At 44.1% G+C, this 57,671-nt stretch carries 54 protein-coding genes (1 of these 54 running past the window's edge); 38 read left to right on the top strand and 16 right to left on the bottom strand.

Annotated features, from left to right (window positions below; translation table 11 throughout):
* From DK187_RS18025 to DK187_RS17965, 13 genes are all read left to right on the top strand, one after another.
* A protein-coding gene (locus DK187_RS18025) for a type I restriction-modification system subunit M (RefSeq protein WP_111608716.1) crosses the window boundary here: on the top strand, positions 1-490 show its 3' portion. 1,121 nt of this gene lie to the left of the window's left edge; the window shows 490 of its 1,611 coding nt (coding positions 1,122-1,611); the start codon falls outside the window, past its left edge; it ends in the stop codon at positions 488-490.
* 62 nt (positions 491-552) lie between these two features.
* Positions 553-978: an HI0074 family nucleotidyltransferase substrate-binding subunit gene (locus DK187_RS18020; protein WP_111608715.1), complete on the top strand. Its 426-nt coding sequence runs from the start codon at positions 553-555 to the stop codon at positions 976-978.
* The gene (locus tag DK187_RS18015; protein WP_111608714.1) at positions 975-2,474 is read left to right on the top strand and encodes a restriction endonuclease subunit S; all 1,500 of its coding nucleotides are present in this window, start codon (positions 975-977) and stop codon (positions 2,472-2,474) included. The genes DK187_RS18020 and DK187_RS18015 overlap by 4 nt, the downstream gene beginning before the upstream one ends.
* 226 nt (positions 2,475-2,700) lie before the next feature.
* Positions 2,701-3,111 (top strand): nucleotidyltransferase substrate binding protein, encoded by a 411-nt coding sequence (locus tag DK187_RS18010; protein ID WP_223232253.1) that lies wholly within the window; start codon positions 2,701-2,703, stop codon positions 3,109-3,111.
* A 10-nt stretch (positions 3,112-3,121) separates the two neighbouring features.
* On the top strand, positions 3,122-7,027 hold the full coding sequence (locus tag DK187_RS18005; RefSeq protein WP_111608713.1) for a type I restriction endonuclease subunit R, EcoR124 family: 3,906 nt from the start codon (positions 3,122-3,124) through the stop codon (positions 7,025-7,027).
* Entirely contained in the window at positions 7,020-8,960 is a 1,941-nt protein-coding gene (locus DK187_RS18000) for an SWIM zinc finger family protein (protein WP_111608712.1), read from the top strand. The genes DK187_RS18005 and DK187_RS18000 overlap by 8 nt, the downstream gene beginning before the upstream one ends.
* Positions 8,961-9,086: 126 nt before the next feature.
* Positions 9,087-9,503, top strand: a complete 417-nt coding sequence (locus tag DK187_RS17995; protein WP_162623553.1) for a hypothetical protein — start codon at positions 9,087-9,089, stop codon at positions 9,501-9,503.
* A gap of 104 nt (positions 9,504-9,607) precedes the next feature.
* Positions 9,608-10,240 (top strand): DUF305 domain-containing protein, encoded by a 633-nt coding sequence (locus DK187_RS17990; protein ID WP_111608710.1) that lies wholly within the window; start codon positions 9,608-9,610, stop codon positions 10,238-10,240.
* Positions 10,241-10,452: 212 nt separating this feature from the next.
* On the top strand, positions 10,453-11,406 hold the full coding sequence (gene corA, locus DK187_RS17985; protein ID WP_111608709.1) for a magnesium/cobalt transporter CorA: 954 nt from the start codon (positions 10,453-10,455) through the stop codon (positions 11,404-11,406).
* 201 nt (positions 11,407-11,607) lie between these two features.
* Positions 11,608-12,285, top strand: coding sequence for a MotA/TolQ/ExbB proton channel family protein (locus DK187_RS17980; protein WP_204355653.1), 678 nt, complete (start codon positions 11,608-11,610; stop codon positions 12,283-12,285).
* Positions 12,275-12,697, top strand: coding sequence for an ExbD/TolR family protein (locus DK187_RS17975; protein ID WP_111608707.1), 423 nt, complete (start codon positions 12,275-12,277; stop codon positions 12,695-12,697). The genes DK187_RS17980 and DK187_RS17975 overlap by 11 nt, the downstream gene beginning before the upstream one ends.
* On the top strand, positions 12,694-13,125 hold the full coding sequence (locus tag DK187_RS17970; RefSeq protein WP_111608706.1) for an ExbD/TolR family protein: 432 nt from the start codon (positions 12,694-12,696) through the stop codon (positions 13,123-13,125). The genes DK187_RS17975 and DK187_RS17970 overlap by 4 nt, the downstream gene beginning before the upstream one ends.
* A complete protein-coding gene (locus tag DK187_RS17965) occupies positions 13,122-14,096 on the top strand; it encodes an energy transducer TonB (protein ID WP_111608705.1) in 975 nt (324 codons plus the stop codon). The genes DK187_RS17970 and DK187_RS17965 overlap by 4 nt, the downstream gene beginning before the upstream one ends.
* An 82-nt stretch (positions 14,097-14,178) precedes the next feature.
* On the opposite strand, the gene mltA is transcribed toward DK187_RS17965, so the two are convergent.
* Together mltA and DK187_RS17955 are read right to left on the bottom strand one after the other, a co-directional pair.
* Positions 14,179-15,363: a murein transglycosylase A gene (gene mltA, locus DK187_RS17960; protein ID WP_111608704.1), complete on the bottom strand. Its 1,185-nt coding sequence runs from the start codon at positions 15,361-15,363 to the stop codon at positions 14,179-14,181.
* Between the two features lie 158 nt (positions 15,364-15,521).
* Positions 15,522-16,100, bottom strand: a complete 579-nt coding sequence (locus DK187_RS17955) for a DNA-J related domain-containing protein (RefSeq protein WP_111608703.1) — start codon at positions 16,098-16,100, stop codon at positions 15,522-15,524.
* A gap of 113 nt (positions 16,101-16,213) precedes the next feature.
* Between DK187_RS17955 and DK187_RS17950 the strand changes: the two genes are divergently transcribed.
* From DK187_RS17950 to DK187_RS17930, 5 genes are all read left to right on the top strand, one after another.
* Positions 16,214-16,891 (top strand): zinc metallopeptidase, encoded by a 678-nt coding sequence (locus DK187_RS17950; protein WP_111608702.1) that lies wholly within the window; start codon positions 16,214-16,216, stop codon positions 16,889-16,891.
* A 466-nt stretch (positions 16,892-17,357) separates the two neighbouring features.
* The gene (locus tag DK187_RS17945) at positions 17,358-17,561 is read left to right on the top strand and encodes a hypothetical protein (RefSeq protein ID WP_111608701.1); all 204 of its coding nucleotides are present in this window, start codon (positions 17,358-17,360) and stop codon (positions 17,559-17,561) included.
* Between the two features lie 62 nt (positions 17,562-17,623).
* Entirely contained in the window at positions 17,624-18,532 is a 909-nt protein-coding gene (locus DK187_RS17940; protein ID WP_111608700.1) for an SDH family Clp fold serine proteinase, read from the top strand.
* Between the two features lie 297 nt (positions 18,533-18,829).
* Positions 18,830-20,764, top strand: coding sequence for a bifunctional 2',3'-cyclic-nucleotide 2'-phosphodiesterase/3'-nucleotidase (locus DK187_RS17935; protein ID WP_111608699.1), 1,935 nt, complete (start codon positions 18,830-18,832; stop codon positions 20,762-20,764).
* 206 nt (positions 20,765-20,970) lie between these two features.
* The gene (locus DK187_RS17930) at positions 20,971-23,187 is read left to right on the top strand and encodes a methyl-accepting chemotaxis protein (protein ID WP_111608698.1); all 2,217 of its coding nucleotides are present in this window, start codon (positions 20,971-20,973) and stop codon (positions 23,185-23,187) included.
* A gap of 100 nt (positions 23,188-23,287) precedes the next feature.
* On the opposite strand, the gene betA is transcribed toward DK187_RS17930, so the two are convergent.
* The 3 genes from betA to DK187_RS17915 form a co-directional block, all read right to left on the bottom strand.
* The gene (gene betA / locus DK187_RS17925; protein WP_111608697.1) at positions 23,288-24,955 is read right to left on the bottom strand and encodes a choline dehydrogenase; all 1,668 of its coding nucleotides are present in this window, start codon (positions 24,953-24,955) and stop codon (positions 23,288-23,290) included.
* A 40-nt stretch (positions 24,956-24,995) separates the two neighbouring features.
* A complete protein-coding gene (gene betB / locus DK187_RS17920) occupies positions 24,996-26,453 on the bottom strand; it encodes a betaine-aldehyde dehydrogenase (protein ID WP_111608696.1) in 1,458 nt (485 codons plus the stop codon).
* Between the two features lie 293 nt (positions 26,454-26,746).
* A complete protein-coding gene (locus tag DK187_RS17915) occupies positions 26,747-27,052 on the bottom strand; it encodes an isoamylase early set domain-containing protein (RefSeq protein WP_111608695.1) in 306 nt (101 codons plus the stop codon).
* Positions 27,053-27,379: 327 nt separating this feature from the next.
* Here DK187_RS17915 and DK187_RS21150 point away from each other — a divergent pair, with 327 nt between their 5' ends.
* Positions 27,380-27,532 (top strand): hypothetical protein, encoded by a 153-nt coding sequence (locus DK187_RS21150; protein WP_157959187.1) that lies wholly within the window; start codon positions 27,380-27,382, stop codon positions 27,530-27,532.
* Between the two features lie 14 nt (positions 27,533-27,546).
* Here DK187_RS21150 and olsF read toward each other — a convergent pair whose 3' ends face one another.
* The 5 genes from olsF to DK187_RS17890 form a co-directional block, all read right to left on the bottom strand.
* Positions 27,547-29,277 carry a bifunctional ornithine lipid synthase OlsF gene (gene olsF / locus DK187_RS17910; protein ID WP_188322929.1) on the bottom strand — a complete coding sequence of 577 codons (1,731 nt, stop codon included), beginning with the start codon at positions 29,275-29,277 and terminating at the stop codon, positions 27,547-27,549.
* A 212-nt stretch (positions 29,278-29,489) separates the two neighbouring features.
* Positions 29,490-29,699 carry a hypothetical protein gene (locus tag DK187_RS17905; RefSeq protein ID WP_111608694.1) on the bottom strand — a complete coding sequence of 70 codons (210 nt, stop codon included), beginning with the start codon at positions 29,697-29,699 and terminating at the stop codon, positions 29,490-29,492.
* Between the two features lie 183 nt (positions 29,700-29,882).
* A complete protein-coding gene (locus tag DK187_RS17900; protein WP_024025667.1) occupies positions 29,883-30,065 on the bottom strand; it encodes a hypothetical protein in 183 nt (60 codons plus the stop codon).
* Positions 30,066-30,187: 122 nt separating this feature from the next.
* Positions 30,188-30,880: a ChrR family anti-sigma-E factor gene (locus DK187_RS17895; RefSeq protein ID WP_111608693.1), complete on the bottom strand. Its 693-nt coding sequence runs from the start codon at positions 30,878-30,880 to the stop codon at positions 30,188-30,190.
* Positions 30,881-30,885: 5 nt separating this feature from the next.
* Positions 30,886-31,461: a sigma-70 family RNA polymerase sigma factor gene (locus DK187_RS17890; protein WP_111608692.1), complete on the bottom strand. Its 576-nt coding sequence runs from the start codon at positions 31,459-31,461 to the stop codon at positions 30,886-30,888.
* Between the two features lie 209 nt (positions 31,462-31,670).
* Between DK187_RS17890 and DK187_RS17885 the strand changes: the two genes are divergently transcribed.
* The 10 genes from DK187_RS17885 to DK187_RS17840 all read left to right on the top strand — a co-directional run bounded on the left by DK187_RS17885 (position 31,671) and on the right by DK187_RS17840 (position 40,517).
* Positions 31,671-32,114, top strand: coding sequence for a nuclear transport factor 2 family protein (locus DK187_RS17885; RefSeq protein WP_111608691.1), 444 nt, complete (start codon positions 31,671-31,673; stop codon positions 32,112-32,114).
* A 25-nt stretch (positions 32,115-32,139) separates the two neighbouring features.
* Complete coding sequence (locus DK187_RS17880) at positions 32,140-32,895, top strand: SDR family NAD(P)-dependent oxidoreductase (protein ID WP_223232252.1); 756 nt, start codon at positions 32,140-32,142, stop codon at positions 32,893-32,895.
* A 73-nt stretch (positions 32,896-32,968) separates the two neighbouring features.
* Positions 32,969-34,219 (top strand): NAD(P)/FAD-dependent oxidoreductase, encoded by a 1,251-nt coding sequence (locus DK187_RS17875; RefSeq protein WP_111608689.1) that lies wholly within the window; start codon positions 32,969-32,971, stop codon positions 34,217-34,219.
* 91 nt (positions 34,220-34,310) lie between these two features.
* Positions 34,311-34,991, top strand: coding sequence for a DUF1365 domain-containing protein (locus DK187_RS17870; protein WP_239494823.1), 681 nt, complete (start codon positions 34,311-34,313; stop codon positions 34,989-34,991).
* Positions 34,992-35,024: 33 nt separating this feature from the next.
* The gene (locus tag DK187_RS17865; RefSeq protein WP_111608688.1) at positions 35,025-36,290 is read left to right on the top strand and encodes an SAM-dependent methyltransferase; all 1,266 of its coding nucleotides are present in this window, start codon (positions 35,025-35,027) and stop codon (positions 36,288-36,290) included.
* Positions 36,291-36,304: 14 nt separating this feature from the next.
* Entirely contained in the window at positions 36,305-36,814 is a 510-nt protein-coding gene (locus tag DK187_RS17860; RefSeq protein ID WP_111608687.1) for a DUF2878 domain-containing protein, read from the top strand.
* A gap of 103 nt (positions 36,815-36,917) precedes the next feature.
* Positions 36,918-37,664, top strand: a complete 747-nt coding sequence (locus tag DK187_RS17855; protein WP_111608686.1) for a hypothetical protein — start codon at positions 36,918-36,920, stop codon at positions 37,662-37,664.
* A 60-nt stretch (positions 37,665-37,724) separates the two neighbouring features.
* A complete protein-coding gene (locus DK187_RS17850) occupies positions 37,725-38,279 on the top strand; it encodes a DUF3833 domain-containing protein (protein WP_111608685.1) in 555 nt (184 codons plus the stop codon).
* A gap of 396 nt (positions 38,280-38,675) precedes the next feature.
* Positions 38,676-40,109: an EAL domain-containing protein gene (locus tag DK187_RS17845; protein WP_223232251.1), complete on the top strand. Its 1,434-nt coding sequence runs from the start codon at positions 38,676-38,678 to the stop codon at positions 40,107-40,109.
* A 57-nt stretch (positions 40,110-40,166) separates the two neighbouring features.
* Entirely contained in the window at positions 40,167-40,517 is a 351-nt protein-coding gene (locus tag DK187_RS17840; protein ID WP_111608684.1) for a DUF6164 family protein, read from the top strand.
* A gap of 16 nt (positions 40,518-40,533) precedes the next feature.
* Here DK187_RS17840 and DK187_RS17835 read toward each other — a convergent pair whose 3' ends face one another.
* The gene (locus DK187_RS17835; protein WP_111608683.1) at positions 40,534-41,499 is read right to left on the bottom strand and encodes a DMT family transporter; all 966 of its coding nucleotides are present in this window, start codon (positions 41,497-41,499) and stop codon (positions 40,534-40,536) included.
* 148 nt (positions 41,500-41,647) lie between these two features.
* Here DK187_RS17835 and DK187_RS17830 point away from each other — a divergent pair, with 148 nt between their 5' ends.
* Together DK187_RS17830 and rlmF are read left to right on the top strand one after the other, a co-directional pair.
* Positions 41,648-42,541, top strand: coding sequence for a LysR family transcriptional regulator (locus tag DK187_RS17830; RefSeq protein ID WP_239494822.1), 894 nt, complete (start codon positions 41,648-41,650; stop codon positions 42,539-42,541).
* Between the two features lie 89 nt (positions 42,542-42,630).
* Positions 42,631-43,611 carry a 23S rRNA (adenine(1618)-N(6))-methyltransferase RlmF gene (rlmF, locus tag DK187_RS17825; protein ID WP_111608681.1) on the top strand — a complete coding sequence of 327 codons (981 nt, stop codon included), beginning with the start codon at positions 42,631-42,633 and terminating at the stop codon, positions 43,609-43,611.
* 47 nt (positions 43,612-43,658) lie between these two features.
* Here rlmF and DK187_RS17820 read toward each other — a convergent pair whose 3' ends face one another.
* Together DK187_RS17820 and DK187_RS17815 are read right to left on the bottom strand one after the other, a co-directional pair.
* Entirely contained in the window at positions 43,659-44,564 is a 906-nt protein-coding gene (locus DK187_RS17820) for a pseudouridine-5'-phosphate glycosidase (protein WP_111608680.1), read from the bottom strand.
* A complete protein-coding gene (locus tag DK187_RS17815; protein WP_111608679.1) occupies positions 44,561-45,637 on the bottom strand; it encodes a carbohydrate kinase in 1,077 nt (358 codons plus the stop codon). The genes DK187_RS17820 and DK187_RS17815 overlap by 4 nt, the downstream gene beginning before the upstream one ends.
* A gap of 172 nt (positions 45,638-45,809) precedes the next feature.
* Here DK187_RS17815 and DK187_RS17810 point away from each other — a divergent pair, with 172 nt between their 5' ends.
* Together DK187_RS17810 and DK187_RS17805 are read left to right on the top strand one after the other, a co-directional pair.
* On the top strand, positions 45,810-48,119 hold the full coding sequence (locus tag DK187_RS17810; protein ID WP_111608678.1) for a bifunctional diguanylate cyclase/phosphodiesterase: 2,310 nt from the start codon (positions 45,810-45,812) through the stop codon (positions 48,117-48,119).
* 45 nt (positions 48,120-48,164) lie between these two features.
* On the top strand, positions 48,165-48,887 hold the full coding sequence (locus tag DK187_RS17805) for a 1-acylglycerol-3-phosphate O-acyltransferase (RefSeq protein WP_111608677.1): 723 nt from the start codon (positions 48,165-48,167) through the stop codon (positions 48,885-48,887).
* 3 nt (positions 48,888-48,890) lie between these two features.
* Here the strand turns inward: DK187_RS17805 and DK187_RS17800 are convergent, their stop codons facing one another.
* Both DK187_RS17800 and DK187_RS17795 read right to left on the bottom strand, forming a co-directional pair.
* Entirely contained in the window at positions 48,891-50,249 is a 1,359-nt protein-coding gene (locus DK187_RS17800) for a DUF3482 domain-containing protein (RefSeq protein WP_111608676.1), read from the bottom strand.
* Between the two features lie 3 nt (positions 50,250-50,252).
* Positions 50,253-51,578, bottom strand: coding sequence for a DUF2868 domain-containing protein (locus DK187_RS17795; protein WP_162623552.1), 1,326 nt, complete (start codon positions 51,576-51,578; stop codon positions 50,253-50,255).
* Positions 51,579-51,883: 305 nt separating this feature from the next.
* Here DK187_RS17795 and DK187_RS17790 point away from each other — a divergent pair, with 305 nt between their 5' ends.
* Positions 51,884-53,497 carry a methyl-accepting chemotaxis protein gene (locus DK187_RS17790; RefSeq protein ID WP_111608674.1) on the top strand — a complete coding sequence of 538 codons (1,614 nt, stop codon included), beginning with the start codon at positions 51,884-51,886 and terminating at the stop codon, positions 53,495-53,497.
* 84 nt (positions 53,498-53,581) lie between these two features.
* Here DK187_RS17790 and DK187_RS17785 read toward each other — a convergent pair whose 3' ends face one another.
* Positions 53,582-54,046, bottom strand: coding sequence for an Lrp/AsnC family transcriptional regulator (locus tag DK187_RS17785; RefSeq protein WP_111608673.1), 465 nt, complete (start codon positions 54,044-54,046; stop codon positions 53,582-53,584).
* A gap of 136 nt (positions 54,047-54,182) precedes the next feature.
* Here DK187_RS17785 and DK187_RS17780 point away from each other — a divergent pair, with 136 nt between their 5' ends.
* The 4 genes from DK187_RS17780 to DK187_RS17765 all read left to right on the top strand — a co-directional run bounded on the left by DK187_RS17780 (position 54,183) and on the right by DK187_RS17765 (position 57,416).
* Entirely contained in the window at positions 54,183-55,139 is a 957-nt protein-coding gene (locus tag DK187_RS17780) for a DMT family transporter (RefSeq protein ID WP_111608672.1), read from the top strand.
* A 261-nt stretch (positions 55,140-55,400) separates the two neighbouring features.
* Positions 55,401-55,733 (top strand): type II toxin-antitoxin system RelE/ParE family toxin, encoded by a 333-nt coding sequence (locus DK187_RS17775; protein ID WP_229676505.1) that lies wholly within the window; start codon positions 55,401-55,403, stop codon positions 55,731-55,733.
* On the top strand, positions 55,726-56,028 hold the full coding sequence (locus DK187_RS17770) for a helix-turn-helix domain-containing protein (RefSeq protein WP_024025639.1): 303 nt from the start codon (positions 55,726-55,728) through the stop codon (positions 56,026-56,028). Before DK187_RS17775 ends, DK187_RS17770 begins: the two co-directional genes overlap by 8 nt.
* A 266-nt stretch (positions 56,029-56,294) precedes the next feature.
* On the top strand, positions 56,295-57,416 hold the full coding sequence (locus tag DK187_RS17765; protein ID WP_111608670.1) for a Fic family protein: 1,122 nt from the start codon (positions 56,295-56,297) through the stop codon (positions 57,414-57,416).
* Positions 57,417-57,671: the final 255 nt, after the last annotated feature.

Raw genomic sequence — 57,671 nt, 5'->3', positions numbered from 1 at the left:
TGGCGTGTTATTCCGTGGCGCGGCAGAAGGGCACATTCGTCGTTACTTGATTGAAGAACGAAACTGGCTAGACGCAGTTATTGGCTTACCCGCTAACATCTTCTTTGGTACTGGGATTGCTACTTGTATCTTGGTGTTTAAAAAGTGCCGCGAAAACCCAGACAATATTTTGTTTATCGATGCTAGTGCTTATTATGAAAAAGGCAAAAAGCAGAACTACTTAAAGAGTGAGCAAATAGAAGACATTATTGCCGCTTACGACAACCGCCTAGAAATCGACAAATACGCCCACGTCGCGCCCATGGTCGAAATAGCCGAAAACGACTACAACCTCAACATCCCACGTTATGTGGACACCTTTGAAGAAGAAGCACCCATCGACCTCGCCGCTGTCACCCAAGAGCTAAAACAGTTAGACAACGACATGGCCGAATTGGACAAGACCATACAAGGCTTTTGCAACGAACTAGGCATCGAGGCGCCCTTATGAATCAATATACTAAAACAGGATTTTTAATATTTGTTTCAACCCTGATAAAGGAGAGACGTTAGATGGCAGAAATATTAGATCTAACCGCGTTAGACAAAGCCACGGCCAGTTTTAAAGTCGCCTTGGATGAATATGCCAAAGACACCAGTAATGAATTTGTGCGGGATGCCTGTATTCAGCGTTTTGAATATTGTTATGACCTAGCGGCCAAAATGATCGCCCGTTATTTAAGCATGGCAGCGGCTAACCCAAGCGAAGTGAAAGAAATGAGCTTTCAGGACAAAGTCCGCGAAGCCTACAGCCAGAAATTACTGCAAAACAGCTGGGATGTGTGGTGGGTTTATCGTGACAACCGTAATAAAACTTCCCACAGTTATAACCTCAATGTGGTGCTGGAAATCATGCAAGACATAGACAGCTTCTACGACGAAGTGGCGTATCTCCTGCACGCCCTACAAACGAAAAGCAAAACCCAAGGCGCATCATGACAGCCCAATTGGATATAACAGAACAAGAACTCGCTATAGTGCAGGGCATTTTACAAAGCATATTGCCAAACAACAGCCGTGTCTGGGTCTTTGGCAGCCGCGCCAAACATACTACCCGCCATAACTCGGATTTGGATCTTGCCATAGAGGCATCAAGCGCCTTAAACAAAACCACTCTGATGCAACTCGCCAGCGCCTTTGAAGACTCCCACCTGCCTTACACAGTGGACATAGTTGATCTACAGCAGGTGGAAGCCTATTTTAAAGATATTATCGATGAGCAAAAAGTGTCTTTTCCACTGTGGGGGAAAGTGCCAGAACTGAGGTTTCCAGAGTTTGAGGGAGAGTGGAAGATAAAAAGAGGCAAGGACTTATTTCTAAACAGCAGAGTGAAAGGAGAAGATGGATTACCTATTTATTCTGTCACCCTAAATGATGGTTTGGTTCCGCGAGCATCTTTAGATAAAAAAATGGAAAATGATGCAGCAAGCGGTGATAACCTGAGAGCCCAAGCTGGTGATCTTGTCTATAACATGATGAGAATGTGGCAAGGCGCTCTTGGTTTAGCCCATGAAGAGTGCATGGTAAGTCCTGCCTATGTCGTGTTATCAGGAAAAGTAAAAACTGACACAAAGTTCTTTGAGTACAACTTGAAACGACCAAGATCGATATACGATTTATGGGCTTATTCTTACGGTCTAACCAATGACCGACTTAGACTGTATTCAAAAGACTTTCTACGCATTAAATTTCGTGTGCCTGAAGAAAAATCGGAGCAACAAAAAATCGCGTCTTTCCTTACTAGCATCGACGATAAGCTAACCAAGCTGCGTCGCAAACGTGAGCTGCTTGACGACTACAAACGCGGCTTGATGCAACAGCTTTTCTCCCAAACGATTCGGTTTAAACAGGATGATGGCAGCGAGTTTGAGGAGTGGGGAAAAAGTTCATTTGGTGCTCTATTTGAAGTTTTATCTGGCTTAACTTATTCGCCTCAAAATATTACGGATAGTGGTTTATTGGTGTTACGTTCATCAAATGTACAAAATGGAAAAATCGATCTTTCTGATAGTGTATTTGTTGACTTGAATGTTTCGGAAAAAAGCCTATCTAAATTCGGTGATATTTTACTTTGTGTACGAAATGGTTCTCGTAGATTAATAGGTAAAAGTGCTCGAATACCTAGAGATCTAGAAAAATCGACTCATGGGGCTTTTATGTCTGTTTTGAGGGGGGAACAAAATGATTTTGTTTTTCAGGTAATGCAAAGTCAGATGTTTTTTAAAGAGATACATAAAAATCTTGGTGCGACAATAAACTCTATTAATGGTAGCGATCTTAAGAAGTTTAAATTTTCATTGCCGGTGGATGAAGTAGAACAACAAAAAATCGCTGACTGCCTGTCGTCCTTTGATGCCAAGATAGACGCGGTGGCGAAGCAAATTCAGCAGCTAGACACCTTTAAAAAAGGTCTGCTGCAAAAGATGTTTGTGTGACCCCCTCCCAGCCTCCCCCTTGGCAGGGGAGGAGTAGGCTGGTCTGTTCCCCTCCCCTTGTGTCTTTGAAGGGGAGGGTTAGGGTGGGGTTGGTTGTTTTGTGGAGATGACCCCCTCCCAGCCTCCCCCTTGGCAGGGAGAGGAGTAGGCTGGTTTGTCTCCCTCCACATTGGCAGGGGAGGGCTAGGGTGGGGTTAAATAGAGTCAGTTAAGTAAAGAAGAGGTTATGATGGAAAGCGATATTCGTTGGGTGCAAAGGTTACAAAATTGGAATCGTGCTTTGGCTCAATTAACCAAGTTCATGCAGCGTGATGCCTTGAATGAGCTAGAAGAGCAGGGCTTGATTCAATCCTTTGAATACAATCATGAGTTGGCTTGGAAGACGCAAAAGGACTATTTAGAAGATCAAGGTTACGAAGAGCTGATAGGCTCCAAAAATGTGGCACGAAAAGCCTTTGAAGTCGGTTTGGTGAAAGATGGTTCGGTATGGTTGGAGATGATTAAAAGTCGAAACCTGAGCTCCCATACTTATAACGAAGAAGTTACGAAAAAAATCGTTACCGCGATTACCGATGACTATTTCCAAGCTATGTGCGACGTGAATGTCACTTTAAATCGCTTTGCAGAGCAAGAATAAGGATTAGACCTTGAAGCAAGATCAATATGGATTACCTAAAGAAACATTAGTTGCCATTCAGACTGCCTTGGCACAGTTTCCTCAAATACAAAAGGCGGTGCTTTATGGCTCTAGAGCTAAGGGCAATTACCGTTCAGGGTCTGATATTGATATTGCGCTTTATACTGATGAGGACGCGCCGTTTAATCTACTGACTAAGGTTTCTCTTGCTATAGATGACTTGGATATTCCTTGGAACGCTGACATAGCACTTGTGCGTTTAATTGAAAATCAGCAATTACTAGACCATATCCAGCGGGTTGGTATCGAAATCTACAGTGCGGCAAAAAATGCGACTATTGAACAAGAAGTCGAAAAGCAAGCTCGCCAAGCGGAAATAGAAGAAGCCCACGGCCGTGTGCCAGATGAAGAAAAAGTTGATAAAAGTCGCTATCAATCCGAAGCACAATTAGAAGAAAGTCTACTCTCTCGTTTGACGACGCTGGGTTATGAGCGAGTCAATATTCGTAATGGCGATGAGTTACGCGCCAATCTTAAACGTCAGTTGGAAATTCATAATAAGGTCGAGTTAAGCGACGCCGAATTTGCCATGGTGTTGAATCATCTTGATAAAGGCAATGTGTTCCAACGGGCGAAAACTCTGCGTGGCCGCTGTTTTATTCCCCGTGAAAACGGCAACGATGTGTATTTTCAGTTTTTGAATTCGAATCATTGGTGCCAGAACGAATATCAAGTGACCAGCCAGATTACCCAGCAAGGCAAGTACGAAAATCGCTACGATGTGACCTTGTTGATCAATGGTTTGCCATTGGTTCAGATCGAGCTAAAACGCCGTGGCGTGGAGCTGAAAGAAGCTTTTAATCAGATTAACCGCTATCAGCGTCATTCCTTTTGGTCGGAAAATGGCTTGTTCAATTACGCTCAGTTGTTTGTGATTTCCAACGGGGTGAACACCAAATATTATGCTAATAACCGCAAGCAAGATTTTAAACAGACCTTCTTTTGGGCCGATAAAAATAACGAGCTTATTACCCAATTAGACGACTTCGCTGATGCTTTTTTAGAAAAGTGCCATGTGTCGAAAATGATCAGTAAATACATTGTGCTGCATGAGTCGGATAAGATCCTTATGGTGTTGCGGCCTTATCAATATTACGCCGCCGAAGCCATTGTGGAGCGGGTAAAAGCGGGACGTAAGAACGGCTATATTTGGCATACCACGGGCTCAGGCAAAACCTTAACCAGTTTTAAAGCGGCGCAATTACTGTGCGATTTGCCCAAGGTCGATAAGGTGATGTTTGTGGTGGATCGGGCGGATCTGGATTATCAAACCACGCGAGAGTTTAATCATTTTAGTGATGGCTGTGTGGATGGCACGGACAATACGCGCGAGTTGGTTAAACAAATGGCGAAGCAGGATCCTAAGAGCAAGTTGATTGTTACCACGATTCAAAAGCTCAATACGGCCATTACGCGTTCACGCCATGAAGCGGCCATGGCAGGCTTAAAAGATCAGCGGGTTATTTTTATTTTTGATGAATGTCACCGCTCGCAGTTTGGCGAAACCCATAAAAACATTAAGAAATTCTTTAGCAAAGCGCAGATGTTTGGTTTTACGGGTACGCCCATTTTTAAAGATAACGCCCTGTCTAACGAAAACGGCAAACGCACCACGAAAGATTTGTTTGGTGAGCGTTTGCATCAATATGTGATCACCAATGCCATTGCCGATGAAAACGTATTGAAATTCTCGGTGGAATATTGGGGCAAGCTGAAGCTAAAAGACGGCTCACTTATCGACGAGAGCGTTACCAGTATTAATACCAAAGAATACTGGGAGAATGACCAACGCATTGAGAATGTAGTGGATTGGGTGATCGCCAATCATGGACGAAAAACCCACAACAAGCAGTTTTCCGCCATGATGTGTGTGAGCAATAAAGACATGCTGTTCAAGTATTACGATGCGTTTAAACGTAAACGCCTTGCTGGTGAGCATGATTTGCGTGTGGTGACTATTTTTAGTTATGGTGCCAATGAAGACGATCAAGACGCTAATGGCTTAATTGGTGAGCCCGACTTTGATATTAAGAGTGATATCAAGACAGACAACCCGAAAACTCAGCATAGCCGTGAAAAGCTAGAATCCTACGTTGAGGATTACAACGCACAATACCACACCAGTTTCTCGGTAAAAGACGGACCAAGTTTTTACACCTATTACAAAGACATCGCCAAGCGCATGAAAGAGCGCGATAAAGAAGGCTTTCAAGACGCAGACCGTGCCGATATTTTGCTGGTGGTGAATATGTTTCTGACTGGGTTTGATGCGAAGAAGCTCAATACCTTGTATGTAGACAAAAACCTCAAATACCACGGTTTGATTCAGGCTTTTTCTCGCACTAATCGGATTTTGGGAGAGTTGAAATCCCAAGGCAATATCGTTTGTTTCCGCAATTTAAAAAACAACACAGACGAAGCCATTAAGCTGTTTTGTGACACCGAAGCCAGTGAAGACGTGCTGATGGAACCTTATGAATTCTATGTGGAAGAATTCAATAAAGGTTTGGTGGATGTGTTGAACCTTGCACAAACGCCGGATGCGGTGAATGACTTAATCAGTGAAGACGCCCAATTGGCGTTTGTGCGTTCGTTCCGCCATGTGGTGCGACAGCTCAACAAATTGAACTCCTTTACCGATTTTACTTGGGATGATTTGGGTTTAGACAAACAAACCTTTGAGGATTTCAAAAGTAAGTATCTGGATATTCATGATCGTACTCGCAAGGAGAAAGAAGAGGGGGCTTCCATCATCAATGACGTGGATTTTGAGCTAGAGCTGATCCAGCGTGATGAAGTGAATGTGGCCTATATCTTACAATTATTGGGTGATATTCAAGCCAAGCAAAAACAAGAAGGCCGAAGCGCCGATACCGACACCGCCATTCGAGATGTATTGAGCATGTTGGGCAAGGAAGTTCAGTTACGCAGCAAACGCGAATTGATCGAAAAATTTGTTAATGAATACCTGCCTAACCTCGCACCAGAACAAAACCTAAACGATACCTTTGCGGGTTTCTGGCAACATCAAAAACGCCAAGCGGTGCATGCTTTGTGTGAAAAAGAACAGATGGATAAAACGGGCTTTTATCGTTTGATTGACGAATATACCTTTACTGGCAAGCGTCCATTGCGGGATCAAGTATTTGCCTTGCTGGATTACAAGCCCAAGCTGCTGGAACGTAAAAAAGTGTTCGAGCGCATCATGGGAGAATTCAATGATATTATCGAAACCTATGAAGAAAACACCGGGCTGATCGAAGGTGTGAGCGAGCCGATTACGGATTACGATACCAGCACGCTGGTAAGTCTTGCCCATTCCGTTGGGGACCGTTCTTTATACTTTAGCGACCAACTGACTCGCTCTCGCCATGCATCGCCAATGGCTAAGTTTGTACTGCACTTGGACACACCGTACACCAAAGCCTTGGAATCGCTAAGCCATTATCAACTCGGCAGTGAGCTGTTAGCTCATGGCGTGGTGAATGACGATATTTTGGCTCAGTACTTGAGCTTAACCTCTCGTTTTCAAGCGATTTTGGAGGAATTTGATGTGCCTTTTACTACCTTGGGGAATGAGCAAGAAGGTGGCTTGTTTTGGTCGTTAAGCGAAGCACGTGAAGGCAGTACAGTAATAGAGTTTGTTTTACAGTATTGGCAGGCGTTTACCGGTGTTGGCGTGGGGACTGGCATTTATCGTTTTGTGATGGATTACCCTAAGCTTTCGGATGGCTTTAAACGCTTAAAAGATGATATCAAGACCTTGCTGCCCGCCACGAAACAAGAGCAGGCTTCGATGATTATTGTCGAAGAGGTAGAAAACGAGTTAAAAAAGTTAAGAGGCGACCGTGAGTGAGTTGATCGATTATTTAAAAACACTGACGTTGGACGATGTTCAAGAATGGGCTGGTGAAAAAATTTATGGTCGTGGTAAAGGCATAGTTAAAGACGTAAGCAGGCTTGCTTTGACCATTAATGATGCTTTGTCTGCCAAGGTTAAAGGCACAGAAGAATACGACACCGAGGTGTATTTAGAAGACGGTGAATTGACGTCGTTCTGCTCTTGTCCTTATGAATATGGCGAATGCAAACACGCGGTAGCGGTCATATTGGCTGCGGCCAAGCAGCTCAATTCAGGCAAAGACATTCCCCAAGATGACATGCTTGCTGCGACACCAAGAGACATTGAGTTGTCTATTGTTGATAACTCGTTAGAGATATCTAAACCGTCGTCGAAAAAAGTGGAATTAGATCCTTCTTATCCCCGTACGTTAGAAGCGCTGCAAAAAATGCTCTCCAAGCAGCCAAAAGCAGTATTGGTGAAACAGTTACTGCTTCTTTCAATGAAAGATTATGAGACCGAGCAAAGTCTGTGGGCGTTGGCGGACAGCACGCCAAACCTTGTTAATGTGAAGCCTCAAGTTGACTCATTAAGGCGCAAAATCAAAAAAATCACCGCTGAAGAAAGTTGGCAGGATTATTGGAACCATAAAGGGCATACGCCAGATTATTCTCCTATTCGCAAAGGGTTAGAGGCATTGCTCAAACAGAATGCATTCGATGAAGTGGTTGAGTTAGGCGGTGAACTTTGGTCATTAGGCATAGAGCAAATTCATCATAGTAATGATGAAGGTGAGCTCGCCAATGATCTAAGCCGCACTATGTTTATTGTGTTGGAAGCTTTGCCACAAACTAGCATGAAACCTGTTATTCAGCTTTTTTGGTGGATTGATAGAGAGCTGGAAGATGACTATGAACTGTTGCAAGACTTAGATCTTGTTTACAACCATGAGCGTTATCAAACCGAGCATTGGCAAGATGTGGCGATGATTTTAACTCAGCGTTTAGCGAATGTTCCTGAGTCTAAAAAACAGGACTATGAGTATAAAAGAGTCGTTGATATGTTGGCCTTTGCTTATCAAAAAGCAGGCGATGACAAGGCTATTCTCGCCATGATGGAGAAACAGGTTAACAACACCAAAGACTACGTAAAATTGGTCGGGGGTTTTGTTAAACAAGGCAATATGGGCAAAGCCAAAGAGTGGTGTTTGATTGGTTTTAACGACACGTTAAAGGAAAAGCCAGGTATTGCTCGTCGTTTAAAAGATCAATTAATCGAATGGCATAAAGAAGACGGCAATATCGCGCAAGTGGCCGCTTTGTCTGTGGACGACTTTTTGGCATCTATTGATATGAAAAGCTTCCAAACTCTTGAGCGTTTATTTCAAACGAAACATCCACTTCTAGATGGGCAATGGCAGTTGGTTCGAGCGACGCTTTTGCATCTCATTGAGCATGGCAACTCTGTTACGGACTCATTGCCTATTGACTGGCCTTTGCCGAAGCCGGAAGTGAGTTCGTTAATGGCCGAGTCGAAGGGTTTTATGCACCAGACACGAGTCGAAGACTTGCTCATTCATATTGCGGTTCATGAAAAACAATTAGACGAAGCCGTGGATCGTTTTGGTAATCGAGCGGGCTATCAAATCATGACGGATAGCCTTGCTCGCTCTTTAGCACTTGCTGTGTCTAAATCCTACCCTGAAACCTCAATTAGTATCTGGAAAGCCTGTGCTCTGAATGACATTGCCAGAGCTAAAGCAGAGGCATACCGAGACGCAGGAAAACATCTTCGCCAACTGCGCAAAGTTTATGAAGAGCATCAGCGTTTAGAAGAATGGCAGAAATATATTAAGCGCTTGCAGGTAGAACACAAACGTAAGATTCGTCTGCAAGAGGTGCTAAACGATCTGCTTAAATCCAAAAAAAGTGCTAAGTTAATACACTGATTTGTTTGGTTGTAACCTAACGAAACTAGGGCATAACCGGAAGGATTAGGGCGTTATTATTTTGGTGTTTGTCGATTTTATATTTGAGGAGTATGCTGTTTAGATGTTTTTAATAGGCTTAATGATGTGTTGAGCATACCGCGAGTCGTTTGGGTTATGATGTGCTTTGTTGTTGGGTCGTGGCTGACTTTATCTGCCTCGATACAGGCGATTGTTCACGCCTCTATGCCAGACACACATACGTCAGCGTTACTCTCTTTGCATGCATCACATCAGGATATGGCGTCAGTCTCTCAAGTGCCATTCTCTGCGATACCCATGTCTGATGTGAACCTAGTGTCTAACTTTCACGATCATACTAAAAACATGAATTACGTGGATTGTGTCGATCATTGTACGTTAGCTGCTTTGCCTCCTATACTTTTGGTGTTGGCTTCTACTGCCGTGTATTGGCCTGCATTGTCGCTGATCGAAAAATGGCGACATCATTTTTTAGAGTTAGTCACGCCGCCTCCCCGTTTATCTGCGTTAATTGCGAGTTAGCTGTTTATTAGACAGTGCCTAATATCCTGACGGCTTTAGTACGATTCATTATGCTGAATAACGTCTAAGCCGTTTGTAAAAACTCAGTAACGAGAGATAAAACCATGACGTTTTTTCAAAAATATTTTTCTGCTTCAGTACTGCTAATGATGAGCTTAGTGCTTGCAGGCTGCACTTTTTTGTCACCAGCGAACGATACAGATCATCCAATACATCATTCGGAGCATGTTTCTCAGTTCACGCAAAGCAACCAACACATGATGATGCAAATGCATTCAACAGAATTGACTGGAGACGTGGATTACGACTTTGTGACAGGCATGGTTCCACACCATCAAGGGGCGATTGATATGGCGACGCAGTTGCTTGCATCCGCTCAGGTGTCTGACAAGTTGAAGCCTTTGGCCGAAGACGTAGTGGCCGCTCAATCGAGCGAGATCGCCTTTATGCAAGACTGGTTGGTCAGCTATGGAGAAGCGCGACCATCGGCAGACGCAGAGCAAATTAAAGCTGCCTACGCTGCGATTAATGCGACCATGATGGCGGATATGCATGGATTATCCGCCAGTGGCGATGTGAATCGTGACTTTATAGATGGCATGATTCCGCATCATGAGGCCGCGGTGGCCATGGCAAAAGTGCTGCTGCAGTTTAGTCGTGACCCAGCACTCATCAAAATGGCGCAAACGGTGATCAGCGAACAAACTCGTGAAATTAACGTAATGCGACAGTATTAAGCCAAAAACCCTACCGATCCAATGATCGGTAGGGTTTTCGTTCTGTGCTCTAAGCTGCTTTTTTACTTGATTTTTACTCATGATTTGTAACAGACGTGTTACAAAATCTCGGTATAATGTCTACTTATTATTTCGCTAACTTTATGGCTATGGGCTGCGAATCGAATAGTGGAATGGGAAGAGATAGGTAGCGAGTATATCGAGGAAAGAAGATGTTAAGATTTTTTAAAATCACTAATGGATTGATTCAAGAGATTTCCAAAGAAGATGAGAATTTTGCCACGCTGCAAAAGGAGGCCAATTGGATCGATGCGGCAGAACCTGATGACGATGAGCGATTGCAGCTGAAGGACTTATTAAGAACAGATCTTCCTGAGTCTGATGACGTTGAAGAGATTGAAGCGTCTGCTCGTTGTTTTGTTGATCAAGCGGGCATTCATGTTCACTCGCTATTTTTGAATCAAACGGAAGGTCGTCATAAGACGTCCACTGTCGCTTGTATTTTGCAGCAAGATAGGCTGATTACCATTCGTGAAACAGAATTGGCTGACTTTAGGTTGTTGCGTATGCGTGCGCGCCGAGGCCAAATCATTGTCGATTCAGCGGCACATTTATTGGTTACCTTGCTTGAGAATAAAGTAGAGAACCACGCCGATACGCTAGAAGACTCTCATCGTCAGTTGGAAGGCGTCAGTCATTTAGTGCTTGAAGATGACGAAACCGAATTGGATACGATTATTGAGAAGCTAGCGCGACTGGAAGACAGTAATGGAAAAATTCGTCTTTGTTTGATGGATACGCAACGTAATATTTCTTTTCTACTACGACATTTACCGAATCGCCAAGACTATTCAGAAACACTGCGCGAGGTGATGCGTGACGTTGAAACCTTGATGTCCCATACCACGTTTTTGTTCGATAAAATCAACTTCCTGATGGATTCGACGCAAGGTTTTATTAACATCGAACAGAACAAAATCATCAAGATTTTCTCGATTGCTTCCGTGGTATTTTTGCCGCCAACATTGGTGGCTAGCATTTATGGGATGAACTTTAATATTATGCCCGAGCTTGGCTGGGATTTTGGTTATCCTGCTGCGTTAGGCTTGATGGTGTTTTCAGCTTTTGCGCCTTATTGGTATTTTAAACATCGTGGTTGGCTCTAGCGCAACGGCCTTCGCTGTATTTATCACGCATAATCATGGTGAACATCCATGATTATGCGCCTTTCTTGAATGATCAGACTTTTTCCCTCTGTTAAGACGCCTTGAGCAGCATCTATTTTTTGTATTTGGCAATTACATATTGAAAATGCGGTTGAGAATGACTACCATTTGTTCAATATGTTTTATTCAGCGGAGAGTCTTGTGGAAAATTCAATACAGCAGAAAATAATCGATTTTTTGCAGGTCGGTGGGCCTGTCGTGTGGATTCTGATGGTGTTTTCTATCGTGGCTCTGACCATCGTTTTTTTGAAGCTTTGGCAGCTATCATCATTGCGTGCTGAAAGTCTCAAAACAACCAATGTGGCTTTGGATGCTTGGCGTAATCAAGGCGCGGAAAGTGCCCTTGAAAAGTTAGATGAAAAACGCCCGATTGATGCGCTTGTTGGTTATACCATGCGTGCCTTGTTAGCGGCGAACACCAGCGCCGATTTGATTCGTGAAGAAGTGGAGCGTCGAGCGATGAATCGACTCAGTCAGCTTCGTTCTTATCTACGTCCATTGGAAATCATTGCTACCTTGAGCCCATTGTTAGGGTTACTTGGTACGGTGTTGGGTATGATTACCGCTTTCCAGCAAATGGAAGGGGCGGGGAATCAAGTGGATCCTTCTGTGTTATCTGGCGGTATTTGGCAGGCACTGTTAACGACTGCTGTGGGTTTGGCGGTGGCGATTCCTGTGGTGACATTACAAAGCTGGTTGGAGCGCAAGGTTGAGCGCATTGCTCACAACATGAACGATGCCGTGACTCAGGTTTTCACTAGCAAAGAAGCGAAGCATTTGGTGGCAAAAGCCACCAAAGAGATGCTGCATGCCGCTTAATCTTTCCCAACCTAAACGTAAGAATGCCATTAGCTTAACGCCACTGATCGATGTGGTGTTCATTCTTTTGCTGTTTTTTATGTTGACCTCGAGCTTTGTGCCTTGGCGTATTGTGGATACGCCTTTGTCTATGACGCCTGACACACAAAAGCCAGTAGAAGAAAAAGACAATCTTATTCTTACCTTGAAGCAAAACGATGATCAGGTTTGGGTGGAGGGGCAAGCGGTTAGTTTTTCCGATCAATCTCGCTTGCAGACACTTGTGGCAGACCATAATGGTGGCATTTTTGTCATCAAGGCGGAAGAGGGCGTTACCTTGCAGACCTTGATGCATCTTGCCGACCGTCTGAAGCTTAATGGTGCAAAAACCGTATCCATTGCGAATGCTTTTGCCATGCCGGAGACGAAATGAAAATAGGCGAAAAATACGCCGCAAGAAACGCCGCCAATGATGACAACATGGTGCCGTTGATCAACGTGGTGTTTTTGATGTTGGTGTTCTTTATGGTGGCGGGTCAAATTCAAAAAGCCGATCCTATCGCTGTGATGCCGCCCCATTCTATCAATGACAATCGAGCGGTAACCGACCCCAGTATTGAAATCGTGTTAGGCACAGATGGCAGTTTGTATGTCGATGATAAGTTATTTGTGATCGATGATGTGCAAGTGTATTTGGAGCAGCAATTTGCTTCAGCACCGGACAAAGAAGCTTTTTGGGTACAAATTAAAGCCGATGGTGGTATTTCATTAGAGAAGTTACGTCCGGTGTTTAATCAAGTTCGGCTAGCAGGATTGACTAAGGTGAGTTTGGCAACACAATTAGAGCGAGGAAAAGAATGATTTCCACGCGACACTGGGTGATTGCAGGTAGTTTAGCAATATCACTTCACGCCGGGGCTTTTTATGCGGTTTTCTATAGTCCGACTGAGGGCAGCCAGGCGGCGGGCTCTCAAGGAATTGAGTTCGACCTTGGTATGCTAGGGGATCTTGGTGCGGCGGCACAAACAACCGCTGCGCAAGAAGAAGTCAAAGAAACCGAAGACGTTATAGAAGAGCCTATTGAAGAGGTTCAGCAAGAAGTCGAGCCTGAAGTCATAAAAGAACCGGAAGTGGTCGAAGAGCCTGTTGTTGAACCTGAGCCAGAAATCATTGAAGAGCCTGTGGTAGAACCTGAAGTGATTCAGGAACCAGAGCCTGTTGTGGTCAAGCAAAAGTCGCCAATTGAAGTCAAAAAGCCAGAGCCTAAGCCGGAACCAAAACCAGAGCCTAAGCCAGAACTAAAACCAGAGCCTAAGCCGGAACCAAAACCTAAACCAAAACCAAAACCAAAACCAAAACCAAAACCAAAACCAAAACCAAAACCAAAACCTAAACCAAAACCGCAGTCTGAATCGAACAAACAAGAGCAATCTGTGGTGAAGGCCGCTTCTCCACAAGTAGCCCCACCTTCTATGGCGAACCGAAAGGCCACAACAGGAACTGGTAATGCGGCGAGTAGTGGTGGTAACCCAGGCGCTAAGGCGAGTTATTTTACTGAGCTAAAATCGGTACTGGCACAAAATAAACGCTACCCAAGGGCGTCGCGTCGCCGTAATGAAGAGGGTGTGGTTTCTTTATCGTTCGTGGCCCATGCTGATGGTTCGGTGTCTGATGTGATGATTACAGAAAGCTCAGGGCATAAGCGTTTGGACAATGCCGTATTGGATATGATTAAACGTTCAACGCCCTTGCCTAAATTTCCTAAAGATATGACGGAAACCGAACTCAAGATAAACCTTCCCGTTTCCTTTAAATTAAGTGATCTTATGTGATGGTTTTTAGTGAACCCTAGATAAATGCAAAACGCCGTACTGGTTGATGACAGTACGGCGTTTTGTTATCAAAAGGATGTGCTTATTTAGCAATCAACTTTTCGGGCATCGGATTCTTCGGCAGCAGTAACCAAACCTTGCCAAAGTGTTTTAGCTGACCCGCATGGAAGTGGGCTTCTTCGCCTATGCCCTGATACCAATCAATATGTCCCGGTCCTTTGATCGCACCTCCTTTATCTTGTGCTAACAGTAGACGAAAATCATGCCCTATCAAGTTGCCATAATGGTCTAGTTTAGGGACTTGAGCCAATAAAATGGACCCAAGCGGGATGACATTTGGGTCCACCGCCGCAGAATAAAGCGGAGTTAATGGCACGTTTGCGGCGCCAACAGGGTTTTGTGGACCTTCACTGAAAAACAAATAGCTTGGGTTAGTCGATAAAATCTCCCGATTACGCTCAGGATGGTCGCTTAGCCATTGGCGAATGCTTTGCGCTGAAATATCGGCCCTATCAATCTCACCTTTTTCAATAAGCACTTTTCCTAAACTACGGTAAGCGTGGCCGTTCACACCGCCCCAAGACAAGAGCTTACGTTCGCCATCTTCATATTCAATAACGCCAGAGCCTTGTACATGTAGGAAAAAATTGTCGACCAAGCTTGCGGTGTAAGCGATTTCTAAACCTTGTCCAGCGAGGGCGTTTTCAAAGTCGATTTCTTCACGGGAAGGAAATCTGCCTTCTGCATTTCGTTGTGTCGGCTTACGATAAAGTGGATAACGGTACACGTCATCTGGTTGATGGCGTACTGGCAAAATAGGGACGTAATAGCCGGTGATTTGCACGTTGCCTCTTTTGTCTTGTCCTGCTAACTGGTGAGCTATCAATTTCGGTTGCTGGGTTGGATTGCGCAGCCAGTTGTCTACTTCCTGGGCAACGAGTCTTAAATCCGCGACACTGGTTTGGGTGTTTTCCAGTAGATAATCTTTGTCCTTAATACGATTTAAATATTTGATTTGCTGGGCCAAGCCACTTTGAAAGCTGTTATCTGGATAAGGCAATCCTGGTGGAAGGCTTTCTTGCAGGTATAGGCTGTCACGTTTCAATGCCGTGACGTCTCGACCATTGTTTTCAAAGTCATTGGAGTGGTCAATCTCCGTTAAACTGCAGCTAGCCAGTAAGGTAAATGACGCTAGACAAAGAGGGCGAAGGTTTAAAGAGAGTAATCGAGAAGGTTGAAGAGACTGAAAAAAAGAGGAAAAAGTCATAGGCCTGTTTCTATAAAATGAATCAATGAAGTCATAAAAGGTCGTGTTTTGACCACAAATAATGAACGAGGTTCATCTTGAATTTTTATAGAAATGAAAGCAATCACAGAAAGTGAGCTTTACACTTAAAAGACGGGTTTTGTTCTGCTGGGGAACCTTTAAAACATAAGGTACTCATAGGCTTGTCTTAGACCGATAAAGATATCTTGGTCGCCGCCTCGATCCGGGTGGTGTTTTTGAGCCAACTTTCGATATTGTTGTTTAATGGTCGCTTTGGTTGGATTAGTGCTGTCGATTTGCAGTGTTTTAAGGGCTGAATCTCGGTTACCCGGTAAACTAATGCCTTTATAGAAACTGTTAAGAAGACGAGAGACCTCATCGGCATCGGTTTTTTCGTACTCACTCCAATCTAAATAGTAGGCCGCCAGTTTTGCGTCCACACTGTCGCTTAACGTGGTATTCTGCGAGAGATTGATTTGTGTGGCACTGAGTAACTGAATGCGCATCGCATTGATGCTAAGGGTTAAGCTTTCCTCTTGCCAGAGGCTACTTTGCAGTTGATATAACGCATTCATGATAAGAAAGTGTTGGCGAAAAAGTTGCAAGTTCGCATCGTCGGCCAACTGACGAAATTCTGGTAACTGATCTTTCAGTGTCTTGAGAATATCAAATTCACTGATGCCGCTAGGGTGCGTTTTTAAAATCGCGAGAATCGGACCAACTAAGGGATTTTTCATATTAAGCTCTTATTGGTTTAGTGTTATTTCATACAGTGTATGTGATGACAGTAAAAAGGGTCAAAGTTGAGCGGAATATTTTTTGTTAACTTGGGTAGTAGAAAGACTTATTGATGTTGTGGATTATCGGAATTGTCATCGCACTTTTACTCTTGGTTGGACCAAGTGCTTGGGTAAAATACACCTTGAAGCGCTATTCTACCGAGCGTAGCGATTTGCCTGGAACGGGCGGAGAACTGGCAACGCACTTGGTGAAACGCTTTGAGCTTTATGAGGTCAAAGTGGAAGCAACACAAGAAGGTCATGACCATTTTGATTTTGCTCAACACGTTGTTCGCCTAAGTCCCAGTGTATTAAACGGTCGTTCGCTCACTGCTGTTGCGGTAGCGGCCCACGAAATCGGCCACGCTATTGCTCACGAGAAGAAACAAAAAATCTCCCATCTGAGTACACGCTACTTGCCTCTAGCGCACATGGCGAGACGCATCACTGCAGGGTTATTATTAGGCTGGCCAGCTATCACGCTGTTGCTGCATTTGCCTTACGCTGTGCCGCTTCACGCGTTGGTGGTTGGGTTATCTGGCCTGTTGGCCGTATTAGTGCAAGTTGCCATTTTACCCGAAGAATGGGACGCCAGTTTCAATAAAGCTTTACCCATACTGGCCGAAGGCAACTACATCCCACAGGAAGACCTACCCAAAGTGAAGAAGATCCTCACGGCCTGCGCCATGACCTACGTCGCCGCCGCTTTGATTAAAGTACTCTTCGTGTGGCGATGGTTTAAGCGTTAGCACTTTGTTCAATTGTAAGGCCGTGCCTCTTTAGGTGCGCTTCAATTCAGCTATATATTTTACATAACTTGACTGTGCTAAGTGATCAACGATTATTAGATGTAAGAAGACGTGATAGTGGCATTCGTGAAATATTATTAAGCTGCTTGTGCGGCGAACTAGTAGGACGATATGAAAGCTAATATTCATAGCAATCAATTGAAAAGACGTTGGAGCAATAGTACAAGAGGTGCTTTTTTTGAACAGAAATAAAGTAATTATTAGTATATTGAGGGTTTTGTGTACTACAATGAGTCATACCTTGCTAGAAAGTAGACATTAAAAATACTGTTTATAAGTACAGTTAGTGCAAAGCCTCCATTGAATATGGAGGCTTTTGTTCATCTGGTATTCGAACTAACACCACTACATGTAGTGATTTTTTATAAACATAGCACTACATGTAGTATTAAAAAGGATTGGTGATATGAATAATCATAATTTAAGAGCTATGCAACAAACTATTTGTGAGCAAAGCGTTGCACTGTATTCTGAAGTAAATTTTCCTATCTCACAGCTAAGTCATTCATTTTTTCAGCAAGAAAAAATGTCTATTTCTGTGTCAAATGAAACTACGCCAAAAACAGTCCCTTTAGTTAGCGGAAATACGACCGTTTCTACTTCCATTTAAAAGTACAGTGTCTGACAAGAAAAAAGCCTTGTTTATACAGGGCTTTTTTATGGAGAAAATTCTTGCCTTGCCTTAATGATATACTTAATGAAATCAATGCTTTAAATGTAACGCAGCCAAATGCAGTGGATGTGGTTCGAAAAGCAAAAATTAAAAAACTTAATGAGTACACCGAAAGGAATGTAATTTGTTACTACTCTGGATGGTTAAGTGTAGAGGGTAAGCCTGTACCTAATTTATCTATTGATGATATGGATAAAAATGGCTTTATGAATACAATTGAAGGACTTGATTGTTCTTTAGGCCTAGATTTAATTTTACATACTCCAGGTGGATCTATAACAGCAGCAGAGTCGTTGGTATACTATTTGAGAGCAAAGTTTGGAAAGGATATTCGTGTAATAGTTCCACAGATGGCTATGTCTGCAGGCACGATGATCGCATGTAGTGCCAAAGAGATCATAATGGGACATCAGTCCTGTATAGGACCGTTCGATCCATTTGTTAAGGGCGTTTCGGCTTTTGCTGTGTTTGAGGAATTTAAAAGAGCCACTGAAGAAATTCAAACACATCCTCATACCTTGCCATTATGGCAAGTTATGATACAAAAATATCCGCCTGCTTTTTTGGAAGAATGTGAAAAGGCTATTGAGTTAGCTACAAGTATCGTTCCTAAATGGTTGAGCTCATCTATGTTGTCAGACCAAGAGCCAGCAGATCAAGATGCAAATATTAAATCAATAATGGAAAATTTGAATAATCCTGGACAGACTAAAGAGCATTCTAGGCATATTCATGCGGACAAAGCGATATCATTGGGATTAAATGTCGTTATGATGGAAAGTGATCAGAACCTTCAAGATTTGGTTCTTAGTTTACATCACGCCTATATGGCTACTTTTTTGAACACAAATACCGCAAAAATCATTGAATCACATCATGATAGATCTTTAATTTTGAAATACGCCTAGTAATTAAAAAATATGCTAAACCGCTACCAGGTGGTTTAGCATATTTTAGATTGTAAGTATGTGGATATCTTTAATTATTCGAATTATTTTTTTTTAAAAATAGCATTGAATTAATTGTGCTTTAATCAGCTTATTTTGTTTAAGGATCTGCCCCCTTTATAAGTCGGTTCTACAAAATCAATAAACAACTGTCACAAAAAAGGCATGAACTTCGCATAAAATCGTCCTACTATGAAAGCTGACTTTTTGGTTAATCTTTTTTAATGCGCAAGATGTTTGTATGAATGGAGTTTTTGCATGACGTTTGTTGTTCCTAAAGGCGCGACGCTTTTCGCGTCTTCTTTGTTGTTTGCTGCGATGGCGCAAGCCTCGACCATTGATCTGCGAGTCATGGAAACTACCGATATTCACATGAATTTGGTGGATTACGATTACTACGGTGATAAGCAAAGTGACGCGGTTGGTTTGTCCCGTGTGGCGACGTTGATTAAAGCGGCCCGTGCAGAGGTTGCAAACTCTGTGCTGGTGGATAATGGTGACTTATTACAGGGCACGCCGCTGGGCGATTATGTGGCAAAAGGTCGTGTGCTGCGCTTTGGTGAGACACACCCAGCGTTTAAAGCGATGAATTTAATGGGTTACGATGTGGGCAACATTGGTAACCATGAATTCAATTACGGCTTAGACTTTTTAATGAAAAGTTTAAGCGGTGCCAATTTTCCTTATATTAACTCGAATGTCTACGTGGACGATGGCGACAACGATGCGTCTAACGACCAGCCGTACTTCCAGCCTTATATTATCAAAGACAAAACTTTCGTTGATTCTGATGGCAAAAAACAAACAGTCAAAATCGGTTACATTGGTTTTGTGCCACCGCAAATAATGTCTTGGGATAAAGACAATTTAACTCATAAAGTCATCGCCAAAGACATCATTGAAACCGCCAATAAGTACGTGCCGGAAATGAAAGCCAAGGGTGCGGATGTGATCATCGCGATTCCGCACAGTGGCATGATGAATTCACCTTATTTAAAAGGCGAAGAAAACGCCTCTTATCATTTGGCAAAAGTCGATGGTATCGACGCGATCTTGTTTGGTCACTCCCATCGGATTTTCCCTGGCGATAAAGCCTTTGATGCCTTTGACGGTGTGAACAGTGAAAAAGGGACGGTGTTTGGTAAGCCTGCCACCATGCCGGGTTTTTGGGGTTCTCACCTTGGGGTGATTGATTTAACACTTGAGCCTGCGGGTAATGGTTGGCAAGTCGCCGATGGTAAAGCGGAAGTGCGTGCTATTGCACGTCGTGAAGGCCGCGACACGGTGGCTTTAGTCGCAGCGGATGAAAGTATTAATGACGCGGTGAAAACCGAGCACGAAGGCACGTTAGCCTATATGCGCCGCAAAGTGGGTGAATCTACCGCCGACATCAATAGCTTCTTTGCACTGGTACAAGATGATCCTTCTATTCAGATCGTGAACAATGCGCAGATTTGGTATGTGGAAAATATTGTTCGTGGCACCTCTTATGAAGGCTTGCCTATTTTGTCTGCGGCAGCGCCTTTTAAAGCCGGTGGTCGTGGTGGCCCAGAGTATTACACCGATGTGCCAAAAGGCGACATAGCCCTGAAAAACGTTAGCGATTTGTATATTTATCCGAACGATTTAAAGGTGGTGAAATTAACGGGTGCGCAAGTCGTTGAGTGGTTAGAAGTCGCAGCGGGGCAGTTTAACCAAATTGATGTGACGTCTACTCAGCCTCAAGAATTGGTGAATCCGTCTTTCCCAACCTATAACTTCGATGTCATTGATGGCATTTCCTATCGTATCGATGTGACACAACCGGCTCGTTACAACGGTGATGGGGACGTGGTGAATAAGGATGCGCATCGTATCACCCAAGTCATGTTTAATGGCGAGCCTTTGAACGTGACCGATGAGTTCTTAGTAGCGACCAATAATTACCGTGCGGGCGGTGGTGGTCATTTTCCAAACCTCAATGGCGAGACTATCGTGATTGATGCGCCAGATAAAAATCGTGATGTGGTGGCGAATTATTTGTTGAGCCAGACGGTTATCAACCCTGCTGCGGATGGGAACTGGTCATTCACCGATTTTGGTAAAGCGAAGGTCTTGTTTACGACGACGCCAAAAGCAAAAGAGGTGGCCAGTAACAACATGACGTATCAGTCTTTAGACGACAATGGTTTTGCTGTGTTCCAAATGAAATAGCTATGCGGCAATCGTCTACAAATCTACACTTGGTTTTTCTCTAGAGAGAGCGTTAAATGCTTACATGGAAGTAAGCGTTTGACATTATATACGTTACTTTGGACCAAGGTGTGAAATGACGTTCAGGATTGTTTGGCCTGTATCGATAGCTATACGTACACAGCAAAATTGTGTGAATTGTTACCTAACCGTAATGGAATTGACTTATGACGTTTAAAAAGAAAATACTGGCGATTCTACTCTTGGTGGGTTTTCTTCCGGTTTTAATTTCCTCGGCAGTAGCGGTTTATTTCTCATCAGATGCTTTAATCAAAATGGGTAATAATCAATTAATGTCGTTAAGAGAAACCAAAAAGCAGTCTATTGCGGCGTATCTTGACACCTTATCAAATGGACTGTCTTTGTTAGCGGAAAACCCCTCTGTCGTGCGCATGTTGCCTATTTTGGAAAATACCTATAATCGACTCAAAGCCATTCCTGTTGATGACAATAAATTCAATCAGTTGAACCGTTTTTATCAAACAGAATTCGCCTCAAGGTTGCCAGAAAACGAGACGGCGAGCTTTCAACCTGGCTCTCTAACGTCTCAGCTGTCGCCCGCTGCGATTGCTTTGCAATATGCTTATATAGCGAATAACCCTCATTCTGTAGGGGAGAAAGATAAGGCACTAACATCCAGCGATATTCCAGCTTACGACGGTTTCCATCAAAGTATTCACCCCTATTTGCAAAAAGTGCAGCAAGAGTTTGGTTTCTATGATGTGTTTTTGGTGTCGTTAGACGGTGATGTTATTTACACCGTGTTTAAAGAGGTGGATTTTGGCTCCTCGTTAAAAACCGGTCCCTTTAAAAACTCTGGTCTTGCTACGGCTTATCAAAAGGCGTTGTCATCGGACGGTGTCACATTTACCGACTTTTCTTTGTATTTGCCGTCTTACCAAGCACCAGCAGGCTTTTTATCAACACCTGTTTACCGAGAAGGAAAGCAGATAGGGATTGTGATCGCACAATTTCCAATTGATGCTTTGAATCAGATCATGTCACAGAATATTGGCCTGAGTTCTACAGGTGAAACCTATTTAATGGGTGAGGATGGAAAGATGCGTTCAGATTCTATCCTTGATCCAGAATCTCACTCTGTTCTGGCGTCGTTTCGTTATCCAGAGCGAGGCCGAGTTGATACCCTTGCTTTGACCGAAGGTAGTCAAGGTATTTCAAATACGCAGCTTATCAAAAACTATAAGGGCGACGCGGTATTGTCTTCTTATGCGCCATTTGAATATAAGGACTTAAAATGGATTTTGACGGCAGAAATGAGTGAAGCGGAAGCGTTAGCCAGTGTGAACAAGCTCAATTATGCGTTTCTCATATTGGCGATTGTTATCGGTATCTGTGTGGTGTTTATCGCTTTGTGGGTAGCCAGAGCGGTATTGGCCCCGCTTGGAGCAGAGCCTAAAGAGATGCAAAAAATTGCTGAGAAAATTGCCGCTGGTGATCTATCTGTTCACTTTAGTGATACGGCGTCAGCCTCTAGTGTGTATGGTGCCATGCGAGCGATGTCGAATAACCTCAATGAGTTGATTCAACAGGTAAAAAATAGCGCCGTATCCCAATCGGCTGCTTCTCGTGAACTCGCTACTATCTCTGAGAAGGCCAGTGCTAACGTACAGTCTCAGCACACGAGTACTACAGAAATTGGTAACTCAATGCAGCAGATGGCGATTTCTGTGACCGACGTGGCGCGTAATATTCAAGACGCAGCAGGCGCGGCCGAAGACGCCAAACAGCGTGTTAGTGAGAGTCAAACCGAGCTATTAAACGCTGTGAAAGATATGGCTCAAGTGTCTGATGAGGTGCAACGTGCGCGAGTAACGGTCGATACGCTAAACCAACGCACAGAGGCTATTTCCAAAGTAGTCACTACGATCCAAGGGATTTCTGATCAGACCAATTTATTGGCATTAAATGCCGCGATTGAAGCCGCTCGTGCCGGTGAATCTGGCCGTGGTTTTGCGGTGGTCGCCGATGAAGTCCGCGGCTTGGCGTCCAACACTCAAAAAGAAACAGAGCAGATTGCGGACATCATTCGCAGTTTACAAACGGAAGCATTAACCGCTCAAAAGATGCTGCATTCCTGTGTGGATTACGTACAAAAAGTATCGGGTGCCGCCACTCATACAGCACAGTCGCTTGAGGACGCGGTTCACTATGTCGATAACGTCAGTAATATGATGGAGCAAATCGCCAGCGCTTCGGAAGAGCAAGGCGTAGTCGCCAATGAGATAAGCGGGAATGTTGAAATTGTCACCAAAGCCTCTTCTCAGAATGAGAAGACCATCGCTGAAATATCAAAATCGAGTGATGATATGGCAAAACTATCGGCGAATCTTGAGCGTATTATTAGCCGCTTTAAGCTTGGTTGAGTAAGGCTTTGTTTTTTAAGTCAGCTAAAAAGTCCATAAGAAAAGCCAAGTTGAGAATGACGTCAACTTGGCTTTTTTTACCTCATAATCTCTTAGGTGATTACCGCTGTTTGGTTTCAAACTCTGGGTGAATCCAAACGAGTGCATCAAGGTTTGGTAGCGCTGCTTTGCCAAGAATCATGTCGGCGGCTTTTTCGGCCACCATGATAGTGGGTGCGTTCAAGTTGCCGTTGGTGATGGTCGGGAAGATTGACGAATCCACCACGCGTAGATTTTGCAAACCACGCACTTGGCATTGTTCGTTCAGCACGGCCATTGGGTCGTTGTCGTCGCCCATCTTACACGTACAAGATGGATGATACGCACTTTCTACGTTCTGTTTTACCCACTGGTCGATCTCAGCGTCGCTCTGAATGTGCATCCCCGGTTGGATTTCATCGCCACGGTAATCGTCTAGCGCAGATTGTTGCAGCACTTCGCGGGTTAGGCGAATCGTGTCGCGCCAGTCTTGCTTGTCTTGTTCGGTGGAAATGTAGTTAAACAAGATGCGAGGTTTGGCTGCTGGATCAGACGATTCAATCCACAATTTGCCCCGGCTTTCTGGTTTGTTCGGGCCAACGTGTACTTGGAAACCATGGCCTTCTACCGCTGCTCGGCCGTCGTAACGCATGGCCGCAGGCAAGAAGTGGTATTGAATGTTTGGCCATTTTAGCCCCGCACGAGAGCGAATAAAACCACAGGATTCAAAGTGGTTGGTCGCGCCGAGCCCTGTTTTAAACAGCATCCAGCGTGTACCGATCAAGCCTTTGCTGATCAAGCCAAGTTTGCTGTTGAGCGTCACGGGCTTTTTGCAGTAGTACTGGAAGTAGACTTCTAAATGGTCTTGCAGGTTTTCACCGACACCAGGCAGTTCGTGAACCAGAGGAACGCCGGCTTTTTCCAAGACGTCTTTTGGACCGACACCAGACAGTTGCAACAACTGTGGTGAACCAACGGAACCTGCCGACAGAATCACTTCTTTACTAGCAGTGGCTTGTTGAGTTTGGCCGTTTTTACTGAACTCAATACCCGTCGCGACTTTGCCGTCAAATAAAACTTTATGGCTAAGCACGCCCGTTTTTACCGTTAGGTTAGGGCGCGTCATGGCACGACGTAAATAGGCGTTGGAGGTCGAAGCTCGCACGCCATTTTTTACCGTCATGTGCATTGGGCCAAAGCCTTCTTGACGGTAGCCATTATAGTCGTCGGTTTTGCCGTAACCGGCTTCCTCGCCTGCATCGATAAAGGCTTGGTAAAGCGGGTTGTAGGTCATGTCGTTGCCGTTGTTGGTCGACAATGGCCCCTCGCCGCCACGGTATAAATCCGCACCACCTTTCCACGTCTCGGCTTTTTTGAAATAGGGCAGGCAAGTTTGGTAGTTCCAGCCTTTGGCGCCGTTTTCTTCCCATTGGTCGAAATCACAAGCGTGACCACGAACATACACCATGCCGTTAATGGACGATGAACCGCCTAATACTTTGCCTCGTGGACAATGCATTTCACGGCCATCAAGACCCGGCTCTTTGTCTGTGTGGAATTGCCACGCGTATTTTGTCGTGTTCATTGGGTAAGACAAGGCGGTTGGCATTTGGATAAAGACGCTCTTATCTGAGCCGCCCATTTCCAATAGCAGCACCTTGTGTTCGCCGCTTTCTGTCAGTCTATCTGCTAGCACACACCCTGCGGAGCCAGCACCGACGATAATGTAATCGTACGTTTCGTTTGCCATACTTATCTCGTTGTAATTAGGGTCTAAGTAAGCGTCTCGCTTAGTAAGGGCTTTGAATGTCGTTTAGATCGACATAGACGCTCTTGTTTTGTGTGTAGTGGTATAAGGTTTCGATGCCGTTTTCACGGCCAATACCAGACTCTTTGTAGCCACCTACTGGCATTTCCGCAGGCGAAGCACCCCATGCGTTAATCCAACAAATGCCCGCTTGTAGCTGATTGATCACACGGTGAGCGCGGGCGAAATCTTTGGTGAAGACGCCAGCCGCTAAGCCAAGCTTGGTGTCGTTAGCGCGGGCGATTACTTCGTCTTCATCGGTGAAGCTCAGCACTGACATCACAGGTCCGAATATTTCATCGCGTACTTGTGGCATGTCATCAGTGCAATCGGTGAAGACGGTTGGAGCCACAAACGCGCCTTTGTCTAAGCCCTTTTCCGTGACTTGGTAACCGCCACACAACAAGGTCGCCCCAGCGTCTTTAGCGGCTTGAATATAGCCTAAGACTTTTTGCATATGGTCTTTGGAAATCAAGGCACCGACTTGCGTGTTCATGTCCATTGGGTCGCCAATGATCATGGCTTCGGTGCGAGCTTTTAGCTCTTTGGTAAAGGCGTCTAGCATATCAGCGTGAACAAAGACACGAGTACCGTTGGTGCACACTTCGCCTTGGGTGTAGAAGTTCGCCAACATGGCGGCAGACACAGCCTGATCCACTGGCATATCAGGGAAGATAATCATCGGAGACTTACCGCCCAATTCCATGGTGACTTGTTTCAACGATTGCGCTGAAGCGGCCATGACTTTTTTGCCTGTGCCGACTTCACCTGTGAAAGAAACCTTTGCAATATCAGGATGTGCGGTGATCATTTGGCCTGTACGACCGTCGCCCTGAATGACGTTGAAAACCCCATCGGGTAAGCCTGCTTGGGTAAAGATTTCAGCCAGTTTAAGCGCAGTAAGTGGCGTTTCTTCAGACGGTTTGAAGATCATTGCGTTACCAGCAGCCAGCGCAGGACCAGATTTCCACATGGCAATTTGAATAGGGTAGTTCCACGCGCCGATGCCAGCGCAAATACCCAGTGGCTCGCGGCGAGTGTAGAAGAAGTTGCCATTGCCAAGGTCTTGGTAATCCCCTTGGATCTTATCCGTTAGGCCCGCGTAATATTCAATAACATCCGCACCTGTTTGAATGTCCACGCAAATGGCTTCTTGTAAGGGTTTTCCTGTGTCTAGTACTTCAAGTCGGGCAAGCTCTTCGTTGTTTTCACGCAATAGCTCAGCGGCTTTTTTAAGAATACGTCCGCGCTCGACAGGGCTCATAGCGGCCCAGACTTTTTGGCCTTGTTTGGCAGATTCAACAGCAGCATCGAGTTCAGCTTGTCCTGCGTGCTCTACTGTTGCAATCACTTCGCCTGTGGCTGGGTTGATTGTCTCGAAGTGTTCACCGCTGGTGGATGCATGGTAGCGGCCATGAATGTATTGCTGCTGATGTGCCATGTTGTGCCTCTTTTTGTCTGTTTCAATGCTCTGTTTAGGATCATTGAAGTATTTGAATTTTTATTAAACGCGCGTTTAATAAAAACAATTGTACATATTTTGACTATAAATTGCAGCTTGAAACCATGAATTCGTGTTTTTAGGGCAAAAAAATGGCGTTTTAGAGCGATAGGAAAGAAAGGTCATGAGATGCCTCAGAATGAGCAAAACACGCGGCGAACGGTATTAGGTCTCGACTCAAATGTTGAGCCGAGACGGGCTTTTTAATCGTATTACGAAGGCGTAGGAAGGAGTTACAGGCGAATAACACCATTCGTATCAGGGCTTATTGGACTTGGAACATAGGCATCTGCCATGTCATCGTTGAGCCATTCGGTACCATCTAGCACATAACGAAATTGGTACGAGGTATCGACCTCCAAACTGATTGTCGACGCAAATACACCAGATTTCTGTTTTTTCATTGGATTGGCTTCGCTGTCCCAGTTGTTAAAATCACCAACAACAGCGACGCTTTTGGCCTCGCCAATCTTGTCGGCCGGTAGGGCAAATTTCACTTTGCATTCTGGTTTGGTTTTTAAGTAGGTTTTCTCAATCATTTCCAGCTCCATGGTCTAGTGATAGACAAAAAAAGTAAGGCTACTGCAAAAGCCTGAGTACAACGAAATGTGCTTTTGAAGCGAGCTTCTAGTGCAAATAGCAAGCAAAGCTTACGCCATATTTTATAACTAATTAATTTATAATAATAAAAGTCTCAATGAGCGTTTTCTGCTATCTGGTTAAAGCGTATTCCTAGCTTTAATCGTTCCCCAGTGCGCTATTCTGGGGCTTACGGCACTCATACACAATTGAAACGAAAATTCACAATATAAACGGATTTATGTCCTATAGTTAAATGACACCAACAAAAATAACGAGGTGTTGTGATGGACATTCAAATGGTCGTTCTTATTGCGTTAAGTGTGATGCTGGTCATTAAGATTATTTATCTGGTTGTCTTTAAACGCCCTGAACAAGAGGATGACCATTCTCATGGTCACCATTCTCATTCACGAGGGCATCACCACGATTCACGCTAGGGCATTCTAGGGTATTAAGCCTGAGTGCCGCTGTTGTGCCCTCGGTAACGTTTATTTTTCGCTTCTTTGACTGTATTTAGGTCTACTAGGACCAAACCGTCTACACAGTAGCCAAAGTCGGCATCGACGCCAAAGTCTAAGAAGCGAACCCCACCGGGTTCACAAAGTTCACTGTATTGCTTGAACAGCGTTGGTACGCTGGCGCCAAAGTGACTGAGCTGCTCTTTTAGTAGTCTAAAATCTTCTTCATAGTCCTGACCGCTGAAAATATCGGAAATAATGTCCGCATGTTCGGCGTTGACTTGGTAAGGCGTAAAAGAGCGTGCTAAGTGCTCTTTATCGGCAAAATACAGTTTGTAAAATGAGACAATAAAATCTTTTGCCACTTGCGGATAACTGTTGCTTAGACTCACAGGCCCAAACATGTAGCGTATTTCAGGGTGTTTATCCAAATAAGCACCAATGCCGTACCATAAATAATCCAGACTGCGTTTGCCCCAATATTTGGGTTGAATAAAACTGCGTCCTAATTCAATTCCCTGTTCGAAGTAAGGCTCCATATCGCAAGAGTATTGAAATAACTCGGCACTGTAGATGCGATTTGGTGTATCGGATTTCATGTAGCTTGCGACTTCACCAATACGGTATGCACCAACGATTTCCAGTTCTTCTTCATCCCATAAAATCAAATGGCGATAATATTGATCAAACTTATCCAGATCAGAACGCTCTCCTGTGCCTTCACCGACTTTACGAAAGGCAATCTCGCGCAAGCGCCCAATTTCTTTCATCGTCACTGACATAGGGTCGTAATCAAACAGATAAATTTGTTTGTTGTCCTTGGTACTGCCAAGGTGTTCTGCCAGTTTTAACTCTTGTTTGATCAGTTGTCGGTTTTGCGGGTGCTCGACGGTTTTTTCTGTTTTTAACAGCGGTTTTCTGCCTTTGGCAATACGGTACAAATGGCGTTTGACCAGTTTGTTTTTTTCTTTATCGCTTAACGGTAATTGTGCCAATTCTTGAATCGGAATGGCTTGACCAACTTGCATAGGAATTTTGCGATTGCGTTGACGAAACATTTCGTTAGCGAGCTGAATGGTCGACAGCGGGCGGTACAAAATAGAACTGGTATAGAACAGCATGGAATTACGTCCGCCAATGTGAACCGGTAACAATGGGCTGTTGGTTTTTTGCGCCAGTTTTAGATAGTTCTGATTCCATTGTTGATCTTTTACACCGCTTGGTGACATTCGCGACACTTCTCCGGCTGGGAAAATAATCACCGCTTCTTCATTGTGTAAGCAGCTCATGATGGCTTTAAGTTGCTGGCGTCCGGTTTTGCCACCTAGGTTATCGACTGGTAAGACCAGTTTTTTTAAACCATCAAAGCCCATCAATAAATCATTGGCGACGATTTTTACATCTGGGCGGATCTCACCAATTAATCGAAGTAACGCGAGACCATCTAAGGCACCAAGTGGGTGGTTGGCGATAATCATAACGCGGCCACTGGCGGGAATGTTGCGTCGATCAACTTGGCTCACTTGATAACTAAAGTTGAAGTGATCCAGTACACGATCAATAAATTCGAAGCCGACACAGCCGTGGTTTTTTTCCAGGAATTGATTGACTTCACTTTCGTGGAATAAGCGTTTTAACAGGCTTAACGTTGGGCGAGTGATAAGAGGGCTTTTGTCGAAAAACTGAGGCGATTTACTGGCAATCATTTGCTCAACTTGTATCACAGTCGTACTCCGCTCTAATAAGATTTCAGGTGTCATAGTAAGCAGGGTAGAGTGTCAATGTGACAAAGATGTGACGTTTGTGTGGCGAGTATGTGACCCGTTAACTAACGAGCAAGATTCGCTGTAGATGAAGTTTAATCACACTATTATTCTTATACTACTTCCGCATTACGCGAGGCAGCCAAGTGATAAGAGTCGAAATTGATGTGGTATTAGTTGACGGGAGTATTGTCTTCGTCTGTGCTTTCTTCAAATTTATAGAAGAAATTCCATAGGCAATATAGCGTTATACCAACCGCTACGGTTGCCCATATTGGTTCATTGGATACCCATTCAAGAATAGCCCAAGCACCACAGAATAATGTCACGGCCACTCGACGCCATTTTGGACGGAAAAAAGCGCGATCAGATTCAGTAAGCATAATTTTTCTCTATCTACGAGGTTGCATGGTTATTTTGAGTTGTATCTGTAAAGAATAAAGGCCAACTATTTTATAAGCCAACCTAATATGCGTTTAAAGGTAATTTTAAAACAGTGTTTATAAAGTGGGCGTATAAACGGAAATAGCGAGGGATCTTTACATTAAGTAAAGCATCCCTAAAGCTTATTGAGCTTTCGTTTTGCTGTTACCAAGAGAAATATGGCGCGATCCTGTTAACTGAGATTGCCCGCTAACCCCTGAATCGATTTTATCTATCTGTCCACCGCGCGCAAGAAACTCTTGCATTTGCTTTTCAATGGATTCCGAGGTTTCCGAAGCAGCCGGCTGTTTCTTTTTAGTTGCCATAATAAAGAGTCCTTGTTTATAGATTGAACAAGGACTATATCAGAATTTCATAAAATTTGCTTGTTATTGACTAACGTCTACAATCGTGTGCCTATCTTTGGTTGCGTTGAACTATCCTGTCATCAGTGAGAATGAGGATGGTAACGACGAACAATCGGATTTAACAGTCTTGTCAGCCAGCCTGTAAACTCAATCGGTGCGTCTAAAACCGTTAGACAGATGCATTCTGCGTCTTTTGTGACGATAGGTTTGTGTTTGTGACTCGCGTCACGGTTGATAAAGTCACCTTGACGATAAATACCGCTTTCATCCGAAAAAGCCCCTTCCAATACGAGAGTGATTTCGTCACCTGTATGGGTATGGGTTGGCATATGAGCGCCAGCTTTTACTCTGGTCAGAGCGATTTGTGCGCCGCCTTCTTCGTTGTAAAGCGTTGCTATCTTAAAAGAGGGTGATAGGCGCATCCACGTAAGATCATCATAGCTTTTGGTAATAAACTGGCGCAGGCTACGTGGAATGGCGTAATCATCCCATCTAATGCTTTTATCCTCTTGCGGCGACACCTTATGGTCCTCTTTTGGACTAGGCTGTTGCGCTAGATTTTTGAAGAAGCTGTCTTTTAGATTACTGAGCTGACGAGATTCTGTCTGTGCCTGATCGAAAAGATGTGAGCCGAGCATTTCCAGCTTTCTAATTTGCTGTTGGCATTCGGGGCAGCGTTCTAGATGTGTGGACACACACAAGGAATGCGCCAAAGGTAGTGAGCCAGCAGCGTAGTCTGTTAGTATTTCAATCGATGGATGGTAGTTTATCATCGATACTACCTCTTAACGTAAATAGTGAGTTTGTGCAAAGCAAGGCGAACCCGAGATTTTATCGTTCCAAGAGGAAGAGACAATTCTTCAGCGGCTTCCTTATGTGTTTTCCCTTCTAAGTAAACTTTTGACAAAACCTGTTTTTGATCAGGCGGTAATTTGTCTAAGCCTTGCTGAATACGTTCTTGATCTCTTTTTTGCTGTGCGTCTTTAAATGGATCGGCATTTTCGTCGATCACATGTTCCCAAAGATATTCCGGATCAATATCTGACTGATGTCGGCTGTTTCGACGTAAGTAATCGATACGAGCATTTCTCGCTAAGGTAAAGACCCAAGTATTAAGCGATGCCGATTCAGGTTTGTAAGTATGTGCTTTGTTCCAAATGCGTATCATGACTTCTTGCGCAATATCATCAGCCATTAAATTGGCGCCTGGCTGAGCGGCAAGACAGAACGATCTTACTTTTGGTACATAATGATCAAATAAACGGCCTAAAGCGGCTTGATCCCTATGTTGAGCGACGGCATAGATGTCCGTAACTCGTTGTTCGTCGTTGGGTAGTTGAATTGCGCGTTCCATTTATCGCTCCAAAAAGCAAAATTGTCATACGCTTAGTTTGCGCTGTATCAAATATACGCGGTATTTATTGGCGTGGATCACTTTTATTTACGTAAATAGTGTTTAATTTTCTATGGAAAGTGATCCAGAATGCATGACAGCGCGTTAAACAAGACATGGTGACACAAAAACATATCCCAATTAGGTAACTGCTAAGGTAAGTGACGAGTATGACGGACGCAAATATGGCTTCCAGTGCTTTGTTAATAGAGCGCTTCAAAATGTTTTATCAAGACGTTAAGCGTCCAAAGTTAGAAAAAATGGATGACGTCTACACAGAAGATGTGTTCTTTAAGGACCCTGTTCACGAGTTGCGCGGCGCTGAAACTCTGCATGCCTATTTGTCCGAAATGTGTGTCAATGTGCACAGTGGGCGTTTTGAATATTTGGATCAGCTCGTCTCTGAGAATGCAGCTTACATCAAATGGAATATGCATTTTAAACACCCCAAGTTGGGTAACAAAACGATTACCGTGCGAGGTATGAGCCAAGTGCAATTTAATGAGCGCATCTATTTTCATGAAGACGTGTATGACCTCGGTCAGTTAATTTATGAGCACGTGCCTTTGCTGGGTGCTGCCGTGAAAGGTCTAAAAAAACGCTTGGCAAAGTAGTTGGGGGAGAACAAGGAGCATGATAATGGACAAAGGCGTTGTGTGGATCACCGGAGCCAGTTCCGGTATTGGTTTTGCGTTAACAAAGCAGTACTTAGAGGCGGGATGGCAAGTGATAGCCAGTGCGAGAACGCAGGGCGAATTGGTTGCTTTGTCAGAGTCCTATGAAAATCTAACCTTTGTGGCTTTTGATATTTCCGATGACAGTCAGGTTCAAGCCGTAAGAGAAACCTTAATGCTACATACGGCGCATTTAGATTGTGCCATTCTAAATGCAGGAACCTGCGAATATCTTGATATGACAGATACCGATCCTGATTGGAAAATGATGGATAGAATTATGTCGGTGAATTTTTTTGGTTTGGTAAACAGTGTGGATGTTTGTTTGCCTTTGCTGAAAAAATCTTCACACCCGCACTTAGTTGGAGTAAGTTCACAAGCGGTGCAGGCGGCTTTCCCACAAGCGGAAGCCTATGGCGCGAGCAAAGCGGCTGTGCGTTACTTTCTATCTTCTTTGCGTATGGATTTAAAGCAATTCAATATCGATGTGACCTGTTTGTTGCCAGGCTTTGTTGATACCCCTCTGACGCAAAAAAATACCTTTTCCATGCCATTTTTAATGTCGTCTGATGACGCGGCGAAAAGAATGTTCAAGGCTCTAGCCTCTCGTCCTTTTGAATTTGCCTTTCCTAAGCGTTTATCCGCCATGCTATGGGCTGGACGGCACTTTCCAAAATTGTGGTTGTCTATGTTGGCACCGAAAAAAGATCGCAACGACTAATATCACTAGTGACAATAGGCTACTACATCAGCTTGGTGAGTGAATGATAAAACGTATTCTAAGGGGACAATGAGTGAAAATTGCCATAATTGGTTCAGGGATCTCTGGCTTGACCAGTGCTTATCTTCTACAGCAACAGCACGAAGTAACAGTATTTGAATCGGAAAATCGTATTGGTGGTCATACGGCAACCGTTGATGTAAAAGAAGCAGAACAGACTCGGGCAATTGATACCGGTTTTATTGTTTTTAATGATTGGACGTATCCGAATTTTATTCGGCTAATGGATGAGTTGGGTGTGGCATCGAAAGCGACAGAGATGAGTTTTAGTGTCAGTTGTCAGGACACGGGCCTCGAATACGGAGGCAACAATTTAAATACACTGTTTGCACAGCGTCGCAACTTATTGAACTTTTCTTTTATCGGCATGTTAAAAGATATTTTACGTTTCAATAAAGAAGCCATCCAAGACCTAGACAGCGGTGGATTAAAGGAAGGCGTGACGCTTGGAGAATATTTGCAGCAAAAGGGCTATGGTCGCCGCTTTGCTAGCCATTATTTGATTCCAATGGGCAGTGCGATTTGGTCATCGACCTTGGATGAAATGATGGCATTTCCGTTGGTGTTTTTCGTCCGCTTCTTTAAAAACCACGGTTTGTTAAGTGTGAATGATCGCCCGCAATGGCGAGTCATCGAAGGGGGATCATCGGCGTATTTACAGCCTCTAGTCGAAAAGTTTAAAGACCGTATTCGGCTTGGCGCGACGATCGACAAAGTGCATCGTTCTGAAACCAACGTGGTGATTCATTTTGCCGATGGTTCCACCCAAGAGTTCGATCAAGTCGTGTTTGCTTGTCATAGTGATCAGGCGTTGGCGTTATTGGCTGACCCTTCCAAAGAGGAACACGCGATTTTATCGGCATTGCCGTATCGCAACAACGATGTGGTACTTCATACCGATACTAGGCTGTTGCCGAAGAAGAAGCTTGCTTGGTCTAGTTGGAATTACCATCTTGGAAAGGATCGAACTAGGCCTGCCACCCTAAGCTATAACATGAATATTCTGCAGCATTTTTCCAGTGATACCACCTATGTGGTGACCTTGAACCAAACAGACATGATTGCGGAAGACAAAATCGTGGGGCGTTTCCAGTATTCTCATCCCACCTTTACCTTGGCGGGTATTAACGCTCAGGATCGTTGGTCAGAAATTAATGGGGTAAACAAAACGTGGTTTTGTGGGGCTTATTGGCGTAACGGTTTCCATGAAGATGGTTGTTGGAGTGGCGTTCGTGTGGCTAATGGATTGGGAATCACATGGTAGATTTTCTGCCTAAGCACAGCGCTGTCTATCATGGCACTGTGCGCCATCGTCGTTTTTACCGCGTACTCATGCGTTTCGTTATCGCGTCTTTATGATGTACTTCGATTTGGATGAGTTAAATGATGTGTTGGCGATGAGTCCCTGGTGGTCAGTTAAATCTTGGTCTTTAGCTCGATTTGCTCGACAAGATTACTTTGGGGATTCGTCGGTTTCCATTAAACAGGCGGTGCTGTCTGAAGTGAATGAGCGTTTGGGGTTGGATTTATCAGGTCCGGTACGCATGTTAACCAATTGCCGATATTTTGGTTTCATCATTAATCCCATCACTATTTATTACTGCTTCGACAAAAATGAGCAACTGCAAGCTATGCTGCTTGAAGTAACGAACACGCCTTGGCGGGAAAAAATCCCTTATGTTTTAAAATGTGATCCGCTTCAGCCTATGCAGCGTATGCAATTTAACAAGGCAATGCATGTGTCGCCTTTTCATCCGATGGAACATTTTTATGATTGGCGAAGTAATGTTCCTCATAAGAAGCTAGCGGTGCATATGCAAAATAAAGAGTTAGTGGGGGAAAAGTGCGTGTTTGATGCCACCTTATCGCTGACTCGAATGTCGTTAACGTCTTCTACTATGGCGAGGGTGCTGTTTCGTTATCCTGTCATGACAATGCAAGTGGCCTTTGGCATTTATTGGCAAGCTCTAAAGTTATGGATAAAAAAGGTGCCTTTTTATTCGCATCCGAACTCATCGTCTACCAAGATCAAATAGGGTAGAAATATTGCATTTAGGAGATTAATAACTATGAACTCCGTTAGTATGGAAAATCAGAAAGTGAAAAATAACACAACAACTTGGTTCGATACGCTAGCACGCAAGATGGTGTTTGCGATGTTAGGAAAATTGGAAATTGGCCATCTTACACTAGATGAGAATGGCAAAACCTATACCTTCGGAGAAGCCAAGGAAAGTACTCGCTATATTGCGCATATCCAAGTTCATGACATTCATGCTTACCGTGACGTATTTCTAAACAGCAGCATCGGTGCTGGCGAAGCTTATATGAAGGGCTGGTGGTCTTCTTCGGATGTGGTGGCAGTGATTCGTTTGATGGTGGCCAATCTTAGTTTGATTAATAAAATGGACGCTAAACGTCCTATATGGAGCCGTATTGGAGCAAAAATCGTTCATAAATTGAATGCCAATACGAAGAAAGGGTCGAAAGATAATATTTCCGCTCACTATGACCTAGGTAATGATTTTTTCTCCTTATTTTTAGATCCTACTATGATGTATTCCTCGGCGGTTTACCCACAGCTAGACTCTTCTTTAGAGGAGGCATCGGTAAACAAACTGGATCGTATTTGCCAAAAGCTTCAATTAAGCAAAGATGATCACCTATTAGAAATCGGCACAGGTTGGGGGGGCATGGCGATTCACGCCGCTAAGAATTATGGCTGTCGAGTAACCACTACCACAATTTCCAAAGAACAGTATGAGTTTGCTAAGGCGCGAGTGGAAGCCGAAGGGTTGCAAGACAAGATTACCTTGTTGCTTGAAGATTACCGTGATTTGCAAGGCCAATACGATAAGCTTGTTTCTATTGAAATGATTGAAGCGGTGGGCCACGAATACTATGACAGCTATTTTTCCAAGTGTAGTGAGCTGTTAAAACCCCATGGTGTGATGGTGATTCAAGCCATTACCATTGCGGATCAACGTTACGATTACGCACGTCGTTCAGTGGATTTTATCCAACGTTACATCTTCCCAGGTGGTTGTTTGCCATCCAATCAGGTGATTGCTCATAAAATAGCATCGAAAACTGACATGCAAATTGTGGGACTGGAGGACATTACAGAGCATTATGCCAAAACGTTAGCGGATTGGCGCACACGCTTCCATGCCGCTCGTCATGAAGTGACGAACATGGGATTTGACGACGTGTTTTGCCGTATGTGGGACTTTTATTTGGCTTATTGCGAAGGTGGCTTCAAAGAAAGGGCCATTAGCACAGGACAGTTTGTCTTTGCCAAACCCGATCATCGTTTGTCTATTGAGACGAATTAAAGGGAGCATATGGCATGAAATCCTTGTTGAATGCCATTTTATTTCAAGCGGTTTGGTTTATTTGTTTATTAGCGGGAGATCTTTGGGCTCTCGTTGTAACGGCTTCGTATCTGTTTTTGCATGATCGTTATTTTATGCGCACCCGAAGAGAATGGCGTTTATTTTTAGCTTTCCTAACATTAGGTGTCATCGTTGATGGCACCTTGTTTCACGTTGGTGTGTTCTCTTTTTCAGCCGATAATCTAGACACAATAAGCTTGCCACCCGTTTGGTTACTGTGTCTTTGGGTGAGTGTTGCGACCTTGTTTGCCCATAGTCTATCTTTTCTTCGTTCTCGGTATCTGTTGGGTGCGTTAATGGGTGCTATTGGGCCAACATTGAGTTATTTTGCTGGTGCAAAGCTGTCAGGTATTAGCTTAGCAGAGCCTATTGGACAGACTTTATTGATCGTAGCGATTATTTGGTCGTTGGTGATACCGCTGGGGATCTGGCTGAGTGAGAAATGGGCATTGTTTGATGCGTAAAGGTTCTCGTATTTGCTTCTGTATTAGCGTTAGGTTTATCAGATATGAGTCTCACTTGGTGGTCAATAAGCGTATTGCGTAATCTAAAATGTAAGGGTGAGAAATGAAGCTATCTTTTGTGTGTTTACCGCAGAAGCGGTCCTTTGTGACATTGTTTTTTTCTTTATTATTGAGTGCCTACAGTTTGGCTGATACGCCAGTTTCTAGCGATGCCGCCTTTTCAAAAATAGTAGGCAGTGCCTACAGTTTGAAAAACGGTGCTTTATTGTATCGAGAAACGCATCAGATGCTCGATGACAAGAGCCATAAGGTGGAATATTCAGAGCCAGATGGCCGTGTGTTTGCGAATAAAACCCTCGATTTTTCTCAGTCGCGAATTACCCCAAGCTTTTCACAGGTTAATGAGCGTAACGGTGAAACAATAGACGTGAAACAAGCGAACAACCGCTTGGAAGTAAACTATGTAGAAAACCGAACAGCACAGCCAGAAGTCGGCTCGATCCCATTGGTGGCGGGTATTGTGGTAGATGCCGGTTTTGATGGTTTTGTTAAACAGTACTGGGATACCTTAAAAACAGGTAAACAGATGGACATCGAATATTTGGTGCCCAGCCAGCAAACCACGTTTTCTTTTCGCGTCGCTAAAGCCGAGTGTCTTGATGGAACACAGGATGGGGCGATGTGTTTCGCTTTGTCTCCCATCTCTTGGTTTGTCAAAATGGCGGTAGATCCGATAGTAGTAGCTTATGATCCTTTAGATAAGCGCTTATTGCGTTTCACTGGACGCGCCAATATTTGCGATGAAAACGGCAAATATCAGAGCGTGGATATTCAGTACCATTATTTTTAACACATCACGGCGTCGTTCTTTTATTCTGGCGATAGCAGTGCATATTCTAAGGAAATGACTATGAAAAACGTATGGTGTTCTGTCACAAGTAAAATGATGGTGGTGATACTGAGCATGTTGTTATTAACGGCTTGCTCTACCCCAGATGTATCTTTGTACGCTAAAAATGAGCCTAAGTTTGAGTTACAAACATTTTTTTCGGGACCTTTAACCGCGCATGGTATTTTGAAAAACCGCAGTGGTGAAGTGATTCGTTATTTTAATGCCACTCTAGAAGGAAGTTGGGAGAACGGCGTTGGGACGTTGGCTGAAGTGTTTGTGTTTGATGATGGTGAAGTCCAAAATCGTACTTGGACCATGACGCCGAATGCTCAAGGCCAGTATACGGCAACAGCGAATGATGTGATTGGTTCTGGTGATGTAAAAATAGCAGGAAATGCATTGTTTATGAATTATGTTTTACAGGTGCAATACGACGGAGACTTAATAGAAGTCAATGTGGATGATCGTATGTATATGGTCAAAGACGGCGTTGTAATCAATGAATCTGTGATGACAAAATTTGGTGTCGAAGTCGGGTATCTCTCAATTGTGATTGAAAAAAAATCTGACTAATCTAAGGCAGCTATGCCCACCTGATGTCATAAAGTGAATAATGCTTAAGACGCTTTATTACTGGTTTTCATAGAGATACGCGGCAAATAGTTTATGTTATATGCTATATATAAAGGACTGCTTTTAAGCGGTCTTTTTTATAGGTGATGTTGTGTGTTCCTGTCACTATTTGCGTTCATCACGAACAGACGAAGCCTTTGCACATAATTGGAGTTTTATCTTGATGGTTCATAAATGGAGGAAAGTGGCGGTATGTTTGGCGATGTCAGGGCAATAGCGTTCATTGAAAAAAAGGTATTCTTTTTTTGCGGGTTATTCTCCATATTTCTCAGTTTTCTTCTCTTTTCCGCTGGGCTCTATGTTTTTTTGTTAAATGATTTAGACAAACGAACCAATATGGCAAAAAATGCTTTGTCAAAGCACATGGAAAGTATTTTTGCCGAGTTGCAACAAGTGGCGGATAACAGTGCTTTAGTTTGTGAAAAAGCAGACATAGACCGTTTGCGTCGTGCCACTTTCTACTCTCCTATTTTTAAAGAGTTTGGTCTTTTTAATGCCGACTTTAAGGTGTATTGCTCCAATCTTGGGGCCATCAATATCTCCATATATAAATCCATTGTGTCACGTATAGAAAACAGCGAAGACCGTAAAACGGTATCCTTAATGAATTCGAAGACATTGGGAGACGCTACTTTTTTTGCTTTTTACCAAAGACCAGATGGGGTAGGTGTAAATGCTTTGGCGCCACCAGATAGTATAGCGAGTAGCATCAATCAAATATTGTTGCCTGACTATGTTTATGAGTTAACCCTGGGCAAGCAAGTGCTGTTCTCCAATAGAAACCAAATTGTTTCAGACCTAATCGAAACTAAAAAAGTAACATTCGATGACTGGGCAATCGAATTAGAGGTGCTTTTAACAACCGATTTATACTGGAATCGTTTGCTTGCACTGCTCCCTTGGATTTTTATGTGTTGGGCGCTGCTGTCCATTATCCTCTGTACAGGCTATTTTACCTTTGCTTATTATCGACGGTCTTTAAGGCACTGTGTTAAACGCGCCATTAAAAATAATGCCATGGAGGTGTATTTTCAGCCCATTGTATCACTCAATGTTGACGGTCAGTATGAAATGGAAGCATTGATTCGATGGCACTCTGTTCATCATGGTCAAGTTTCTCCCCTTGTGATTGTTGATATGGCAGATCGACTTGGCCTAATTGATGAACTGACTTGGATGGTGATTCGTAAGGTCGGTGATTTTTATCGCGAATATCCCCTACCGTTAAGTGATATTAATATTTCAGTGAATGTAGATAGGCATAGTCTGCTTAAAGAAACTTTTGCGCCTAGTTTAGCCGGTATCCTTGATGAATACCCAGAGCTGAAAGGGCGGTTAGGGCTTGAGGTGACAGAAACCAGTGCTTTGAATGCCATTGACCTGCCTATTATGGTAAGCCGATTTGAGCATATTAAAGCGCTAGGCATTCATTTGTCTGTGGATGATTTTGGTACTGGTTATGCGGGATTGGATTTTTTGCGTCGTTTCCCATATGACACCTTAAAGTTGGACCAGATATTCATAGCGAGTCTAAAAGACGACCAGTTTACCCGTCAGATATTGACCTCGGTGACAAAGCTGGCAAAAGAGTTAAACATGAAGTTAGTTGCAGAGGGCGTTGAGCGTGAGGATCAGCTTAATGCGGTCAGAGAACTCGGGGTTGATAGAGTTCAAGGGTATTATTTCTGTCGGCCATTACCCAAAGAGCAGGTGATCGCTTGGATAGAAGAGCACGCTGCTCACATGCAGCAGGACAGCACAAGATTGTAATATTGTCTGGCATCTCTTACTCTCTACCGCTCATTTTTATGCGTAAGGTTGTATTCTATGGCGACGTTGGTTTTTCGGCTGAAATATGTTCCAGATGAAGAAGCGGATGATATTCGTCAATTATTAGCTGATCACGATATCGACTTTTATGAAACGTCTGCAGGGCGATGGCAAGTGTCCATGGCTGGGTTGTGGGTCAAGGATAAGGAACAAGCTGAAAAAGCGTTAGCACTTATACAAGAAGATCAAATGGCACGCGCCCAAACCATGCGACCCATTTCGGTTGGACAGTGGGTGTTAGGTTACCTTCAGCATGCGCGTCAAAGCCCTGCAGAAGCCTTTTTTACTTTGATTGCCATAATGTTAATTCTGGGCCTTTCTATTGTGCCTTTTACACTTTGGCTATAAGGACAATGCCACTCGCTTAAATGGCTTCGTTCAAAGGCTTTGTCAATAACGCGGCTTTACGTTGTACTCTTGCGCTGATTAATTGCACGTTAATGGCACTAACGATCACAATCAACATACCAAATAAGCTTAATAGGTCGGCATGGGAAGAGTGGATACTCTCGGTCCACCAACCAACAGCGACACAAAACTCTGTCAGTATGAAAGCCATAACAGGTGTTAAGGCAATCGAAGCACTGACTTGTACGGTTTGCCAGTAACGCATGGCTTGGGCAAATGCGCCGTATGCGATCAACGTATTTAGACAGCAAAAAGCCGCAATCCAGGCATCGTCTGCGGACATGTTTAATAGTTCGCTGGGCGATGAAAATGGCAGCATAACAAGCAAGGCATAAACATAAATTGCCAATAAAATGTTTGTCGGCGCGAGTCGTTTGAATAAAGATTTTTGCAGCAACGCATACAGAGACCACGCTGCTGCTGACAGTTGAACAATGGCGAATCCAACCCAAATAGAGCCTTGACCACCTTGTCCGAAAATAGGATGAAAGAACACCAACATACCTAATCCTATTGCCGCAAAGCACAACCATTGCTGCCAGTTTATGTTTTCTTTGAGGAAAAACAATCCACCCAACGCGAGGAATAGAGGAGCAATCTGAAAGCTTAATTGTGCCGAGCCTGGTAATAAAAAGTCTAAGCTCCAGGCAAAACTGGTGTAGTTAATAATTAAAAATGTACCTGCGGCAAAAAGCCGTAACCAGTCATTTTTAGATAAAAATTTGAATTCTCCCAGTTTGCCGCGTTGCCATTGCCATAAACCTAAAATAATACCTGCCACTGAAAAGCGTAGCCAAGTTAACGTAATCGGATCGGAAAAACTGCCAGACAGCTTCAGAGCAATAGGTAACATTCCCCAAAAGAGCACAGTAACAGAACTGAAAAAGAGGCCGTACAGAAAAGTCTGCTTAGCAGTGGGCATGGTGGTGGCCTTTAAGAAAGAAGAATCGTAAAGATCATATTGGCTTCCCTTGGGCATTAAAGCCAATGCATAATAGTTCTAATCATTATGCATAAATCGAGATTTACTTATGATTCCTAACTCACTACAACATTTGGACCTCAAATCCTTGACTGGGCTTCTATATTTACTAGAAGAGCGAAACGTTGGACGTGCTGCGAATCGTTTGTATTTGAGCCAATCCGCCATGAGTCGGTTACTGAATCGATTGCGTGATGCCTTTAATGACCCATTGTTTCTTCGTACCTCAAAAGGCATGGTGCCAACGTCAAAAGCATTAGCACTAGAAGCGCCTCTAAAGCTGCTCTTGGAGCAGATGGTCGGACTCGACTCCCCACCGGATTTTCAGCCTCAAAGCAGTAATCGAGTGTTTCGTTTACAAACCACCCACTATCAAGCACAAGCTTATGTACCTGCGATAGCAGAACGTTTTTACCAAGAAGCGCCATTTGCCTCGTTGGAAACGACCACCATTACGGAAACCAGTTTGATCAGTCAAACGGAGCATTCGGTTGATGTCGTCTTGTGCAGCGAATACATTGAGATTCCCAATACATACCGTAAGGTTTTGCTAGGGCATGAAAAGTTTCGTTGCATCATGTCGAATAATCACCCGCTCGCCAAACAAGAGCGTATTAGCTTGGATGAATACCTGAGCTTCCCTCATGTGCTGGTGAGCATGGGAGGAACTCGGCGAGCGGTGAGTGACCTAGTGTTAGGTGATCGAGCCCATGAACGACGCTTTGCCTTTCGTACGCCTTATTTTTTGTCGGCATTAGAAACGGTTGGGCGAACATCATTGTTGATCAGCACCAGTGGTTTGCTGGCCGATCGCTTCTGTGAACAATTCAACCTGACAATGAAACCTTTACCTGTTGCCTTTCCAGATTCCAAATACTTTGTAAGCTGGCCCAAAAGTATTGAGAAAGATCCTGCTGTAGAATGGTTTAGAACACTCATTGAAGACGTGGCAAAAAGTTTAATTCCGTATCCTGAGGCGTAACATTCTGAAGTGATGGCATATCAGCAGATTTAGTCCAAGTTAAGGAATTCGGTTATACTCGCATTTTGGTTTGAAATAATGGCATTATTGTGGTCTTAAAAAGCAAGAATACGAAGAGCAAACGCACCAACAAGTTAGAACTTCATCCTCGCAATCCGCATCGAGCACGCTATGACTTTGCGTTATTGGCTGACTCCTGTCCGGAACTTTCAAACTTCATACAACTGAATCAATACGGCAATGAGTCCGTCGATTTTGCTAATCCCAATGCGGTTAAAACCTTAAACCGCGCCTTGCTGAGTCATTTTTATGGTGTGGCGTTTTGGGACATTCCACCGGGCTATCTCTGTCCACCTATTCCAGGGCGGGCGGACTACATTCATTATCTGGCAGACCTACTGGCAGCCAGCAATAACGGGGTGATTCCACGAGGAAAAGCGATAAAAGTCTTGGATGTTGGTGTGGGCGCTAACTGCGTATATCCCATTATTGGTCACCAAGAATACGGTTGGCAGTTTGTTGGCTCAGACGTTAACCCTATTGCTGTGGCGACATGCGACACAATTGTGAAATCCAATGCGTGTTTAAAAGGCGCGATAGTGGTGCGTCTGCAGACGCAAGCTGACAAACTGTTTGACGGCGTGTGGAAAGAAAAAGACCGTTTTGATTTGACCTTATGCAACCCTCCTTTTCATACCAGTGAGTCGGCTATGGTGGATGAATCCCAGCGTAAATGGCGTGGTGTAAAAGGCAAAATGACGCCCCCAAAACCCGTGTTAAACTTTGGTGGCACGTCTGCAGAACTGTGGTGTGATGGCGGTGAAGCGGGGTTTGTCTCACGCATGATCGAAGAAAGTGTGCAATACGCAGACCGTTGCTTTTGGTTTACCTCTTTAGTCGCACGTCAGGCGAATTTAGAGACGATTTATCGGACCTTAAAACAGGTCGGTGCTCGTCAGGTGAAGACGATTGATATGGCGCAAGGTCAAAAAATCAGCCGATTTGTTGCTTGGAGTTTTCTGGGGGACGATCAAATCGACTATTGGAAAGACAATTATTGGCAAAGCTGATGCCAGTTAGACATGACAAACGTAGGTTTGCCATGTCGTTTGTTTGGTTAAAGTGCGGAGGCGATTTCGGCCGCTAAACGTGCGTTGTTAAACACCAACTGAATATTACTTGCCAAACTGTCACCGCCGGTTAGTTGCGCTACACGTGCTAGCAAGAATGGTGTGGACTCTTTTCCAGCGACGCCTTGTTCTTCCATTTCTAGTAATGCTTGATTAATTGCTGCGTCAATAGTGGCTTTATCCATAGCAAATTCTTCAGGAATAGGGTTAGCGATAATCGCGCCGCCGTGTAATTGCATTGCCCATTTTGCCTTAATGAAATGGGCAATCTCCTCCGCTGAGGTCATATTATAATCGACCGTTTGGTCACTTTCTCGGGTGTAAAAAGCAGGCAAGGTATCTGTTTTGTAGCCCAATACGGGCACGCCTTGAGTCTCTAAGTATTCACGAGTGAGCGCAAGATCTAGAATGGATTTTGCACCAGCACAGACAACGGCAACATTGGTTTTTGCCAGCTCTTGCAAATCTGCAGAAATATCAAAGGTTTGCTGTGCACCGCGATGAACACCACCAATACCACCAGTGGCGAACACTTTAATGCCAGCCATGGCCGCAATGATCATAGTGGCCGCGACCGTTGTCGCGCCATGTTGTTTCTTCGCCACGACATAGGGCAAATCACGACGTGAGCACTTGGTGACGGACAAACCGGCTTTCGCTAAGGTGTCTATTTCATTATTGCTTAATCCCGCTTTGAGACGGCCATCAATAATGGCGATGGTGGCAGGCACGGCGCCATTATCACGAATGATTTGTTCTACTTTTTTGGCAGTTTCCGCGTTCTGTGGCCACGGCATGCCATGAGAAATAATAGTGCTTTCTAGCGCTACAACGGGTTTTCCTGCGGCAAGCGCTGCCGCCACATCTGGGTGTATATCTAAATATTCATTCATTGTTTTTCTATCCATTGGGTGACAGTTTGAAGAGTCAGTTCTGGGTTATTGGCATGAGGGCTTTCTAGGGTCATAGCAGCACAAGCTAGAGCAAAAGACAGTGATTGATTTAGGTTCATGTTTTGTTGGCAAGCGCTTAAGTAGCCGGCGAGTAATGCGTCTCCAGCGCCTGTGTCGCTAACGGCTTGAGTTGGGTAGCACGCTTGCCTAATCGTGTGTTTGCTGTCTGCATAAAGCACGCCTTGCTTGCCTAAACTGAGTAAGACTTCGTCCACCCCAGCATCAACCAAGGCTTTTGCGAGCGTTTCTGGATGGGTTTCTGCGCAATCAAGAATGGCCCTCGCTTCATCTTGATTGGCTTTGAGTAGGGTTAACTTTGGCAGTATCGTCCGTAAACGTGGCGCTTTAGCGGTGGAAACCGCATCTGCGATAAAGTCTGCGGATAGTGGTTGTTGGGCGAGCCAAGCAATGATGTCAGCGGGTAAGTTAGCATCGATAATAATACGATGAGCACTCTGTAAAAGAGCTTGTTTGCTACGGAGTTTTTGTTCTTCTAGGCTGTCGATAATGCGCATGTCAGCGATAGCGGCTTGTAGGGTGCCATTGCTGTCATTGATGGCGAGATAGGTGCCTGTGGGTAACGTTTCATGACGTAGGACGTTGTGAGTTTCCACACCGCTCAAACGGGTCTGTTCGATAAGCCAATCGCCACGCTGATCTAATCCGATGGGGGCGATCAAATGTACGTGTTCGCCTAAACGTGCCAAATTTTCGGCAATATTACGTCCGACACCGCCCGGACTTTGGCTAATGGTGCCTGGGTTTGAATCGTGCGAGTGTAGGCTGTTGTTACTATGGCCATTGATGTCCACATTGGCCCCACCCAAAACAACATACGTGTTTTGCTCAGCCAACAGATAGCCCTTTCCTAAGATATATCCCTGTCGAGTCAACTGCATGATATGACCAGCGACGGATTCTCGACTCATATTGAGTCGATTTGCAATGGCTTGTTGTGACGCAAGCGGATCGACTTTGATGGCTTGATAAACTCGATATGTTTGATCTTTCATAAGGCAAATAACAAAAGTTTAAAACAATAACTTATGTTATTATTTGCGCAAATACAAGATCGTTTGTGAGAATATGGCATACAATTTAAATTAGCCCTATTATCCATAAATATGCGTGTTTTTTGAGCGTATGCTCAGCAGCCTAGGTCATTAGCATCAAAGAGGTTTTAGAGTGTTGAAAAGCTTTCAAGCACGACTGATCATGTTTGTTTTAATACTGCTTGCGCTGGCCCAGTTGGGCACGGCTTTGGCTGTGCTGTCATCGTTAAAAAAAGACAATTACAGACAGGGGGTGGATTCAATCGATGTCTCGCGCAAAGTATTTGATTTATTACTGGAAGCGCGTGCAGAGCAGTTGACCAAAGGCGTTGAAATATTAACGTCAGATTTTGGTTTTAAACAAGCTGTCGCAACACGAGAAACAGGCACACTACAATCTGTCTTGCAAAATCATGGTGCCCGCATTAATGCGGATATTTCGCTGCTGGTTTCACCTCGAGGCGAGGTCATTACCGTTACTCAAGAAGTCGATATGAGCAATACCATCTCTGAACTGGTGTTGTCTGCTCGTCGTTCTGGTGGGGCGTCAATCAGTACTATGATCGATTTTGACAATCGCGCTTATCAGCTGGTTTTAGTGCCAGTGAGGGCCCCCAATGTCATTGCTTGGGTGGGCATGGCTTTCTCGTTAGACCAAGCTTTGGCGGAACAAATAAAAAACGTCACAGGGCTAGATATTAGCTTTGTCTATGAGACCAATGGCGAAGAAAAGCTGGCGGGTTCTTCCACATTGCCAAACAGTGAAAAAGCGAGACTTTTTAATAGTATTGGTGACATTAAAGGCGTTCTTGAGTATCCCGTTTTCTCTAATGATGAAAAATATTTGTCTCTGGGGGTGGATTTAGGTATTCCAACACAATGGGGCATTATTCATCTACCTTATGGACCATGGTTAGAAAGCTACAATAATACCCGTAGTCAGCTTATATTGATTTTTACGGGTGCGTTGGCGTTGGCTTTGTTGTTTGGTGTGGCGCTGGCTCGAAATATGACGCAGCCGATTGGACGGTTAGTGGAATATGCGTCGCAAATTGGTCGCGGGTCCAGCAAAGACAGTATTGAAGCGCCATCAGTCTCTGGTGAATTTGGGGTGTTGTCCAACACCATGAAAGTCATGCAAGAATCGATTATTAATCGTGAAGAAGAACTGACTTATCGGGCATCTCACGATCAACTGACGGGGTTATTTAATCAAAGTGCCGTTGAACACTATTTGAGTGAAGCTTTGCCAAAAAACACAGGCGCTTTGGTGTTACTGAATATTCGCCAGTTTAAGCAAATTAATAATATGCTGGGCTTTGATGTTGGCAATGTTTTGTTGTCGAAAATGGCTGAGCGCCTTCAACAATACTGGAAAAAAGACGCCCTAATGTTGGCACGGATGAGTGCGGATAAGTTTTTAGTGATTTCCAACAAAGACATAGCTTGCCAAGATTGCAGTGATTTGAAGCGTTTTTTATATGATGAGTTCGAGGTGGAAAAAGGTTCTAGTATTCGATTGGATATTAGTATTGCGGTGCTGCCTTTTGAGCATGCGACGGCCAGTGTGAATAGCGCCATGAGGCGGCTGGATATTGTGGCTGATAAGGCACGAGAAGAGAGCGAGCTTTGTGTGTTTTACAAAGTGGGTCAGGATGAAGATCATCGCCGTAGACTGACGATCATTCGAGATTTGCCTATTGCGCTGGAAAGCAATCAGCTGTTTGTGGTGTACCAGCCTAAGGTTGGAATGGTGTTAAACGATTGTCATGAGGCGGAAGCGCTGATTCGATGGGTTCATCCCGAACTGGGTTTTCTCCCACCCGATGAGTTCATCTCTTTGTTAGAACATGCCGGTAATATACAGGTGCTCACTAAGTGGGTACTGAATACGGTATTATCACAGCTGAGTCAATGGTGGGCACAAGGGCAGGAAATTCGTGTTGCGGTCAACTTATCTGCTCATGATCTTTTAGACGAAGCGTTACCCGATACGGTTGCTAAGGCATTAAAAACGTACGGTTTGCCTGAACGCGCTCTGGCTCTTGAAGTCACCGAAAGTGCGGTGATGAAAGACCGGGTAAAAGTCATTAGTGTGTTAAAAGCGTTGCAAGAAATGGGTATTCATCTGGCTATTGATGACTTTGGTACAGGCCAGTCTTCGTTATCGTATTTGCGTGAATTGCCAGTGAATGAAGTGAAAATTGATCGAGCCTTTATTCAGTACATTGATACCAACAAGGGGGATGAGTTCATCACCAAAGCGACGATTGAACTGTCCCATAGCTTGGGCTTTCAAGTGACGGCAGAGGGGGCTGAAAATGCGGAGGGTGTGGCGCTCTTAAACCAATATCATTGTGATAAAATTCAAGGCTACTTTTTTTCTAAGCCCTTGGTCGCAGAAGAGTTTTATAAATGGCGTGAGGCATTTCACTCGCGTTAACTCCTAATCAATCTTACACGCTGTTAATGTGAGGTTTATTTCAATATGTTGCTTTTGCTACGGATGACATTGCTCTTATTGTTGGTGGTAGGTGTCACGCTGTTTGGTATTGTGTTTTGCCTATTGACGCTATGGTCGAAAAATCGTGTGTATTATTTGGGTAGAGTGTTTGCGCAAGTGGGCCCTCTGTTCGGTTTATCGGTTGAAGGTCGAGTGGCGGAGTCCGCAAAAAACATTCCTCAAGCCGTCTATGTGGCGAACCATCAGAACAACTTTGATTTATTTACTTTAGCCGTGGTCGTGCCCAAAGGCGTGGTGACCGTTGGAAAAACCAGCTTACGTTGGATTCCCTTTTTCGGTATTTTGTACTGGGCCAGTGGTAACTTCCTGATCAATCGAGAAAATCGGCGACAAGCGATTGCCACCATTGATCAAATTGTCTCTAGTATGACCAAAACGGGATTGTCTATCTGGATGTTTCCAGAAGGTACTCGCAGCCGAGGGCGCGGCTGGTTGCCTTTCAAACGCGGTGCTTTTCATGCCGCGGTCCAAGCGGGTGTTCCTATTGTTCCTGTTGTTTGTAGCAGTACCCATGACCAAGTGCATTTAAATCGCTGGCACAATGGCAAGGTGCTGGTTGAAATGTTACCTCCCATTGATACCTCCGGATTGCAAGAGACCGACGTGGTCGGTTTGATGAAACAATGTGAGCAGCAGATGCAGGCCACCCAGCAACGATTAGATAGCGAACTCCTTCATACTCACTAATCGTTAATGGCTATTTTGCTCAATGGCTTTTTCTAAGCGTTTTTGTAAATCTAGCACGCTTGGATGTGTATCCGGTAGATCTTGTGTTGCCCACTCTGGGCGCTGTTGCGCTTGTTTCCAATATGGCTTTAGTTGAGCGATTAGGTCATCATTTTGTGTCTGAGAGTTCAGTTCATAGGCTTGCTGCGTCGCGTGACCACGCTGATGTAGGTGGTGAATGGCACTTAATCCTCGTAAGCACAGTAGCGTTAGCGTGGCGTGATCAAGGCACAAATAGTAGCGGTTGGTCAGTTTGCTTTTCAGTGTGTCTTTGTAATGCCTCCCTGTTTTCCATGTGGCGCCAAGTAAGGCGCCAATCGTAGTGGCTGTTCCAAGCGTTAATCCTGCTGACATCACATCAATGCCAGCGCCAATGGCTGCGCCTGTTAGCGCACTGGTACCACTTTCGATCCCCCATTCTTTGAGCGTCTCTTTTGCAAATATGTCTTGCTGCCAGCGGTCATTTTGAATGGCCAATGGCGTCGCAACCAAGTCTTCTTCTTGGAATTCATAAAGACGCAAAAGTTGACGGATAAAACGATTTTCTAGTGAGCGTACGTTGTCTTCAAAAGCGCGTGATTCATCGTCTGTTGGTGGATAACTCGAGCATTCAATACGAGTGCTGGCCGCTTTTAACATTAACTCGGCTAATTGACGGCTGGCCATGGTTTTGCGCAATTGAGCCGCTTCTTCACGAGATTGAATAAGATGAGCAATGGTGTCGTAGTCTTCTGGCATTAAACTTTGAATACTTTGGTAAAGACGTTTTTCATCTTCAAAGTAAAAGGCCACCGTGTCGTATTTTATGACGGCGTGTAAATGACGTTCTGCTAAGACCTTGCGCCAGGCATCTGTATGCGCGCTGACCGTCGCACTGAAATTCAAAATAGGAATAATGGGTTTATTGGCGCTGGCTAGCAAGGCCAGTTCATCAAGGTATTTGCCTAACGGTGCTTGGCGAATATCAATGACGTACAAGATGATATCGGCTTTAGTTAGTTGTTTTAGAATTTTTGCTTCTTGTTCGAATTCGTCTTGGGCAAATTGGCTCTCGCAAAAGGGCTGTAGCCAGTCCGCACCTTGGAAAGATTGAAATGTGGGCGAGTGACGGATTTGCCAAAGACCGATTGAATCTTCAAATCCAGGTGTATCGGTCAATGTCATGACCGATTGCTGGCCGATTTTTATTTTGACACTTTCCACATGTCGAGTGGTGCCAGCTCTATCGTTAACATCGCCAAAGTCCTGACGGCGTAACAAAGTACGAATCAGTGATGTTTTGCCTGTGTTTGCGTGGCCAACCACTAAAAGGGAAATCGACACGGTTTAGTCCTTTTTCGAAAGAAGAGTGGAAGACAGACCTGTTTCTCTGGCAAGGCGTTGCCAATCTTCGACAAATCTGTCCTTGCCGTCGTCTAATATCACCATAACGATAGCAGGATACCTTATGCGGGCTTGGGAGAAAAAGCGTCTTATGCCTCGGTCCGGACTTTGTCTGCCATTGACCAAGATATAAATAGGCTCGTCGTTGGATGAGGCTAAAAATTGGTCCTGATCTTCTCGGCTGTTTAACAAGGACACAGCGCGCGTATTACTTAAATTATCGGGTTTGGCTTCACTCCATTCAAATAGGGCCCAGCGTTGAGAGAACGCGCTATCTGACAGTGTGCCATCTTGTGTCGTGTCGGCATGGATGCTTTTGCTTGTGTCTTTATGATCGTCTGCATCCAAAATATGTCGATTGTGACTTTCTTGTTGTTGGTAACGATTTTGAATGATTTTTTCTTGTGTACTAAGCGGCCGTGTTGCGCGTGTAATGTGATACATACTTAGGCAGAGGATGGTGAATGCTAGTCGTGGCAAGACGCCATAAAACATAATGCTTGCGAGCAGGAAGTTGGCCCAATGTTGTCTTGTGACAGACGTTTGTGACACGAGATCCACTCGGCTTGCGAGAATATCAAACTGGTTTGGTAGCGCGATGCCAAACCACTGGGGGAGGAGGCTTAATGTCTGTGTTAATTGAACAAAAGCGTCATCGCTCAATAAGGTCGTTTCCCAGACAAAGTTGACTTGATTGGTGAGCAATAATAACAAGGTCATCAGCCAGCCAGCTAAGAGATAACAGCCCCATGCAGCATGGGAAAGACTGCCGATTAGCCATTTATTAGAATGCGTTGGGCATTGCCAGTGTAGGTAGGCTTCACTGACATCTTTATTAATGTGTGAGTGCTTACTGATTTTTTTGTTGAAGAAAATCAACAGGTTTAGCAGCATCCCCTTACTGTTTGTATGTTGTCTCATGGTGGCCATCATGGTGACACTCCACACCATAACGTTCAGTGCGTGAAAGCCCAGTAAAATAATGAACAACCAGAAAATGTTCACTTGACTGCTTTGGTTGGTGACAAAGGCTGGTGGCACTGCCATTAACCCTAAGATCAAGGACGCCATCAGTACGCCAAAAATAGTACGATTGAAATAGCGCTTTAATTGCCTAAATTGCGTCAAATAACTTGTCGGTTTGGGAGACGTTTCTAAGTCTTTAAGTGCATCCGTTAAGCTATTTGCCTGCGCAGAGAGTCGAAACTCGGTATGAGATTCTAACCAAGCCGCGAGAGCGAGTTTTGCACTGGGTGTTGGAAAAGTCATGCTATGGAATACTCTTGTCATGGTTTTTATTGGACGTTTTTGGAAGCAAGTATCCTATCCTCTGAGTGATTTTTGCTCTAGCAAAATAGCGTTTTTTACACTAAAGAAAGTGCATTTTTTAAAAATAAAACAAATTAAGTCAATGAGTTAGTTTTTATTGAGCTAGGTCAATAGAAACGTATTAATACGTTATTGAGTTCAGTATAAATGTAGGTAATTGTTAAACCGCATTGCCTTATAAGTATCAACAACTCTATCATGCCTTGCATATTTGAAAGCGATAGTTTTTGTTAGGAGACAAAGCAATGCGTTTGAATTCGATTAGGGTGAAAAGTTCGGTACCTGTTTTGATTATGAGTGTAATTTTCTTGGTTGCATCCGTATCGATGGGATACATCATTAACCAACTAAACGCCGCGTTAAATACACAAGCTGAGTCCTATGGAAAAGCCTCAGCTGTCATTTTAAACGCGGATCGAGATCTTTACCAAGCCAAGCTGGCTGAGCAACGTATTGTGGTTGGTATAGGCAATCTTGTTGAAGAAGAAAAAGATCGTGTTGAAAACGCCCAGCAAGTCAAAGATCGATTTGATTTATTCCGTCAGTATTTGGTGAATGAGCCACAGGTTTTTCAGCCGTTTGGTGAGTTTGAAAGGGCTTTTAATACTTGGCTAAATGCGTCCAACGCTTTTGTGGCTTTAAAATCAGATGATTCAGGGTTTGAGGCGGCAGAGCAAAAGGCCAATGCTGATTTTCAGGCCTTAAGGGATATGCTGGATAAAGCTGGCGAAGCGGTCAATGCTCATGCAGACCTATCGAAAAAGCGTATTGAGGAACAAGTTTTTGTGTTTGAAGAGTTTGCGGTTGCTCTCGTTCTTTTAGGTTTATTTATCGCGGCCTGGTTCAGCTACAGAACACCGAAAACATTAGCCAACCAAGTGACGTACTTGGCGCATCGTATTCGTGAAATATCCGAGGGCGATGGCGATTTAACGCAGCGTATCAAGTTTTCGACTGACGATGAGCTAGGTGATCTTGCCAAAGAGTTTAACGACTTTGTGGATCGTCTAAGAGGGATTATCGGCAGCATTCACAAACAGTCTGATTCCTTGGGAGAAATGACAGGGCAGCTGAATAAGGTTGCGAGTAAAACTTCTGGAATAACCACAGCATTGGCGAATGCCTCTGCTTCTATTGTCAGTGCTGGTCATGAAATGGATATGTCCAATCAACAAATGGCGACGGTAGCACGTGATACAGCGGATGAGGCGAAAAATTCGAATAATTTGACGCAAAGTGGTATGGCCGCAGTCAATAAATCTCAACATGCCATTACTACGCTAGTGGCAGATATCGAGCTTGCCCTTGGTCGCTCTGGTGAGTTGCAAAAGAGCTCAGAAAGTATTGCCTCTGTTTTGGAAGTGATTCGCAATATCGCCGAACAGACTAACTTGTTGGCACTGAATGCGGCGATAGAAGCAGCGCGCGCAGGTGAGCAAGGTCGAGGCTTTGCGGTGGTTGCGGATGAAGTTCGTACCTTGGCGACCCGTACCCAAGACAGTACCAATGAAATTGAAGGCATGATTGAACAATTAAAAATCAATGTCACAGAATCCTCTAAAGCGATTCAAAACAGTCGTGACAATGCTGAGTCTACGGTTACCAACTTTGGTGAAGTGACTAAAATCTTTAGTGGCATACAGGCGTCTTTTGCAAAAGTTCAAGCAATGGCCGCGCAAACAGCGCAAGCGACGCAAGAGCAATCTATTGTGGCGAATGATATCAATCGCAACATGGTGTCGTTGAAAGATCAAACCGATTCGGTTCAGTCTGTATCCGACTTGTTGGCACAACAAGCGAAAGATATCACTCAGTTGTATAAAGTATTAGATCAACAAGTAGGCAGCTTTAAGGTATAGCGCCAACGAAAAGCGTTCTCCACAGACAAAACCGTTTATCGACAGATAAGCGGTTTTGTTGTTTATTAAGCCCCATTTGAGATCTTATGTGGACATTCTCTTTAGAGGCAATGGTGCCGCCGTTTTTACTGAACGAATAGCAAAGTGGCTTTGAATGTCTTTGACATGAGGCAAGGACTGCAAGGCTTTCAGAATGCGTTCGTAATCTTGTAGATCCACCGCGACTACTTCGAGCCGGTAGTCTGCAATGCCAGACACCAAATGCGCGCTGATGATGTCTTCCATCGCCAAAATCGCTTTTTCAAACACAATATGTTTGTCGCCAGCATGGCTTTTCAAACGCACTTCCACAAACACCGTCATGGAAAATCCTGCCTTTTGACGATCAATGCGAGCGTGATACCCCTCGATCACCCCCGTGTCTTCGAGCTGCTTCACGCGGCGTAAACAAGGCGAGGGCGATAGATGAATTTCTTCCGCTAAGGCAACGTTGGTCAGACGGCCATCGGATTGTAAATGGGAGAGAATGTCTAGATCGGTTTTATCCATATTGGCATACTTAGTAATTAATTGGTTTTAATTGGGTGTTATGTGCTAAAAAATAGCCTTTTATGAGGCTAAATAGCAAGGACATGCTCGCGGGTAAAGGCAGATAATAATCTTATCGATTTCCTGCGAGGTGGTTATGCCGCAAACCGTCACACAACACACATCATCCATGTCCGCTCAAGAGTCACCAAAATACAAACAATACGCCACGGGTTGGGGCTTCCGCCTTGGTTTGTTAGCAGCCTTCGTGAGTATTTTAATTTGGGCTTCTTGGTTGGTCAGTATGCGTGCTGGTATGACCAACACTTTGACTGCCTTTGATTTAGGTATACTGCGATTTTCTCCGCCAGCTTTATTGTTGTTGCCTTTTTTGTGGCGCGCCAGAGCACAAGTTAAAGCCGTTTCTCCCATACTTTTATTGGGGATTGTTTGTGGTGCAGGCTTACCGTTTTTCTACCTAAGTGCCACAGGCTTGAAATACGCCCCCGCGTCTCATGCTGGCTTGTTAATCCTTGGCGCTTTCCCCTTCTTTGTGACCTTGCTGGCGGTGCTTTTCTATCAAGAAAAAGTCAGCCGTGAACGCAAAATAGGCTTGAGTTTTGTCTGTGCAGGCGTTTTGGTGTTGTTCAGCTTGTCGCTGCTTACCGCGCCTGAGAATACCTGGAAAGGGGATTTGTTATTGCTTGCTGCTAGCTTCTTTTGGGCTGTGTATACCGTGAGTTTGCGCATCGCTGGCTTACCGCCTTTTGTATCAACGGCGTTGATGGGCTTGGTTTCCTTGATCGCGCTGGCGTTTTTATGGGCAACTGGATTGGCTTCCAGCGGCTTAGTTAACGCCTCTTGGGATATGTTGGCAGGGCAAATTCTCGTGCAAAGCTTACTCGTCGGCCTGATGACCGGATTCTCCTACGGCTACGCCATCCAAAAACTCGGCGCAGAAAACATGGCCGCCATCGGCGCCTTCACCCCAGTACTCGCTGCCCTCATCGCCATCCCAGTACTTGGCGAACACCTAGAAGGCTACTCCATTGCCGGACTCATCTTCGTCAGCATTGGCGTCGTCATCGCCAGCGGGATTTTTAAAAAGCGTTAGCTACCTTAATTCGCAATACCGAACCCCGCTTCCCTATGGTAAGCGGGGTTTTGTTTTTTTAGGTATGAAAATAAACTCAGCATGGTGCTCTTCCAAAAACTTTAATAAGATCAATTGGAAGCATTTAAGGATGAACATATATCAGCAACGAAGCGCTACATGATGTTTGCGAGTTGTTGAAATGCTACCCAAGGAGGGTATACTTTTATTTATAAAACGAAAGAGTTTTGTTCTTTAACTAAAAAAGATCGTTTGTCTGATATGGATCTCATTGAAGTATGTGATGAGATCCAGAGAGGATTAGTTGATGCTGACCTAGGTGGCGCTCTCTATAAAAAGAGAGTGGCAACACAGAGCAAAGGTAAGAGTGGTGGCTATCGAACGATTATTGGCGCTGTCATTGGTGAAAAATACTTTTTCTTGTATGCCTTTGCTAAAAACAAACGAGCTAACATCACCAAAAAAGAGCAAATGGCGCTAAGAGAATTAGCCCAAGTATTTATTAGTTTTAGCCAAAGTGAACTAGAAAGTTTGATAGTTTCGAAAGAGTTAATCAAAGTAGAAGCTTGCCAAGAAGGAGATCGCCATGAGTGATATTTTAAAGTCTGTTCATAAGACAGCCAAAGGCCTTAAAAAGGCAGGTGCGATTGATAAAACCACCATGCGTCAGTTTGATACCTTATGCTTAACCTCTATTCATGACTTCACGCCTGAACAAGTCAAAAAACTAAGGCTAGCCAATAACCTTTCTCAACCCGTTTTCGCACAATACCTAAACGTCAGTGATAAGCTGGTTAAAAAATGGGAGCAGGGTGAAAGCAAACCCAGAGGCGCAGCGCTGAAAATGCTGTCTCTTGTGGAGCGAAAAGGGATTGAGGTTATTGCCTAGCCTTACCCAATTAACCTTAACTTGTAGAAAGCTTTGTATCTCACTTTCAGCAATAAATGAGGTAGTACGTTTCTTGTCTCTCACTTATGTACATCAAACCCATTAGTCTCTCATTTTTCTATAAAAGCGAGAGACAATTGCTTTTGTCATTCATTAATTCGTGTCAAAATTGATAGGCTCTCATTTTTCTTTAAAAATGAGAGCCTATACTGTGTGGCGTCTTTGATAGATCGAGTCAATTTTTGTCTTTGTTAGAGGTTTTGAGTATGAATTTAAATTTAGAAAATGCAGTCCATTACCATTACGACAAGTTTCCTCCTGCAGAACTGAATTATGTGACTTTCATTGATGGAATTATCAAAGCGACGGATGCCATTGCTCGTTATGATCAGATGCTAAAGAATATGCACAATAGCGAAATATTGCTCGCTCCACTTAGGAACCAAGAAGCTGTGATCTCTTCTAGGATGGAAGGAACCGTTAGTACAATGGATGAAATTCTAAAGTATGAGGCGGACCATGAAAGTGAGGCCTCGGACACCTCAAATGTACGCTCAGAAGTCATAGAAACGATTCTTTATCAACGGGCGTTAAAAGCTGCTCAGGGTGCAATGGCTGACGGATATCCTATTTCACAGTCTTTGGTTAAAGCCATTCATCAGCGCCTTTTGTCTTTTGGTCGTGGTGCACAAAAATCCCCAGGTGAATTTAAGACTGAACAAAACTATCTTGCTGATAGGGGGAAAAGACAAATCCTTTTCGTCCCAATTCGGCCTGAACAGCTACAAGACGGTTTAGATAATCTTTTTGACTATATAACGAATAGTCGTGATCCTGCATTACTAAAAGCCGCCATGGCGCATATCGAATTTGAAGCACTACATCCTTTTAAAGATGGTAACGGCCGAATTGGCCGCATGCTAATTACCTTGATGTTGTGGCAGTCAAAAACAATCTCTGCGCCTCATTTTTATGTAAGTGGTTATTTTGAAGAAAATAAAGACCAATACATTGATATTATGAGGCATGTATCAGAAACCGGAAACTGGGAAGAATGGTGTTCATTCTTTCTGGAGGCGATTGAGCAGCAAGCCATAAAAAATCTCGCAATCGCTGAAAATATAAGAGCATTGTACGAGGAAATGAAACAGAAGTTTTCGGATGTTCTATCCTCAAAATGGAGTGTAACGGCATTGGATTTTGTTTTCACTAACCCAGTCTTTCGGAATAATAAATTCACATCTCACAGCGGAATTCCTGCTGCCAGCGCGGCCAGATTTACAAGAGCGCTTTTAGACGAGGGCATAATTAATACATTGGAAGAAGCCTCAGGTAGAAGACCTGCTTTGTATTCTTTCGAGCCGCTAATGAACTTAGTTCGGGTATAGGTAGTGGCTAGAAATGGCTAAAGAGGTGATATTTTTTCATCTTGAACTCTTGCTGGAAGACGGTGAAGATATTCCGATTCCGACTGCGAATCCAAAATATAAATCCCGTACTGGTTTTTTTAGCTGAAGCGTCAAAGATAGAGTCAAATTTGGTATAGCAATTTAAGGAAATAATAAATGACCCATAACGGCGTCTTTCAAGGTAGTTGTCGCCTAAAATAATTAAGCAGCGTCTTTGTGTTGCTCTGGATTTAA

It is taken from the genome of Marinomonas arctica (assembly GCF_003259225.1).
Lineage (GTDB): Bacteria > Pseudomonadota > Gammaproteobacteria > Pseudomonadales > Marinomonadaceae > Marinomonas > Marinomonas arctica.
This window is presented reverse-complemented; position numbering and strand designations above follow the sequence as displayed.

Excerpts from the sequence above, each read along its gene's own strand:
- DK187_RS18020 (WP_111608715.1), top strand. The coding sequence starts at position 553 with ATGGCAGAAATATTAGATCTAACCGCGTTAGACAAAGCCACGGCCAGT.
- DK187_RS18015 (WP_111608714.1), top strand. The coding sequence starts at position 975 with ATGACAGCCCAATTGGATATAACAGAACAAGAACTCGCTATAGTGCAG.
- DK187_RS18010 (WP_223232253.1), top strand. The coding sequence starts at position 2,701 with ATGATGGAAAGCGATATTCGTTGGGTGCAAAGGTTACAAAATTGGAAT.
- DK187_RS17990 (WP_111608710.1), top strand. The coding sequence starts at position 9,608 with ATGACGTTTTTTCAAAAATATTTTTCTGCTTCAGTACTGCTAATGATG.
- corA (WP_111608709.1), top strand. The coding sequence starts at position 10,453 with ATGTTAAGATTTTTTAAAATCACTAATGGATTGATTCAAGAGATTTCC.
- DK187_RS17975 (WP_111608707.1), top strand. The coding sequence starts at position 12,275 with ATGCCGCTTAATCTTTCCCAACCTAAACGTAAGAATGCCATTAGCTTA.
- DK187_RS17970 (WP_111608706.1), top strand. The coding sequence starts at position 12,694 with ATGAAAATAGGCGAAAAATACGCCGCAAGAAACGCCGCCAATGATGAC.
- DK187_RS17965 (WP_111608705.1), top strand. The coding sequence starts at position 13,122 with ATGATTTCCACGCGACACTGGGTGATTGCAGGTAGTTTAGCAATATCA.
- mltA (WP_111608704.1), bottom strand. The coding sequence starts at position 15,363 with ATGACTTTTTCCTCTTTTTTTCAGTCTCTTCAACCTTCTCGATTACTC.
- DK187_RS17955 (WP_111608703.1), bottom strand. The coding sequence starts at position 16,100 with ATGAAAAATCCCTTAGTTGGTCCGATTCTCGCGATTTTAAAAACGCAC.
- DK187_RS17950 (WP_111608702.1), top strand. The coding sequence starts at position 16,214 with ATGTTGTGGATTATCGGAATTGTCATCGCACTTTTACTCTTGGTTGGA.
- DK187_RS17945 (WP_111608701.1), top strand. The coding sequence starts at position 17,358 with ATGAATAATCATAATTTAAGAGCTATGCAACAAACTATTTGTGAGCAA.
- DK187_RS17935 (WP_111608699.1), top strand. The coding sequence starts at position 18,830 with ATGACGTTTGTTGTTCCTAAAGGCGCGACGCTTTTCGCGTCTTCTTTG.
- DK187_RS17930 (WP_111608698.1), top strand. The coding sequence starts at position 20,971 with ATGACGTTTAAAAAGAAAATACTGGCGATTCTACTCTTGGTGGGTTTT.
- betA (WP_111608697.1), bottom strand. The coding sequence starts at position 24,955 with ATGGCAAACGAAACGTACGATTACATTATCGTCGGTGCTGGCTCCGCA.
- betB (WP_111608696.1), bottom strand. The coding sequence starts at position 26,453 with ATGGCACATCAGCAGCAATACATTCATGGCCGCTACCATGCATCCACC.
- DK187_RS17915 (WP_111608695.1), bottom strand. The coding sequence starts at position 27,052 with ATGATTGAGAAAACCTACTTAAAAACCAAACCAGAATGCAAAGTGAAA.
- DK187_RS21150 (WP_157959187.1), top strand. The coding sequence starts at position 27,380 with ATGGACATTCAAATGGTCGTTCTTATTGCGTTAAGTGTGATGCTGGTC.
- DK187_RS17905 (WP_111608694.1), bottom strand. The coding sequence starts at position 29,699 with ATGCTTACTGAATCTGATCGCGCTTTTTTCCGTCCAAAATGGCGTCGA.
- DK187_RS17900 (WP_024025667.1), bottom strand. The coding sequence starts at position 30,065 with ATGGCAACTAAAAAGAAACAGCCGGCTGCTTCGGAAACCTCGGAATCC.
- DK187_RS17895 (WP_111608693.1), bottom strand. The coding sequence starts at position 30,880 with ATGATAAACTACCATCCATCGATTGAAATACTAACAGACTACGCTGCT.
- DK187_RS17890 (WP_111608692.1), bottom strand. The coding sequence starts at position 31,461 with ATGGAACGCGCAATTCAACTACCCAACGACGAACAACGAGTTACGGAC.
- DK187_RS17885 (WP_111608691.1), top strand. The coding sequence starts at position 31,671 with ATGACGGACGCAAATATGGCTTCCAGTGCTTTGTTAATAGAGCGCTTC.
- DK187_RS17880 (WP_223232252.1), top strand. The coding sequence starts at position 32,140 with ATGGACAAAGGCGTTGTGTGGATCACCGGAGCCAGTTCCGGTATTGGT.
- DK187_RS17870 (WP_239494823.1), top strand. The coding sequence starts at position 34,311 with ATGATGTACTTCGATTTGGATGAGTTAAATGATGTGTTGGCGATGAGT.
- DK187_RS17865 (WP_111608688.1), top strand. The coding sequence starts at position 35,025 with ATGAACTCCGTTAGTATGGAAAATCAGAAAGTGAAAAATAACACAACA.
- DK187_RS17860 (WP_111608687.1), top strand. The coding sequence starts at position 36,305 with ATGAAATCCTTGTTGAATGCCATTTTATTTCAAGCGGTTTGGTTTATT.
- DK187_RS17855 (WP_111608686.1), top strand. The coding sequence starts at position 36,918 with ATGAAGCTATCTTTTGTGTGTTTACCGCAGAAGCGGTCCTTTGTGACA.
- DK187_RS17850 (WP_111608685.1), top strand. The coding sequence starts at position 37,725 with ATGAAAAACGTATGGTGTTCTGTCACAAGTAAAATGATGGTGGTGATA.
- DK187_RS17845 (WP_223232251.1), top strand. The coding sequence starts at position 38,676 with ATGGCAAAAAATGCTTTGTCAAAGCACATGGAAAGTATTTTTGCCGAG.
- DK187_RS17840 (WP_111608684.1), top strand. The coding sequence starts at position 40,167 with ATGGCGACGTTGGTTTTTCGGCTGAAATATGTTCCAGATGAAGAAGCG.
- DK187_RS17835 (WP_111608683.1), bottom strand. The coding sequence starts at position 41,499 with ATGCCCACTGCTAAGCAGACTTTTCTGTACGGCCTCTTTTTCAGTTCT.
- DK187_RS17820 (WP_111608680.1), bottom strand. The coding sequence starts at position 44,564 with ATGAATGAATATTTAGATATACACCCAGATGTGGCGGCAGCGCTTGCC.
- DK187_RS17815 (WP_111608679.1), bottom strand. The coding sequence starts at position 45,637 with ATGAAAGATCAAACATATCGAGTTTATCAAGCCATCAAAGTCGATCCG.
- DK187_RS17805 (WP_111608677.1), top strand. The coding sequence starts at position 48,165 with ATGTTGCTTTTGCTACGGATGACATTGCTCTTATTGTTGGTGGTAGGT.
- DK187_RS17795 (WP_162623552.1), bottom strand. The coding sequence starts at position 51,578 with ATGACTTTTCCAACACCCAGTGCAAAACTCGCTCTCGCGGCTTGGTTA.
- DK187_RS17790 (WP_111608674.1), top strand. The coding sequence starts at position 51,884 with ATGCGTTTGAATTCGATTAGGGTGAAAAGTTCGGTACCTGTTTTGATT.
- DK187_RS17785 (WP_111608673.1), bottom strand. The coding sequence starts at position 54,046 with ATGGATAAAACCGATCTAGACATTCTCTCCCATTTACAATCCGATGGC.
- DK187_RS17780 (WP_111608672.1), top strand. The coding sequence starts at position 54,183 with ATGCCGCAAACCGTCACACAACACACATCATCCATGTCCGCTCAAGAG.
- DK187_RS17775 (WP_229676505.1), top strand. The coding sequence starts at position 55,401 with ATGGATCTCATTGAAGTATGTGATGAGATCCAGAGAGGATTAGTTGAT.
- DK187_RS17770 (WP_024025639.1), top strand. The coding sequence starts at position 55,726 with ATGAGTGATATTTTAAAGTCTGTTCATAAGACAGCCAAAGGCCTTAAA.
- DK187_RS17765 (WP_111608670.1), top strand. The coding sequence starts at position 56,295 with ATGAATTTAAATTTAGAAAATGCAGTCCATTACCATTACGACAAGTTT.